52 protein-coding genes and 1 pseudogene (1 of these 53 running past the window's edge) are annotated in these 56,372 nt (G+C 71.1%); 19 read left to right on the forward strand and 34 right to left on the reverse strand.

Going from position 1 to position 56,372, the window contains the following annotated elements; translation table 11 throughout:
• The 5 genes from LGR69_RS12740 to LGR69_RS12760 form a co-directional block, all read right to left on the reverse strand.
• On the reverse strand, window positions 1-1,856 hold a 1,856-nt coding region (locus LGR69_RS12740; protein WP_230366243.1), incomplete at its 3' end, for a methyl-accepting chemotaxis protein.
• Between the two features lie 534 nt (window positions 1,857-2,390).
• Entirely contained in the window at window positions 2,391-3,140 is a 750-nt protein-coding gene (locus tag LGR69_RS12745) for an HAD-IA family hydrolase (protein ID WP_230366244.1), read from the reverse strand.
• A complete protein-coding gene (gene rpe, locus LGR69_RS12750) occupies window positions 3,134-3,820 on the reverse strand; it encodes a ribulose-phosphate 3-epimerase (protein WP_230366513.1) in 687 nt (228 codons plus the stop codon). Before rpe ends, LGR69_RS12745 begins: the two co-directional genes overlap by 7 nt.
• A 238-nt stretch (window positions 3,821-4,058) precedes the next feature.
• Window positions 4,059-4,919 (reverse strand): phosphoribulokinase, encoded by an 861-nt coding sequence (locus tag LGR69_RS12755; RefSeq protein ID WP_091863907.1) that lies wholly within the window; start codon window positions 4,917-4,919, stop codon window positions 4,059-4,061.
• A 22-nt stretch (window positions 4,920-4,941) separates the two neighbouring features.
• A complete protein-coding gene (locus LGR69_RS12760; protein WP_007565703.1) occupies window positions 4,942-5,997 on the reverse strand; it encodes a class 1 fructose-bisphosphatase in 1,056 nt (351 codons plus the stop codon).
• 182 nt (window positions 5,998-6,179) lie between these two features.
• Between LGR69_RS12760 and LGR69_RS12765 the strand changes: the two genes are divergently transcribed.
• Together LGR69_RS12765 and LGR69_RS12770 are read left to right on the forward strand one after the other, a co-directional pair.
• A complete protein-coding gene (locus LGR69_RS12765) occupies window positions 6,180-7,121 on the forward strand; it encodes a LysR family transcriptional regulator (RefSeq protein WP_007565705.1) in 942 nt (313 codons plus the stop codon).
• Window positions 7,118-8,359: an NAD(P)/FAD-dependent oxidoreductase gene (locus tag LGR69_RS12770; RefSeq protein ID WP_230366245.1), complete on the forward strand. Its 1,242-nt coding sequence runs from the start codon at window positions 7,118-7,120 to the stop codon at window positions 8,357-8,359. The genes LGR69_RS12765 and LGR69_RS12770 overlap by 4 nt, the downstream gene beginning before the upstream one ends.
• Window positions 8,360-8,368: 9 nt before the next feature.
• Here the strand turns inward: LGR69_RS12770 and LGR69_RS12775 are convergent, their stop codons facing one another.
• The 3 genes from LGR69_RS12775 to LGR69_RS12785 form a co-directional block, all read right to left on the reverse strand.
• Window positions 8,369-9,613 carry an MFS transporter gene (locus LGR69_RS12775; RefSeq protein ID WP_230366246.1) on the reverse strand — a complete coding sequence of 415 codons (1,245 nt, stop codon included), beginning with the start codon at window positions 9,611-9,613 and terminating at the stop codon, window positions 8,369-8,371.
• Between the two features lie 74 nt (window positions 9,614-9,687).
• Entirely contained in the window at window positions 9,688-10,599 is a 912-nt protein-coding gene (locus LGR69_RS12780; RefSeq protein WP_230366514.1) for an amino acid ABC transporter substrate-binding protein, read from the reverse strand.
• A gap of 177 nt (window positions 10,600-10,776) precedes the next feature.
• Window positions 10,777-11,673, reverse strand: a complete 897-nt coding sequence (locus LGR69_RS12785) for a LysR substrate-binding domain-containing protein (RefSeq protein ID WP_230366247.1) — start codon at window positions 11,671-11,673, stop codon at window positions 10,777-10,779.
• 97 nt (window positions 11,674-11,770) lie between these two features.
• Between LGR69_RS12785 and LGR69_RS12790 the strand changes: the two genes are divergently transcribed.
• Both LGR69_RS12790 and LGR69_RS12795 read left to right on the forward strand, forming a co-directional pair.
• Window positions 11,771-12,397: a glutathione S-transferase family protein gene (locus LGR69_RS12790; protein ID WP_230366248.1), complete on the forward strand. Its 627-nt coding sequence runs from the start codon at window positions 11,771-11,773 to the stop codon at window positions 12,395-12,397.
• Window positions 12,398-12,405: 8 nt separating this feature from the next.
• A complete protein-coding gene (locus tag LGR69_RS12795) occupies window positions 12,406-13,323 on the forward strand; it encodes a pyridoxamine 5'-phosphate oxidase family protein (RefSeq protein WP_230366249.1) in 918 nt (305 codons plus the stop codon).
• A gap of 3 nt (window positions 13,324-13,326) precedes the next feature.
• Here the strand turns inward: LGR69_RS12795 and LGR69_RS12800 are convergent, their stop codons facing one another.
• On the reverse strand, window positions 13,327-13,977 hold the full coding sequence (locus LGR69_RS12800) for a glutathione S-transferase family protein (RefSeq protein ID WP_230366250.1): 651 nt from the start codon (window positions 13,975-13,977) through the stop codon (window positions 13,327-13,329).
• 240 nt (window positions 13,978-14,217) lie between these two features.
• Between LGR69_RS12800 and LGR69_RS12805 the strand changes: the two genes are divergently transcribed.
• The 6 genes from LGR69_RS12805 (at window position 14,218) to LGR69_RS12830 (ending at window position 19,518) form a co-directional block, all read left to right on the forward strand.
• Window positions 14,218-14,598 carry a response regulator gene (locus LGR69_RS12805; RefSeq protein ID WP_007565721.1) on the forward strand — a complete coding sequence of 127 codons (381 nt, stop codon included), beginning with the start codon at window positions 14,218-14,220 and terminating at the stop codon, window positions 14,596-14,598.
• Window positions 14,599-14,689: 91 nt separating this feature from the next.
• Entirely contained in the window at window positions 14,690-16,663 is a 1,974-nt protein-coding gene (locus tag LGR69_RS12810) for an AI-2E family transporter (protein WP_230366251.1), read from the forward strand.
• 142 nt (window positions 16,664-16,805) lie between these two features.
• Window positions 16,806-18,422 (forward strand): hybrid sensor histidine kinase/response regulator, encoded by a 1,617-nt coding sequence (locus LGR69_RS12815; RefSeq protein ID WP_039903438.1) that lies wholly within the window; start codon window positions 16,806-16,808, stop codon window positions 18,420-18,422.
• A 17-nt stretch (window positions 18,423-18,439) separates the two neighbouring features.
• The gene (locus LGR69_RS12820; RefSeq protein WP_091863899.1) at window positions 18,440-18,754 is read left to right on the forward strand and encodes a plasmid stabilization protein; all 315 of its coding nucleotides are present in this window, start codon (window positions 18,440-18,442) and stop codon (window positions 18,752-18,754) included.
• Window positions 18,755-18,883: 129 nt separating this feature from the next.
• Window positions 18,884-19,228 carry a type II toxin-antitoxin system RelE/ParE family toxin gene (locus tag LGR69_RS12825; protein ID WP_230366252.1) on the forward strand — a complete coding sequence of 115 codons (345 nt, stop codon included), beginning with the start codon at window positions 18,884-18,886 and terminating at the stop codon, window positions 19,226-19,228.
• Window positions 19,225-19,518, forward strand: a complete 294-nt coding sequence (locus LGR69_RS12830; protein ID WP_007565730.1) for a helix-turn-helix domain-containing protein — start codon at window positions 19,225-19,227, stop codon at window positions 19,516-19,518. The genes LGR69_RS12825 and LGR69_RS12830 overlap by 4 nt, the downstream gene beginning before the upstream one ends.
• Window positions 19,519-19,577: 59 nt before the next feature.
• Here LGR69_RS12830 and LGR69_RS12835 read toward each other — a convergent pair whose 3' ends face one another.
• Window positions 19,578-20,474, reverse strand: coding sequence for a ketopantoate reductase family protein (locus LGR69_RS12835; RefSeq protein WP_230366253.1), 897 nt, complete (start codon window positions 20,472-20,474; stop codon window positions 19,578-19,580).
• Window positions 20,471-23,557 (reverse strand): D-2-hydroxyglutarate dehydrogenase YdiJ, encoded by a 3,087-nt coding sequence (gene ydiJ / locus LGR69_RS12840; protein ID WP_230366254.1) that lies wholly within the window; start codon window positions 23,555-23,557, stop codon window positions 20,471-20,473. Before ydiJ ends, LGR69_RS12835 begins: the two co-directional genes overlap by 4 nt.
• Before the next feature lie 115 nt (window positions 23,558-23,672).
• Between ydiJ and LGR69_RS12845 the strand changes: the two genes are divergently transcribed.
• The 7 genes from LGR69_RS12845 (at window position 23,673) to LGR69_RS31825 (ending at window position 29,435) form a co-directional block, all read left to right on the forward strand.
• The gene (locus LGR69_RS12845) at window positions 23,673-24,011 is read left to right on the forward strand and encodes a hypothetical protein (protein WP_230366255.1); all 339 of its coding nucleotides are present in this window, start codon (window positions 23,673-23,675) and stop codon (window positions 24,009-24,011) included.
• A gap of 138 nt (window positions 24,012-24,149) precedes the next feature.
• Window positions 24,150-26,471: a ribonuclease R gene (rnr, locus tag LGR69_RS12850; protein ID WP_230366256.1), complete on the forward strand. Its 2,322-nt coding sequence runs from the start codon at window positions 24,150-24,152 to the stop codon at window positions 26,469-26,471.
• A 23-nt stretch (window positions 26,472-26,494) separates the two neighbouring features.
• The gene (locus LGR69_RS12855) at window positions 26,495-26,965 is read left to right on the forward strand and encodes a DUF983 domain-containing protein (protein ID WP_091863893.1); all 471 of its coding nucleotides are present in this window, start codon (window positions 26,495-26,497) and stop codon (window positions 26,963-26,965) included.
• The gene (locus tag LGR69_RS12860; protein ID WP_205836094.1) at window positions 26,916-27,665 is read left to right on the forward strand and encodes an NUDIX hydrolase; all 750 of its coding nucleotides are present in this window, start codon (window positions 26,916-26,918) and stop codon (window positions 27,663-27,665) included. The genes LGR69_RS12855 and LGR69_RS12860 overlap by 50 nt, the downstream gene beginning before the upstream one ends.
• On the forward strand, window positions 27,662-28,852 hold the full coding sequence (locus tag LGR69_RS12865; RefSeq protein WP_230366257.1) for an MFS transporter: 1,191 nt from the start codon (window positions 27,662-27,664) through the stop codon (window positions 28,850-28,852). Before LGR69_RS12860 ends, LGR69_RS12865 begins: the two co-directional genes overlap by 4 nt.
• A gap of 106 nt (window positions 28,853-28,958) precedes the next feature.
• Window positions 28,959-29,126, forward strand: a complete 168-nt coding sequence (gene rpmG / locus LGR69_RS12870; RefSeq protein ID WP_007565747.1) for a 50S ribosomal protein L33 — start codon at window positions 28,959-28,961, stop codon at window positions 29,124-29,126.
• Window positions 29,127-29,306: 180 nt separating this feature from the next.
• The gene (locus LGR69_RS31825; RefSeq protein WP_007565749.1) at window positions 29,307-29,435 is read left to right on the forward strand and encodes a hypothetical protein; all 129 of its coding nucleotides are present in this window, start codon (window positions 29,307-29,309) and stop codon (window positions 29,433-29,435) included.
• A gap of 7 nt (window positions 29,436-29,442) precedes the next feature.
• Here LGR69_RS31825 and LGR69_RS12875 read toward each other — a convergent pair whose 3' ends face one another.
• The 21 genes and pseudogenes from LGR69_RS12875 to LGR69_RS12975 form a co-directional block, all read right to left on the reverse strand.
• Window positions 29,443-30,363, reverse strand: a complete 921-nt coding sequence (locus tag LGR69_RS12875) for a LysR family transcriptional regulator (RefSeq protein WP_230366258.1) — start codon at window positions 30,361-30,363, stop codon at window positions 29,443-29,445.
• Window positions 30,364-30,445: 82 nt separating this feature from the next.
• The gene (locus LGR69_RS12880) at window positions 30,446-32,107 is read right to left on the reverse strand and encodes an OFA family MFS transporter (protein ID WP_230366259.1); all 1,662 of its coding nucleotides are present in this window, start codon (window positions 32,105-32,107) and stop codon (window positions 30,446-30,448) included.
• Between the two features lie 137 nt (window positions 32,108-32,244).
• Entirely contained in the window at window positions 32,245-32,538 is a 294-nt protein-coding gene (locus tag LGR69_RS12885) for a formate dehydrogenase subunit delta (protein WP_007565756.1), read from the reverse strand.
• 4 nt (window positions 32,539-32,542) lie between these two features.
• Window positions 32,543-35,404: a formate dehydrogenase subunit alpha gene (gene fdhF, locus LGR69_RS12890; RefSeq protein WP_007565758.1), complete on the reverse strand. Its 2,862-nt coding sequence runs from the start codon at window positions 35,402-35,404 to the stop codon at window positions 32,543-32,545.
• A 10-nt stretch (window positions 35,405-35,414) separates the two neighbouring features.
• Window positions 35,415-36,974, reverse strand: a complete 1,560-nt coding sequence (locus LGR69_RS12895; RefSeq protein ID WP_230366260.1) for a formate dehydrogenase beta subunit — start codon at window positions 36,972-36,974, stop codon at window positions 35,415-35,417.
• Entirely contained in the window at window positions 36,971-37,456 is a 486-nt protein-coding gene (locus LGR69_RS12900; RefSeq protein ID WP_230366261.1) for a formate dehydrogenase subunit gamma, read from the reverse strand. The genes LGR69_RS12895 and LGR69_RS12900 overlap by 4 nt, the downstream gene beginning before the upstream one ends.
• A gap of 257 nt (window positions 37,457-37,713) precedes the next feature.
• Window positions 37,714-38,370, reverse strand: coding sequence for a glutathione S-transferase family protein (locus LGR69_RS12905; RefSeq protein ID WP_230366515.1), 657 nt, complete (start codon window positions 38,368-38,370; stop codon window positions 37,714-37,716).
• Between the two features lie 97 nt (window positions 38,371-38,467).
• Window positions 38,468-38,899 (reverse strand): annotated as a pseudogene (locus tag LGR69_RS12910) (cytochrome c-type biogenesis protein); the annotation flags it as partial.
• 278 nt (window positions 38,900-39,177) lie between these two features.
• Window positions 39,178-41,184 carry a heme lyase CcmF/NrfE family subunit gene (locus LGR69_RS12915; RefSeq protein WP_230366263.1) on the reverse strand — a complete coding sequence of 669 codons (2,007 nt, stop codon included), beginning with the start codon at window positions 41,182-41,184 and terminating at the stop codon, window positions 39,178-39,180.
• 10 nt (window positions 41,185-41,194) lie between these two features.
• Window positions 41,195-41,710: a cytochrome c maturation protein CcmE gene (ccmE, locus tag LGR69_RS12920; RefSeq protein WP_050733899.1), complete on the reverse strand. Its 516-nt coding sequence runs from the start codon at window positions 41,708-41,710 to the stop codon at window positions 41,195-41,197.
• A gap of 147 nt (window positions 41,711-41,857) precedes the next feature.
• Window positions 41,858-43,345, reverse strand: coding sequence for a c-type cytochrome biogenesis protein CcmI (ccmI, locus tag LGR69_RS12925; protein WP_091863889.1), 1,488 nt, complete (start codon window positions 43,343-43,345; stop codon window positions 41,858-41,860).
• 175 nt (window positions 43,346-43,520) lie between these two features.
• A complete protein-coding gene (locus tag LGR69_RS12930; RefSeq protein ID WP_007565774.1) occupies window positions 43,521-44,939 on the reverse strand; it encodes a sensor histidine kinase in 1,419 nt (472 codons plus the stop codon).
• Window positions 44,936-45,313, reverse strand: coding sequence for a DUF2335 domain-containing protein (locus tag LGR69_RS12935; protein WP_167369067.1), 378 nt, complete (start codon window positions 45,311-45,313; stop codon window positions 44,936-44,938). The genes LGR69_RS12930 and LGR69_RS12935 overlap by 4 nt, the downstream gene beginning before the upstream one ends.
• A gap of 58 nt (window positions 45,314-45,371) precedes the next feature.
• Window positions 45,372-45,596, reverse strand: a complete 225-nt coding sequence (locus LGR69_RS12940; RefSeq protein ID WP_039903449.1) for a hypothetical protein — start codon at window positions 45,594-45,596, stop codon at window positions 45,372-45,374.
• A 69-nt stretch (window positions 45,597-45,665) separates the two neighbouring features.
• Complete coding sequence (locus LGR69_RS12945; RefSeq protein ID WP_230366264.1) at window positions 45,666-46,829, reverse strand: 2-methylaconitate cis-trans isomerase PrpF family protein; 1,164 nt, start codon at window positions 46,827-46,829, stop codon at window positions 45,666-45,668.
• Entirely contained in the window at window positions 46,826-47,503 is a 678-nt protein-coding gene (locus tag LGR69_RS12950) for a response regulator transcription factor (RefSeq protein ID WP_007565778.1), read from the reverse strand. Before LGR69_RS12950 ends, LGR69_RS12945 begins: the two co-directional genes overlap by 4 nt.
• A 35-nt stretch (window positions 47,504-47,538) precedes the next feature.
• Complete coding sequence (locus LGR69_RS12955; RefSeq protein WP_007565779.1) at window positions 47,539-47,910, reverse strand: PepSY domain-containing protein; 372 nt, start codon at window positions 47,908-47,910, stop codon at window positions 47,539-47,541.
• A 212-nt stretch (window positions 47,911-48,122) separates the two neighbouring features.
• Window positions 48,123-48,323, reverse strand: coding sequence for a hypothetical protein (locus LGR69_RS12960; protein ID WP_007565781.1), 201 nt, complete (start codon window positions 48,321-48,323; stop codon window positions 48,123-48,125).
• Entirely contained in the window at window positions 48,320-48,640 is a 321-nt protein-coding gene (locus LGR69_RS12965; RefSeq protein ID WP_230366265.1) for a hypothetical protein, read from the reverse strand. Before LGR69_RS12965 ends, LGR69_RS12960 begins: the two co-directional genes overlap by 4 nt.
• 207 nt (window positions 48,641-48,847) lie before the next feature.
• Window positions 48,848-49,372: a hypothetical protein gene (locus LGR69_RS12970; protein ID WP_230366266.1), complete on the reverse strand. Its 525-nt coding sequence runs from the start codon at window positions 49,370-49,372 to the stop codon at window positions 48,848-48,850.
• A complete protein-coding gene (locus LGR69_RS12975; protein WP_230366267.1) occupies window positions 49,369-49,917 on the reverse strand; it encodes a phage tail tip lysozyme in 549 nt (182 codons plus the stop codon). Before LGR69_RS12975 ends, LGR69_RS12970 begins: the two co-directional genes overlap by 4 nt.
• 44 nt (window positions 49,918-49,961) lie before the next feature.
• Here LGR69_RS12975 and LGR69_RS12980 point away from each other — a divergent pair, with 44 nt between their 5' ends.
• Window positions 49,962-50,525: a GDSL-type esterase/lipase family protein gene (locus LGR69_RS12980; protein WP_230366268.1), complete on the forward strand. Its 564-nt coding sequence runs from the start codon at window positions 49,962-49,964 to the stop codon at window positions 50,523-50,525.
• A 312-nt stretch (window positions 50,526-50,837) separates the two neighbouring features.
• Here the strand turns inward: LGR69_RS12980 and LGR69_RS12985 are convergent, their stop codons facing one another.
• Together LGR69_RS12985 and LGR69_RS12990 are read right to left on the reverse strand one after the other, a co-directional pair.
• Window positions 50,838-52,094, reverse strand: coding sequence for a DUF2793 domain-containing protein (locus tag LGR69_RS12985; protein WP_230366269.1), 1,257 nt, complete (start codon window positions 52,092-52,094; stop codon window positions 50,838-50,840).
• A 175-nt stretch (window positions 52,095-52,269) separates the two neighbouring features.
• Window positions 52,270-56,166 (reverse strand): baseplate multidomain protein megatron, encoded by a 3,897-nt coding sequence (locus tag LGR69_RS12990; RefSeq protein WP_230366270.1) that lies wholly within the window; start codon window positions 56,164-56,166, stop codon window positions 52,270-52,272.
• Between the two features lie 91 nt (window positions 56,167-56,257).
• Here LGR69_RS12990 and LGR69_RS12995 point away from each other — a divergent pair, with 91 nt between their 5' ends.
• A protein-coding gene (locus tag LGR69_RS12995; RefSeq protein WP_122161433.1) for a type II toxin-antitoxin system RelE/ParE family toxin crosses the window boundary here: on the forward strand, window positions 56,258-56,372 show its 5' portion. The gene runs 227 nt beyond the window's last position; only the first 115 of its 342 coding nucleotides appear in the window; it begins with the start codon at window positions 56,258-56,260; its stop codon lies beyond the right edge, outside the window.

Raw genomic sequence — 56,372 nt, forward strand, 5'->3', positions numbered from 1 at the left:
TCCACCGCCGCCGCGATCGAGGCGGACACGGTGCTGATCTCCCGGATGCGGGCGGCGATCTGCCCGATCGCGGTCACGGCCTCGCCCGTCGCACCCTGCACCTGGCCGATCTGATGGCCGATCTCGTCGGTCGCCTTGGCGGTCTGGTCGGCCAGCGCCTTGACCTCGGATGCCACCACCGCGAAGCCCTTGCCCGCCTCCCCGGCCCGGGCCGCCTCGATCGTGGCGTTGAGCGCCAGCAGGTTGGTCTGCGCGGCGATGCCCGAGATCATGCCCACCACCTCGCCGATCTTGGCGACGCTCGCGCTCAGAGTCCGCACGAGCGCGGCGGTCTGGTCCGCCTCGCCCACCGCGGTCCGGGCCAGATCGGCCGAGCCCGAGACCTGACGGCCGATCTCCTGCACCGAGGCACCCAGCTCCTCGGCGGCCGCCGCCACCGTGTTCACGTTGGACGCGGCCTGCTCGGCGGCGGCCGCGACGGTGGTCGAGCGTTCCGCCGTGTCGGCCGCGGTGGACGCCATGGTCTGCGCGGTGGTCTGCAACGCCCCGGCCGAGGTCGAAAGCGTACCGACGATTCCGCTGGTGGCCTGCTCGAACACGTCGGCCATCTGGTGCATCGCCCCGCGGCGCTGCTCCTCGGCGACGCGCCGGGCCTCGGCGGTTTCCACCTCCAGGGCCTTGGTCCGGATCAGGTTGTCCTTGAACACCTGCACGGCCCCGGCCATGGACCCGAGCTCGTCCCGGCGATCGAGGCCGGGCACCTCCGTCCCGAGCTCTCCGTCGGCGAGGCGCCGCATGGCCGCCGCCAGGCCGACGATCCGCCGGACGACGCGGAACTGCACGATCAGGATCGCCAGCACGGCCAATCCGGCAGCGAACACGATCGCCGTGACGGCGATGGCGAGGTCCTGGCTGGCTTCGGCGGCGGCCGCCCGCGCCTTGTCGACGGCAGAGCCGATGACTGCGGCTGCCGCCTCCGAGACCGCCTTCTGGCGGCCGAAGATCCCTGCATCCCAGTCCGCGCTCGGAACCGAGATCTTGCGGCCGGCCGCGAAATCGGCCGCGACCGACGCCTGGACCTGGACCCATTGCGGATTGGCGTGGGCCGCCTTCGCGCGGGCATAGGCCTCCTTCACGGCGGCGTCGAAATCGCCGATCGCGATGACGCGCTCGGCGACCCGCCAGGCCGTGAGGGTCTCCGTCTCGGCGGCATTCAACCGGACCGCATCCGCGGGCGTGGGGAGACGACCGCTGGCCATGATCTCGCCGACCAGGGACGCGGTCCGGCCGCTGCTCGTCCGCGAGAGCCACGTCGCCGCCCGGGCATCGATGAAGCTGCCGAAGGCGGGGTCGAGCGCCTGGATCGTCCGTTCGGTCATGTCGGATGCGGCTTCGAGCTCGGCCAGGAAGCGGTCGCAGAGCTCGTCCAGCTTGATGCCCAGGGCCCGGTCCCGCGCCGCGACGGGCACATTGAAGGCCGCGTCCACGGCGGGACGCAACCGCCGCCACGCATCCACGAGACCCTGGAGGTCGACGCCCTTGGCCTTGAGGGCGCCGTCGCGCACGTCGCCCAGCTCGGCCAGGGCCGCGTTGACGGCCGTGTCGAACGCGGCGCGCCCCTCGAGGGCGGTCTGCCGGTGGAGGCGGAGGGCATCGGCTTCATCCAGAAGCGCGATCTTGGTCCATCCGCGCTCGGTCCGAAGCTGGTTGAGGCTGGCGAAGAGGTCGCGGTCGATCGCCATGTGCTGGGCGACCTGCGTCGCGATATCGGATTTCCTCCTGTTTCCACCGACCTGCAGGGCGGCCAGGACGATAGCCAGAAGTCCGACAAGCGAGACGATCGCCATGAGAAGCATGCGAATCGTTATTCTAGGCATGGTCGGCCGTCCGTCTCAGTAGATACCTTCGTATAAATCTAAGCTTATCTCATGTCTAGAATTTTGTGATCCAACTTTATTTTCAGCATCCGATAGTAATTATTGCCATATCGCAAAAACTTATCACTACGCCAATCGGGATACAACTTCATATAGAAACGCATCCGGGTAACCGGCATCCATGATTGATCGGATGGGGGCTGGAAACTTGTCGTCCGAGAGCCGGGCGGGGCTTTTCGCCCACCCTTGCTCTGCGATCCGGCGTCGCCGGGAACCCGCGCGGAACCAAGCTGAATCCGGGCGGCCTCACCTTCGGGCGTGCGGAAGCGCGCGGCAAAGCGGGTGATGACGGCTCGAAGCCGTGCCGGATGCTCGGGTCTCCCCCTGCCCCGCTACGATCCGGGCCTCCCGCTCGGCGGCCCATGCCGGAGATGACCGAACCGCTCGAGCGATCCCGGCCAAGCTCCGGGAGGCGTAAGCATCGCGCTCCGTGCAAGCCGACGGACTGCCGCCTCAGCGAAATCCCGCGTGCCAGTTCCTCAGCGCGGCCAGCGTCACCACCCGGTCCGGCCATTCCAGCCCGGCCAGGTGCCGGTGCGGGTGACCCGGCTCGCCGAGGTCGGAGAGTGCCGAGAAGGCGCCGTCGAGCCGATGGCTGTCGGTGTAGCGGCTTCGGGTCGCCAGGACCGGCAGGCCGGCGGCGCGGGCCGAGGCGATGCCGGGGGCGGAATCCTCGAAGGCCACCGCCTCCGAGGCCGGCACGCCGAGACGGTCGAGCGCCAGCAGGAAGACGTCGGGGGCGGGCTTCTTGCGGTCCGCCTCGTCGCCGGCCGCAATCACCGCGAAGGGCGTATCGGAGGCCGGAAAGTTCGCCGCCAGCAGCCGATCGACATTCGGCCGGCTGGTGGTGGTGGCGATGGCCAGCCGCAGGCCGCCAGCCCGGGCCTCGGCGATGAGCCGGGCGATCCCCGGGCGCAGGGGCAGCCCGGTCTCGGCCATCAGGTCGCCATACGCGATCGTCTTGCGGGCGTGGATTTCGGGCGCCTGCGCGTGGAAGGACGCGGCCTCGCCGGGATGGCGCGTATCGATGTAGTGGCTGAGCCGCTCCTTGCCGCCCATCACGGTGAGCAGGTCGGCGTAGAGCGCCGGGTCCCAGCGCCAGGGCAGGTCCAGCGCCGCGAAGGCGCGGTTGAAGGCCTGCCGGTGCAGGTCCTCGGTCTCGGCCAGCGTGCCGTCGACGTCGAAGATCAGCGCCCTCAGCACGAGAGGTCGCGGCCGGAGGCGCCCTCCGCGCCGGCCCGGATCGTCGCGATGCGCTCCGCATAGGCGTCGGGACCGCCGCTGAAGACCGCGTTGCCGGCCACGAACGTGTCGGCGCCGGCGCGGCTCGCCGCCTTCACGGTCTCGGCATCGATGCCGCCATCGACCTGGATGCGGATGTCGCGCCCGGCCACCATGGCGCGGATCCGTGCGACGCTCTCCATGGTACTCTTGAGGAATTTCTGGCCGCCGAAGCCGGGATTGACGGTCATCACCAGCACGAGATCGACCATGTCGAGCACCGGCTCGACCAGGGCGGCGGGGGTGCCGGGGTTGATCGCCACGCCGGCGCGCTTGCCGAGATCGCGGATGGTCTGGAGCGAGCGGTGGATATGCGGCCCGGCCTCGGCATGGACCGTGATCCCGTCGGCCCCGGCCTCCGCGAAGGCCGCGAGATACGGGTCGGCCGGCGCGATCATCAGGTGAACGTCGAAGAATTTTTGCGTGTGCGGTCGCAGCGCCTTCACCACGGGGGGGCCGAAGGTGATGTTGGGCACGAAATGCCCGTCCATCACGTCGAGATGGATCCAGTCGGCCCCGGCCGCGTCCACCGCGCGGGTCTCCTCCGCGAGGCGGGCGAAATCGGCGGACAGGATCGACGGAGCGATGACGGGAGGGAGCATCATGGATCTTTCGCAGGTGGTTTGACTCAGACGATGTTCGGCGCACGGGCCGATCCCACACAGACCCTCATCCTGAGGCGCCGGAGCGAAGCGGAGGCCTCGAAGGAGCCCTCCAGACCTCGCGCGGCCGGCTGGAGGGCTCCTTCGAGGCCCAGCGATCTTCGATCGCCGGGCACCTCAGGATGAGGGGGATGATTGGATCGGCGTTCCAGTTCGGTCTAACGGCCTCCTCCAACCCTCACGCCAGACGGCGGCGGCGTTCCACGAGTTGCATGATCATCGGCGTCAGGATCAGCTGCATGGCGAGGTCGAGCTTGCCGCCCGGGATCACGATGGAATTGGCCCGGCTCATGAAGCTGTCGTGGATCATCGACACGAGATAGGAGAAGTCGATCCCCTTCGGATCCTTGAACCGGATCACCACCATCGATTCGTCGGCGGTGGGGATCCAGCGGGCGATGAACGGGTTCGAGGTGTCGACGGTGGGAACCCGCTGGAAGTTGATGTCGGTGAACGAGAATTGCGGGCAGATGGTCTGCACGTAATCGGGCATCCGGCGCAGGATCACGTCGGTCACCGCATCCGTGGAATAGCCGCGGAACGAGCGGTCCCGGTGCAGCTTCTGGATCCATTCGAGGTTGATCACCGGCACGACGCCGATCTTCAGGTCCGCGTAGCGGGCGATGTCGACATCCGGGTCGGCCACGCAGCCGTGCAACCCCTCGTAGAACAGCAGGTCGGAATCCGGCGGGAACTCCTCCCAGGGGGAGAAGCTGCCCTCCGGAATGCCGTAGGCCCGGGCGTCGTGCTGGTCGTGGGCGTAGTGGCGGGTCCGGCCGGTGCCGCTCTCGGCGTAGCTGCGGAACACCGCCTCCAGCTCGGGCAGCAGGTTCGCCCGGGGCGCGAAATGCGACAGCGTCGGCTCGCGCGCCATCATGGCCCGCATCGTGTCCCGGTCGAAGGCGTGGAAGCCGTCGCCCTCGATGAACACCGCGCGCACGTCCTCCCGGCGGAAGATCTGCTCGAAGGTGTTGCGCACCGAGGTTGTGCCGGCCCCGGAGGAGCCGGTCACCGAGATGATGGGGTGCCGCGCCGACATGGTTTTGGACTTCGCGTTGCGTCTACGACCGCATCAGCCCGCGCTGGCCGAACAGCGGCGAGCGGCCGGCATCGGGCTTGCCGCCGGCATAGTAGGTGGCCACGCAATCGACCTCCTCGGTGGAGCCGCAGACCAGGGGCGCGCGCTCGTGGATCCCGGTGGCCACCAGGTCGAGGATGCGGGTCTGGCCGTCCGTCGCGGCCCCGCCGGCCTGCTCGACCAGCATCGCCACCGGGGCGACCTCGTAGAGCAGCCGCAGGCGGCCGCGGGCGTAGTTCTTGCGGGCGTCGCCCGGATACAGGAACACGCCGCCCCGGGTCAGCACGCGCTGGATGTCGGCCACCAGGGAGGCGAGCCAGCGCATGTTGTAATCCTTGTCGCGCGGCCCCTCGGTGCCGCGCTGGCAATCCTCGATATAGGCCTTCACGGGGGCGTCCCAGTGCCGGGCGTTGGAGGCGTTGATCGCGTATTCCTTGGCCGAGGCCGGGACCGACATGGCCGGGCTGGTCAGGCGGAACACGCCCTCGGCGCGGTCGAGGACGTAGGATTGCGTGCCGTCGCCCAGGGTCAGGATCAGCGCGGTGGCCGGGCCGTAGGTCACGAAGCCGGCGGCGATCTGGGCGGTGCCGGGGGTCGTGAACGAGGCCAGCGGGTTGGCCGGATCCTTGATCGACGGGCGGATGCCGAAGATCATCCCCACCGCCATGTTGACGCCGATGTTCGACGAGCCGTCGAGCGGGTCGATGGCCACCGCCAGCGGCGCGTCCGGGTTCAGCCGCATCACCTCCTCGGCCTCCTCGGAGGCGACCTCGGCCACGGGGGCGCCCTGCAGGGCGGCGGTCACGCTCTCGTGCGCGATCACGTCGAGCGCCTTCTGCACGTCGCCGTCGCTGTTGTGATCGCCCGCCGCCGCGAGGTCGCCGCCGAGCGCACCGCGCCCGATCAGGGCGCTGATCTCCACCGCCGAGCCCGCGATCGCACGGATCACCGCGGCGGCATCCTTCAACGCCGGGTTGGCCTCGACCGCCTGCGCCAGGCAGGTCTCGAGAGGCGTCCCGATCGCTGCTGAAATTGCCATCGGCCTATCTCTCCTGCTGGGATCCCGCCTGCCGGGATCGCGCGTTCCGCGCCGGGTCTGTAGCGACCCCTCTATCACCATGATAGCGGGCGGCGCGCCCCGATCGACAAGAACCGGAGACGCCACGCTCAAGATTTCTGGGGGATCTTGTGTCATAGGACAAAAAAAACGAGACCTCCGCCATGCGCAATCTCTCCCTCAAGCAGCTCCAGGCGGTGGCGGCGGTGGCCCGCCTGGGTACCATGACCCGGGCGGCCCAGGAGCTGAACGTCACCTCGGCCGCGCTCTACGCGCGCATCCGGCAGCTCGAGGAGGAGGCCGGCCTGCTGCTGTTCGACCGGACGCCGGGCGGCCTCAAGCCCACCGATGCCGGCCGCGAGATGCTCTGGGCGATCGACAGCATCAACACCGTGCTGGAGACCTGCACCGACCGGCTGCGGACCCTGCGCGGCGCGGAAGGCGGGCGCGTCGCACTGGGCGTCGTCTCCACCGCCAAGTACTTCGCGCCCCAGGTGATCGCTGGCTTCGTCAAGAAGCATCCGGGCGTCGAGATCAGCCTGTCGGTGCGCAACCGCGGCCAGACCGTCGAGGCCCTGCGCGGCTACGAGATCGACTTCGCCGTGATGGGCCGCCCGCCCCGGGACTTCCCGATCGAGGCCGCGACCTTCGGCCCGCACCCGCTGGTGCTGGTGGCCGCTCCCAGCCACCCCCTCGCCGGCCGGACCGGCCTGTCCCGCGAAGACCTGGCCGACCAGCCGTTCTTCTTCCGCGAAGAGGGCTCCGGCACGCGCACGGTCTTCGAGGAGTTCATGAGCGGCATCCTGGTCAAGCGCGCGCTCCTCGACATCGATACCGGCTCCAACGAGACGATCAAGCAATCGGTGATGGCCGGGCTCGGGATCGCGCTCCTGTCGGTGCATTCCGTGGCGGCCGAGGTCGAGAGCGGCCGCCTCGCCCTTCTCGACGTCAAGGGCCTGCCGATCCGGCGCGACTGGTACGCGGTGCGCCGGGCCGACAAGGTGCTGGGGCCGGCGGCCTCCGCGGTCTGGTCCTACCTGATGAGCGACGGCGCCCGCATGCTGCCGGGCGTGGCGCTGCCGGACGCCGCCGGAGCCAAGGCATGAGCGCGGCCGGCATCGTCGTGGCCGGCGCCGGCCAGGCGGGCTTCCAGCTGGCCGCCTCCCTGCGCGAGGGCGGCTTCCGGGACCCGATCACCCTGGTCGGCGACGAGACCGCCCTGCCCTACCAGCGACCGCCCCTGTCCAAGGCCTATCTCGCCGGCAAGACCGACGCGGAGGGCCTGTTCCTGCGCCAGCCCGGCTTCTTCGCCGAGCACGCCATCGCCCACCGGCCGGGGATCCGGGCCGTCGCGATCGACCGGGCCGGGCGGCGCCTGCATCTCTCGGACGGCCAGAGCCTCGCCTACGACCACCTCGTTCTGGCCACCGGCGCCCGCAACCGGCCGCTGCCGGTGCCGGGGGCCGATTTCCCGAACGTGCGCCAATTGCGCGGCCTCGCAGACGCCGACGCGCTCCGGACGGCGCTCGGCGAGGCCAGGGCGATCGTGGTGATCGGCGCCGGCTTCATCGGGCTGGAATTCGCCGCCGTGGCCGCCGCCCGGGGCCTGTCGGTGACCGTCGTGGAGGCGGCCGACCGGCCGATGGCCCGGGCGGTCTCGCCGGAGATCGCGCAGTTCTTCCGCAGCGCCCATGAGGCGATGGGCGTGCGCTTCGCGTTCGGGGCCGGCGTGACAGCGGTCACCGGACGGGACGGCCGCGCCACCGGCATCACCCTGGCCGATGGAAGGGAGCTGCCCGCCGACTTCATCCTGATCGGCATCGGCGTGCTGCCGAACCGGGAGCTCGCCGCGGAGGCCGGTCTTCCGGCGGAGGACGGGGTGCGGGTCGACGCGTTCCTGGCGACGCCCGATCCGGCGATCTCGGCGATCGGCGATTGCGTCCGCTTCCCGAGCCCGTTCGCCCACGGGCTCAGCCCCGACGGCACCGTGCGGATCGAGTCGGTGCAGAACGCCATCGACCAGGGCCGCTGCCTCGCCGCGCGGCTCAACGGCAAGCCGGCGGCCTACGGGGCGCTGCCGTGGTTCTGGAGCGATCAGGGTCCGCACAAGCTGCAGATCGCCGGCCTGTCCGGGCCCGGCGATGCCAGCGTGGTCCGGGGCTCGGGCCCGGCATTCTCGGTGTTCCGCTTCCGAGACGGGGCCTTGAGCGCCGTGGAATCGGTCGACCGGGCCGCCGACCACATGATCGCCCGGCGCCTGCTGGCGGCGGGCACGCGGCTCACCCCCGAGCAGGCGGCCGATCCCGGCTTCGACCTCAAGGCGCTGGCGATGGCGCGGCCCTGACCGGCCCGGTCAATCCGAGAAGGCGATCTTCGGGCCCGGCCGCTGGAGAGCCGCCGCGGTGGCGATCCCGAGGGCCAGGATCGTGACCGCGCAGGCGGCGAGCGCCCCGAACTGCCCGAGCTGCATCAGCGCCTGGCCCAGGACCGCGACCCCGAGCGCCTGACCGCAGAAGAACGAGAAGGCGTGCAGCGCCACCGCGGAGGCGCGGGCGGTCGGCGCGACCTCGGTCACCTGGGTCTGGAAGGTGTTGTGCAGCATGTAGAAGCCGAGCCCCATGGCGGTGAGCGCCGCGCAATCGACCTGCCAGCTTCCGGCCAGCCCGACCACGGTGAGCGCGGCGCCGCAGATCAGCCCGCCGCCGATCAGCATCCGGGGCATGCCGAGCAGCCGCACCAGCAGGCCGACCAGGGCCGAGTAGAGCAGGCCGCCGATGGCGAAGCCCGCGAGCACCAGGCCGGCCTCGCGCGGGCCGCCCTCGCCGCGGGCCTCGATCAGCGGGGCGAGATGCGGGAACACGCCGAAGATCGCGATCGCCTCGATGAACACCGCCGAGAACAGGATCCGGGCGCGCGGATTGGCCAGGATGGTGCGGTAGCGCCGCACCGCCTGCCCGAAGGCCGGGCGGCGGGCGGGGGCGCGGCCGGTGCGGTCGAAGCCGAACACCGTCGCGGCACAGGCGATGGCGGCGACCAGCGCGGTCACGGCGAACACGCCCCGCCAGCCGATCGCGACCTCGATCAGCCCCGCGAAGGTCGAGCCGGTGAGCTGCCCGAGGATCGCCGCCACCAGGAAGCGGCCGATCGCCACCTGCCGCCGGTCCATCGGCACCCGGTCGCCCAGCAGCGCCAGCGACAGCGGGATGCAGCCGCCCGCCGCCGCCCCCGCCAGCATCCGCAGGCCGAACAGGGCGCCGATATTGGGGGCCAGGCTGCACAGGACGAGGGCGCCCGCGAGCACCGCCAGGCAGACGCTCATCACCCGCTCCTTGCCGAGCGCGTCGCCCACCGGGCCGAGCACCGGCTGGATGAAGGCGTAAGGGAGCGCGAAGGCGGTGGAGAGCAGCGCGACCGTATGCGCGTCGCTGCCGAGGTCCCGAGCCAGCACGCCGACCAGGGGCTCGACCGAGCGCAGCGCGAAGGTGCTGCCGAACCCCGCGCAGGCCAGAACGACGATCAGGCGCGGGATCGAGCCGGCAGCCGGCTCCGGCGCGCGGGTCGCGGGCGGCGTGAGGGCCGGCTCTTGGCGGTCGAGCATGGGGCGGATTCGCAAGGCGGGCGGAACTCGATGCGGCATCGCATCTCCTTGGCCGTAGCGGAACCCCACCGGGATCAGTGCACGTAGAAGGCCGGGTCCGAATTGTCGCTCGGATGCTCGAACGCCCACCGGAGCGCCGAGGACAGGGGGATGTTGTAGGTTAGCCCCCGCGGTGGCACCGGCTTGAGGAACCAGGTCTCGTAGATCGTCATGATCGCGGGGCTGCGGTAGAGATCCGCGGTGGCCTTATCGACCACCGCCTTGAAGGCCGGGTCGTCCCGGCGCAGCATGATCCCGTAGGGCTCCGGATCGGACAGGGTCTCCTGGCTGATCACGTAGGCCGCCGGATCCTTCGACTGGGCCGCCACGACGCTGAGTTGCACGTCGTCCATCACGAAGGCCGCCGCCCGGCCGGTCTCGACCATCAGGAAGGCTTCCGGCACATCCTTGGCGGCGATCACCGTGATGCCGAGCTTGCGCTCGTTGTTGGCCTTGATCAGCATCAGGATGTTGGTCGAGCCGGCCACCGACGAGACCACCTTGCCGCGCAGATCATCCAGGCTGGCGAACTTCTGGTCCTTCCGGGACACGAACCGGGTCGCCGTGAGGAAGTGGGTGTTGGTGAAGGCGACCTGCTTCTTGCGCTCGGCGTTGTTGGTCGTGGTGCCGCATTCGAGATCGGTGGTGTTGTTGGTCATCAGCGGGATGCGGGACGAGGAATTCACGAATTCCATCGCGACCTCGAGCCCCGGCATCTTCAATTCACGCTTCACGGCGTCGGCGATCGCCCGGCAGATATCGACCGCGAAGCCGACCACCTTCTGGTTCTGGTCCAGGTAGCTGAACGGCGGCGAGCTATCGCGCACGCCGAGCACGAGCCGGTTGCTGTCCTTGATCTTCTTGAGGGTGCCGGTCAGCGGGTCGGCCTGCGCCGCCGGGGGTAGGATCGCGAGCAGCACGGCGAGGATCGGGGTGAGCAGGCGCATGGGCTGGCGGGCTCCGGGATCGTGCATCGGGGCGCCGTCCGAGCTGGCCGGCGGGGTGCCCGACCGCGTGCCGGAACGGGCGCCCGTCCATCCCTCAGCAAGAGTCCGGCCGTGACAATGCCGAACGGCGGGCCGAAGACCCGTTTCCGATCACATCGGGCCGACCGATGTCGGTTATCACCCGGATTCAGCCGCGTGCAGCACCGGCAATGTCCGCAGGGCCTCGGTGGCGTAATCGAGGAAGGCGTTCACCCGGGCGGGCCGGAGCCCCTGGCTCGGGGTCACGAGTTGGACCGGCATCGGCGGTGGTTCGTGGGCCGCGAGCAGGCGCACGAGGCGACCGGCGGCGATGTCCTCGGCGGTCTGGTAAGAGAGCACCCGGGCGATGCCCCGCCCGGCTCGGGCCGCGATCAGCGCCGCCTCGATCTCGTTGACGATCAGCCGTGGTGCCAGGCGCACGCGGTTGGCCCCGAAGCGCCATTCGCGCAGATTGGCCCGGACCATGCCCAGGATCGTGTCGTGGTCGCTCAAGTCGGCAGGCGTCCGGGGCGTGCCCCGTGCCGCGAGGTAGCTCGGGCTCGCCACCACGACCTCGCGCACCTGCCCGACCCGCCGCGCCACGAGGCGGGATTCCGCCAGCTGCCCGATCCGCAGAGCGACGTCGATGCCCTCCTCCACCAGGTCGAGGTTGCGGTCGGCGAGCACCAGCTCGACCTGTGCCTCCGCGTAGGCGTCGAGGAAGCCCGACACGATCGGCGCGACGTGCTTGCGCCCGAACAGGACCGGGGCCGTGACCCGCACCAGGCCGCGCACCGCGTCGCCCGCCGCCCCGGAGACGGCCGCCTCGTAGCCGGCGAGCAGACTGCGCGCCCGCTCGGCCAGTTCGAGCCCCGCCGGGGTCGGGGCGAGGCGCCGGGTCGTGCGCTCCACCAGCCGGGTCCCGGCCCGCGTCTCCAGGCTCGCCAAGGCTCGGGTCGCGGCGGCGGCCGAGCGGCGCGACCGGCGCGCAGCCCCGGCGAGGCTGCCGACATCGATGATCGCGACGAAGAGGGCGAGCTCGTCCAGCCGGTCCATGGATCATTTCAGAAACTGAAATTCTAACTGCCACAGGTTCCGGATTATCGCCGCACTTTGCAAGAGCCATATTCGGGCCTCTCTGGAGACCCCGACCATGTCCGACCCCGATCTGACCCTCTACGGCCTGCGCCTCTCGGGCCATTCGCACCGCGCGGAACTGTTCCTGTCCCTGCTGGGGCTGCCCTATCGCTTCGTCGAGGTGGCCAGCGCGGAGCAGCGCGCGGATTCCGCATTCCGGCGCCTCAACCCGCTGGGCCAGATCCCGGTCCTGACCGATGGCGCGGCGGTGATCCCCGACAGCAACGCGATCCTGGTCTACCTGGCCGCGCGCTACGCGCCGGAGAACGGCTGGATGCCGGCCGATCCGTTGGCCGCCGCGGAAGTCCAGCGCTGGCTCTCGATCGCCGCCGGCGAGGTCCGCACCGGGCCCGCCCTGGCCCGGCTGATGGTGGTGTTCGGCGCGACCGCCGACCGGGCGGCGGTCCACGCGACCGCGGCCCGGATCCTCACCTTCATGGACGGGCATCTGGCCGAGCGCCGGTATCTCGCCGCCGAGCGGGCGACGCTCGCCGACATCGCCTGCTATTCCTACGTCGCCCACGCCCCCGAGGGCGGCGTCTCCCTCGCGCCCTACCCGGCCGTGCGGGCCTGGATCGCCCGGGTGGAGGCCCTGCCGGGCTTCATCCCGATGCCGGCCTCTGCCATCCCCGAACAGGCGTGAGGTGCGCCATGGCCGATTTCCACGCAGACGAACTCATCGCCCAGGCCCATGCCGGGCACATCCTGGGCGGGACCCCGGCGATCCGGCCGTTCATGCCCGATCAGCACCGCCTGTTCTTTGCGGGGCTCCCCTATCTCCTGATCGGGACCGCGGACGCCGCCGGCGCGCCGGTCGCGACACTCCTGACCGGGCCGCCCGGCTTCGTGCACAGCCCGGACGCGACGCATCTCGCCATCACGGCAGCGCTCCACCCTGCCGACCCGGCGGCCGAGTTCCTCAAGCCGGGTGCCGAGGCCGGGATCCTCGGCATCGATCTGGCGACCCGGCGGCGCAACCGCGCCAACGGCCGCGTCGTGAGCCGCGACCGGGGCGGCCTGACCGTGGCGGTCGACCAGAGCTTCGGCAATTGTCCGCAATACATCCAGCGGCGCGCGGTCGAGCCGGTGCGGCGCGAGCCGGGCCCGACCGAGATCCTGTCGGCCCTGGATCCGGAAGCCGGAGCGCTGATCGATGCCGCCGACACGCTGTTCGTGGCGACCCGGTCGCGGGACGGCCTTCGGGAGGGCGGCGCCGACATCTCGCATCGGGGCGGGCGGCCGGGCTTCGTCCGGCGCCGCGGCGACGTGCTGACGGTGCCGGATTTCTCCGGCAACCTTTACTTCAACACCCTGGGCAACCTGATCGGCGAGCCGCGGGCGGCGCTTCTGTTCCTCGACTTCACCAGGGGCGACCTGCTGGTCCTGCAGGGGCGCACCGAGATCGACTGGACGGGCGCGACGGGTCTCCTCGGCGCGCAGCGCTCCTGGTCCTTCACGGTGACGGGAGGCTGGCGGCGCCGGGCTTCCGTTCCCCTGCGCTGGAGCGCGCCCGAGCCGGCGCCGCAACTCGCGCGCACCGGCATCTGGGCCGAGGCCGAGCGGGTCTGATCGTCAGGCCGCGCCGGCAGCCGCAGCCTCGTGTTCCTGGGCGAGCTTCGCATCCGCGGCCGCGACGGTCTGGAAAGCCGGGCGGCCGCGGACACGGGCGACATAGGCGGACAGAACCGGATCGGGCGCGACCAGGCCGAAGCCCATCGTCCAGCCGAGCGCGCTGCCCCACAGGATGTCGGCGGCGCTGAAGCGCTCGCCCAGCAGGTACGGGCCCGGCTTCAGCGCCTCGGTGATGCACGCGATGACGCTGTCGTAATCGGCATACGCCGACATGGCCCGCGGCCCGGGCTCGCGCTTGAGATGGCGATCGATGAGGGCGGGCTCGAAGCAGGAGCCGTAGAAGACCATCCAGCGCAGATACGTCCCCCGGGCGGGATCGGTGAGGGCGGGCGCGAGGCCGGCCTCGGGGAACAGGTCGGCCAGATACAGGTAGACCGCCGCCTGCTCGGTCACCAGCGCCTCGCCGTGGCGGATCGCCGGCACCTTCGCCATCGGGTTGATCGCGCGATAGGTGTCTCCCAGATGCTCGCCCGCCCGCATGTTGAGCACGTGCAGGCGATGCGGCGCGCCCAGTTCCTCCAACAGCACGCGGACACCGGTCGAGCGCGTATTGGGCGCGTGATAGAACGCGATCTCCGGCGTAAGCGTCATGGATGATCCTCCAGAATTCTCTGACTCGCGGCGCGACACGCTTCGTCCCGCGGGCGAGGCGGGTCAATCGTGCAGCGCGCCGATCCGACCCGGCAGAACATCCCGGCGTGGCCGATTCCGTTCTGTACGGGGACCTCTCTTCCGCAGGGACCGGAATCGCGGCAGGGACGTTGGGCGTTTGTGCGTTGCCGCGCGTTGGGCTGCCGGCCGGCTCAGCGCGACCCGGGGATTCGAGTTCTGATGGCGAAGATACTGTTGGTCGAGGACCATGAAGAGATCTGGGACTTCCTGTCCCGACGCCTCAAGCGCCGCGGCTACGAGGTGATCCTGGCCCATGACGGCGAGGCCGGCGTCCAGCAGGCCCGGTCGGGCCAGCCCGACGTGATCCTGCTCGACATGAACCTGCCGATCCTCGACGGCTGGTCGGCGGCGCGGGCGCTGAAATCCGGATCCGACACGCGGGCGATCCCGATCATCGCGCTCACCGCCCACGCCATGTCCGGGGACCGGGACAAGGCGATCCAGGCGGGCTGCGACGACTACCATCCCAAGCCAGTCGATTTCTCCAAGCTGCTCAGCCAGATCAGCGCCGCCCTGGGCGAGACCGCGCAAGCGGGCTGAGCTCGGCCGGCACGGCAGGCTCCCCGATCCGGACCGCACCGCTTCCGCGGGCGGCCATGTCCCAGAGTTCGATCAAGAGTGGAGCGTATCCGTGAGCGAGGATCCCGTCACCGCCCAGCGCCTCAAGCAGGGCCTGCCGGTCATCGTCGCGCTGGCTTCGACGCTCCTCGTCGTTTCGATCATGGCGGCCCTGTATCTCGGGCGCGAGATCCTGGTGCCGGTGACGCTGGCGATCCTGCTGAGCTTCGTCCTGGTGCCGGCGGTGCGGGTGCTCCGGCGGATCCGCGTGCCGCGAGCGGCGGCGGTCCTGCTGGTCGTCGTGATCGTGTTCGGAGCCCTGTTCGGGATCGGCAGCCTCATCGCCACCGAGGCGTCGCAGCTCGCCTCCGACCTGCCGCGCTACACCCAGGTGATGCGCACCAAGATCAAGGACCTGCGCGGCGCCACCGCGGGAGCCGGGACGCTGTCGCGGATGGTGGACATGGTCCAGGACCTGAGCGCCACGCTGCAGCCGCCCCCGGCCATCGAGGTCAAGGGCGAGCCGGGAACCCGCACGCACCCGCTCACCGTCGAGATCAGCCCCGCCCGGGCGAGCGTCGTCGAGACGTTTCAGACCTTCGCGGGCCCGATCCTGCACCCGCTGGCCACCACCGGGCTGATCCTGATCTTCACGATCTTCATCCTGCTTCAGCGCGAGGATTTGCGGAACCGGGCGATCCGGCTGGCGGGCGGCTCGGGGGACCTGCGCCGGGTCACGGCGGCGATCGACGACGCGACCAGCCGGCTCAGCCGGTTCTTCCTGGCCCAGCTCGCCCTCAACATCGCCTTCGGAGTGGTGATCGGGGTCGGCCTCTGGCTGATCGGCGTGCCGAGCCCGACGCTGTTCGGCGTGCTCGCCGCGATCCTGCGCTTCGTCCCCTATATCGGCGCCGCGATCAGCGCCCTGCTGCCGCTGATCCTCGCCGCCGCGGTCGATCCCGGCTGGACCATGGTGATCGCCACCGCGGCCCTGTTCCTGGTGGTCGAGCCGATCGCCGGCCACGTGATCGAGCCGCTGCTCTACGGCCACTCGACCGGGCTGTCGCCGATCGCCGTGATCCTGGCGGCCACGATCTGGACCTTCCTGTGGGGGCCGATCGGCCTGGTGCTGGCCACCCCGCTCACCGTCTGCCTGGTCGTGCTCGGCCGGCATGTCGAGCGGCTCTGGTATCTCGACGTGCTGCTCGGCGACCGGCCGGCCCTGGCGCCGCCGGAGATTTTCTACCAGCGCATGCTCGCGGGCGACCCGGCCGAGGCGATCGACCAGGGCTGGCAGTTCCTCAAGGAGCGCGCCCTCGTCACCTATTACGATGAGGTGGCGCTTGCCGGCCTGCTGCTCGCGCAGGAGGACCTCTCACGCGGCACCCTGGACCGCGCCCGCCAGGACGAGGTCGGCGCCGCGATTCGCACCGTGGTGGGGCGGCTCGGGACCGCGCCGGTGGCGCGGCGGACCTGGCGCGGATCGGCGCGCTCGCCCGACACCGAGACCGCCGCGGCTCTGGCGGCCATCGGTCCGGACCGGCAGGTGGCCGGCATCGTGCTCGCCCGCGAGGATCTGGCGCCGGCCTGGCGCAGCGAGACGCCGGTCCTGTGCGTGTCGAGCCGCGGCCCGTTCGACGAGGCGGCGACGCTGATGCTCAGCCAGATCCTGGCCCGGCACGGGCTCGCCTCGCAGACCCTGTCGATGGCCGCGATCCGCGCCGGCGAGCGGCCGGAGAAGCCGGAGGGCCTCGCGCTGATCTGCTTCTCCTATCTGGAGCCGGTCAGCCTGTCGCAGATCCGCTTCACCGTGCGGCAGGCCCGCGCAGCGGTGCCGGGCGTGCGCATCCTGGTGGGCTTCTGGCGCGAGCGCGACCCGGCCACCCTGGACCGCCTCCGCCGGGCGACCTCGGCGGATTTTCTGGTCACCTCGCTGAACGAGGCGCTCTCGGCAGTCCTCACCGCCTGCCGCGAGCCGGCGCCGACGCGGGTCGCCGCGGCGCCCGTGAAGGCCTTGCCCGGCCCGGCCCGGACGGCGGCGGCCTAGCCGGCCCACGACTGCGCCTCGCGCGGCAAGCGCGACATTGGCGCCGTCGACAACGTCGATGGGCCCCCTAGAGTCGCTGCCGGATGTCGGTCGCCACCGACATCCGCTCCGTCCAAGTCCGAAAGAATCAAGACCGCGCGGCATGTCCGACTCTCCCGAAAAACCCCCGATCGGACCGAGCGCCGTGGTCCAGGACGGCGCGGCCAGCGACGTTTCCGACCGCACCAGCGACATCTTCTTCGCCGCGGTGGAAACCACCCGGATGCCGATGATCGTCACCGATCCGCGCCAGCCGGACAACCCGATCATCTTCGCCAACCGCGCGTTCCTGGCGATGACCGGCTACACGCCGGAGGAGCTCGTCGGGCGCAATTGCCGGTTCCTGCAGGGGCCCGAGACCGACCGCGAGACCGTCGACCAGATCCGCACGGCGATCGCCGAGAAGCGCGAATTCGCGACCGAGATCCTGAACTACCGCAAGAACGGCTCGAGCTTCTGGAACGCCCTGTTCGTCTCGCCGGTGTACAATTCGGCCGGCGAGCTGGTGTATTTCTTCGGCTCGCAGCTCGACGTCTCGCGCCGCCGCGACGCCGAGGAGGCGCTGGGCCAGGCGCAGAAGATGGAGGCGCTGGGCCAGCTCACCGGCGGCATCGCGCACGATTTCAACAACCTGCTGCAGGTGATCGTCGGCTATGTCGATATCCTGGCTTCCGGTCTGGAGAAGCCGGATGCCGACCGCGCCCGGCTGGGGCGCGCCACCGACAACATCCGCCAGGCGGCCGAGCGCGCGACGACGCTGACGCAGCAGCTCCTGGCCTTCGCCCGCAAGCAGCGGCTGGACGGGCGCGCGGTCAACCTCAACACGCTGATCGAGGGGATGCGCGAGATGGTCGCCCGCTCGGTGGGCGAGGTGGTGACGATCGAGCTGGATCTCGCCCAGGACCTGTGGAACTGCCGCGTCGACCCGACCCAGGCCGAGGTCGCGATCCTCAACGTGCTGATCAACGCCCGCGACGCGATGCCGGAGGGCGGCACCGTCCGGATTACGACGAAGAACACCGAGGTCGTATCGAGCGGCGAGATCGGGCCGCTCCGCCCCGGCCGCTACGTCAGCATCGCCATCCAGGATACCGGCACCGGCATCCCGCCCGCCGTGCTCGCCCGGGTGATGGACCCGTTCTTCACCACCAAGGAGGAGGGCAAGGGCACCGGCCTCGGCCTGTCGATGGTCTACGGCTTCGCCAAGCAATCGGGGGGCGCCGCCCAGATCGAGTCCGCGGTCGGCGCCGGCACGACCGTGCGCCTGTCCTTCCCGGCAACGGATGGCGACGCGCACGCCCCGTCCAAGGTCTCGCACCGGGCGGTGGACCGCCAGGGCACCGAGACGATCCTGATCGTCGACGACCGCGAGGACGTGGCCGAGCTCGCCCGCACCATCCTGCGGGATTTCGGCTACACCACCCTGATGGCCGGCAATGCCCGCGAGGCCCTCGAGATTCTCGATTCCAGCGAGCGCATCGACCTGCTGTTCACCGACCTGATCATGCCCGGCGGCATGAACGGCGTGCTGCTCGCCCGGGAAGCGCGCCGCCGCCAACCCAAGCTCAAGGTCCTGCTCGCCACGGGCTACGCGGAGGCGAGTTTGGAGCGAACCGATATCGGCGGTTCGGAGTTTGACCTTCTCAACAAGCCTTACCGGCGCACGGAACTGGTCCGCCGCGTGCGGGCGATCCTCGACGGTCCGACCGGCGTAGGCTGAGCGTGAGGAGAGGCGCGATGGCGCAGGGAGACAAGGCGAAATACACCGACAAGCAGAAGCGCAAGGCCGAGCACATCGCCGAGTCCTACGAGGCGCGCGGCGTGCCGGAGAAGGAGGCGGAATCCCGCGCCTGGGCCACCGTCAACAAGGACGACGGCGGCGGCAAGAAGCCGGGCGGCTCGGGCCGCGGCAAGGATACGGGACACCCGGCGGCCCACAAGGGCGGCGCCACGGGCGGCAAGGCCGCCGCCAGCCGGACACCGGAACAGCGCTCGGCCTCGGCCAAGAAGGCCGCCGCGACGCGCAAGGCGAATGCCGCGGCGAGCGCGTGATGGCCTGAAGTGAGCCGAAGGGTCAGCGGCTCATTCTGAATGTCTGGAACCAGCCAAACCGGGCACGAAATTGCTTGACGGATTTGTACCGTATACGGCACTGTGTACCGCGTACGGTACGGACCGTCAGTGACGCAGAAAAAAGTTCCCGCTTCATTCTACAGGACGACCACTGGCACCGAACCGGTGCGAGACTGGATCCTTAGCCTGTCGGCTGACGACCGGAAGATTGTCGGTACTGACATCGCGATCGTCGAGTTCGGCTGGCCTGTCGGGATGCCGACCTGCAAATCGCTCGGCAATGGGCTTTGGGAGGTCCGCAGCGATCTGACCGGTGGGAAGATTGGGCGAGTCATCTTCGTCATGCATCAGGGTCAGATGGTCCTACTGCACGGGTTCGTGAAGAAGGCGCAGAAGACCCCGTTGTCCGACATCCGTATCGCCACCAAGCGCCAGAAAGAGCTTCAGCGATGAGCGAACGCATCGGATCTTCTTTTGAGAGCTTCCTCAACGAAACGGGAAGCAAGGAAGACATCTACGCGGCGGCAACCAAGCGTGTTCTGGCATGGCAGATCGAGCAGGCCATGGAAGCGCAGAACATGTCCAAAACGCAGATGGCGAAGAAGATGAAAACCAGCCGTAGCCAGCTCGACCGGCTGCTCGATCCAACAAATATGGCTGTCCAGATTGATACCATCCAAAAAGCGGCAGAGGCTGTTGGACGAAAGCTGGTGATCGAGCTGCGCGAACCAGCGCCGGTCTAAATCTTTCTGCAAGCGGCGTGAAACAGACAGCGCCCCGCGCCGGATCTCACCCCGATCCCTCAGCTTTCATTTTGCCGCTCCGCGAGCTTGACCAGCGTGTGCAGCATCCGGTTCGCCGGCGTCGGGATGCCGAGCGCCGCGCCTCTGTGCACCACATAGCCGTTGAGGTGGTCGATCTCGCTGGGCCGGCCCCGGGCGAGGTCCTGGGCCGTGGAGGAGCGCTGGTCGGCCATGCTGGTGCTGACGGCGAGCACCGTGTCGCGGATGTCGTCGGGCACCGACACGCCCGAGGCGTTCGCCACCGCGACGCATTCCTGCACCACGTCGGTCATCGCGGCGATCACGCCCTCGCCCTGCACGAGGCGGCCGTAGGGCAGCTGGGTCAGGGCCGAGAGGGCGTTGTAGGCGCAGTTCAGGATCAGCTTGCCCCAGAGGGCGTCGAGCGCGCGCTCCGAGACGGTGGCCGGGATTCCGGCCGCATCGAACGCGGCGGCAATCGTTTCACTCGCCTCCGAGGCGCCGAGCACCAGGTCGCCCCTTCCGTTATGGCGGACGCAGCCCGGCCCGACCATCTCGGTGGCGACGTAGACCGCCACCGGCACCACGGGCCGCCCCAGCACGGCGCCCAGGCGCTCGGCATTGTCGACGCCGTTCTGGAGACTGAGGATCGTGGCCGCGGGGCTGAGATGTGGAGCGATCGTCGCCCCGGCCGCTTCCGTATCGCCGGACTTCACGCAGACCAGCACCAGATCGGCGCCCGCGACGCCCGCGCCGGACGCGGTCGCCTCGACGGGGACGGTCTCGCGCCCGGCCGCGCTCTCCAGCACCAGCCCGCCGGACCGGACCGCCTCGACCAGGGCCGGGCGGCCGATCAGCGTGACCGCGTGGCCGGCCCGGGCCAGCAGGAAGCCGTAATAGCAGCCGACCGCCCCGGCCCCGAGGATGGCGACCTTCATCGGGCCGAAGCCGCAGCGCGCTCGGGATGGAACGGGGCGGCACCCACCGCGCTCGTCCGGACATGGTCGAGCAGGGCCTGGATCGGGTGGCGCAGCCGCACGCCGTCGACGAGCTTGACCTGCGACCGGCAGGAATAGCCGTCCGCCAGCAGGGTGCCGGCGGGGGCGTCGGCCACGTGGCGGGCCCAGCTCAAGCCGTAGATCGCCTCGGAGGTGGCGCGGTTGCGCGTCTCATGGCCGTAGGTCCCGGCCATGCCGCAGCAGCCCGCGGCCGGCACGTCGAGCCGCAGCCCGAGATGGGTGAACACGGCCTGCCAGTCGCGCACCGCGCCGGGGGCGTTGGTGCGCTCGGTGCAATGGGGCAGCAGCCGCAGGGTCGCCGCGCCCTGGCGGGGCGCGATCCGGTCGAGCTGCGTGGCGAGCCATTCCTGCAGGATCTGAACCTTGGGCAGGTCGTCGCCGCCCAGCGCCTGGGCGTATTCCGACCGGTAGGTCAGCGTCATCGAGGGGTCGAGGCCGACGAGCGGCACGCCCGAGCGGGCGAGCGCCCGCAGCATCGCGGCGTTGGAGCGCGCCACCGCGGCGAACCGGGCCAGGAAGCCGTGGACATGCAGCGGCTTGCCGTTCGGGCGGTAGGGCACGAGCCAGGGCTTGAAGCCGAGCGCGATCAGGAGCGCACAGGCATCCACCACCAGGGCCGCCTCGAAATGGCTGGTGAAGGCGTCCTGCACCAGCAGCACCGCGCGCTCCCGGTCGGGCGGGGCGAGCCGGGCCAGCGCCTCCGGGGTCGCGGTGGCGACCCCGAGACCGGCGAGTCGCGCCGTGAGATCGACGGAGGAGAGGGCCGGGATCCCGACCAGGCCGGCCTTGGCCAGCAGCTTCCGGGCGAGCGGATTGGCCAGGGCCGCGTTGCTCAGGCGCGGCATCCGGGCCGCCAGCGGCAGCAGCGGCTCGAGCGCCGCCACCAGGTGGTCCTTCAGGGGCCGGGCGTAGCGGGCGTGGTAGAGCGCCAGGAACTTGGCCCGGAAGGTCGGCACGTCGACCTTGATCGGGCAGGAGCCCGTGCAGGACTTGCAGGCGAGGCAGCCGTCCATCGCCTCCTTGACGGCGTGGGAGAAGTCATCCGCCTCGGCGCGACGCCGGAAACCGCTCCACAAAGTCGCAAGAAGATCGGGCAGCCAGCCGGCGCGCTGGCGCTTCAGCTCGGCGGCCGGGTCGATCCCCGCCTGGGCGGCCAGGCGCAGCCACTCGCGCATCAGCGAGGCGCGGCCCTTCGGCGAGTGCCGCCGCTCCCGGGTCGCCTTCCAGGACGGGCACATCGCCTCATCCGCGTCGAAGCTGAAGCAGGCGCCGTTGCCGTTGCAGTGCAGGGCTTCGTCGAAATCCCGCCGGACCGGCGGCGGGATCGTGCGGTCCTGCTCGCCCCGGCGGGGGACCCCGTCGATCCGGGTGAGCGCGCCGCCCCGCGCCGAGGCGATCTTGCCCGGGTTCATCCGGTCACCCGGGTCGAAGGCGCGCTTGACCGCCTCCAGCGCCGGCATCAGCGGCCCGAAGGTCGCGGGCACGAATTCGGAGCGGAACCCCTTGCCGTGCTCGCCCCAGAGCAGGCCGCCATACTTGGCGGTAAGCGCGACCACGCCTTCGGTCACCTCGCGGATCAGGGTGTTCTGGTTCGGGTCCTTCAGGTCGATGGCCGGGCGGACATGCAGCACGCCGGCATCGACATGGCCGAACATGCCGTAGCGCAGCCCCTTGGCGTCGAGCAGCGCCCGAAACTCGGCGATGAAGTCGGCGAGCCGCTCCGGCGGCACCGCGGTATCCTCGACGAACGGGATCGGGCGCGCGTCGCCCTTGGCGGCGCCGAGGAGGCCCACCGCCTTCTTGCGCATCGTCCAGAGCTTCTCGATCGCGTCGCCGCGGGCGATGGTGAAGCCCAGACGCTTGGTCTCGGTGCCGCGCTCGGCCTCCAGCATGGCGGTGAGCCGCGCGAGAGCAGCGTCCACGGCCTGCGCGTCGTCGCCGACGAATTCCACGAGGTTGATGCCGTGGACCGGCCGACCGCCGGGATCGTCCGGGAAGAAGGCCTGCACCTCGGCCCAGATCGGGTCCTGGCGGGCGAGCCCCAGAACGGTGGAATCGATGGTCTCGACGGAGGCCGCGCCGAAGGGCAGCAGGGCCTGGGCGTCGCGGAGCGCGGCGTCGAAATCCACGTAGGAGAGCGCCACCAGCACCGAGGCCTTCGGGATCGGCAGCACGTTGAGCCGCGCGTCTGCGATCAGCGCCAGGGTGCCCTCCGAGCCGCAGATCACGCTCTTGAGGTCGAAACGCCCCGACGCGTCGCGCAGATGGGCGAGGTCGTAGCCGGTGAGGCAGCGGTTGAGCTTGGGGAAGCGCTCGGCGATCAGCGCCGCGTTCTCGCTGACGACCGTGTCGACGGTGCGGTGGATCTCACCGACCCGGTCGTTGCGCGCCTTGGCGGCCGCGAGCCCGGCCTCGTCCAGCGGCTCGGCTTCCCAGACCGTGCCGTCGGCGAGCACGCAGGTCAGCGCCAGGACGTGGTCGCGGGTCTTGCCGTAGAGGCAGGAGCCCTGCCCGCAGGCATCCGTGGAGATCATGCCGCCGATGGTGGCGCGGTTCGAGGTCGAGAGCTCGGGGGCGAAGAACAGGCCGTGGGCGGCGAGCGCCCGGTTGAGCTGGTCCTTCACCACCCCGGGCTCGACCCGGACGATGCGGCGGGCGACGTCGATCTCCAGGATGCGGTTCATGTGCCGCGAGGTGTCGACCACGAGGCCGTGGCCGAGCGACTGGCCGTTTGTGCCGGTCGCCCCGCCGCGCGGGCGGATCACGATCTCGGTGAAGCGCGGGTCGTCCAGCAGCTTGGCGATCCGCACGAGGTCGTCGCGCGAGCGCGGGAAGGCCACGGCCCCCGGCTCGACCTGGTAGATCGAGTTGTCGGTGGAAAAGACTGTCCGGTCGGCGGCCGATAGAGTCAGGTCGCCCTCGAAGCCGCGCAGGCGCAGTTCGGCGACAGCCGCCTCGTAGAGCGGCACGGCCTCGGTTTTGCGGGTCAGGACCGGGATCATGGAAGCGTTCTACACTGGGCGGCTCCCGAGGGAAGGTCCGCGATTATGTCGCGCCGCCCCGATGGGTGCTGGCACCGCGCTTGCCCCGGCGGGCGCGAATGCGGAGCGGATGCCCATGAACGCGAGTGTCGAACGGGTCCGGGATGCCCTGGCCGAACTGATCAAGGCGGCCCTCATCTCCGATGACGGCAAGAGCCTCGCCTGCCGCGAGGCCGGGCGGGACAAGCTCGCCGCGCTGGCGGCCGAGCCGCCGGAGGCCGGAAGCCTGCGCATGGACGGCGCCTGGACGCTGGCGATCCAGTTGGCGGAGACGCCGGAGCTGGCGCCCGAGGAGGGCCAGGTGAACCTGACGCTGCCGCGCGCCTGCCCGTTCACCCTCGACGAGATCCTGGATCCCAGCCTCGACCTGGATCTCGCGGTCGATCGCATCCGCAAGTCCGCCTCCACGGGCTGATCGCGCCTGTTGAGGACGCGCGTGCCGCCGTTGCCGCCGACCGACCGGAACCCCATCTTGGGATGACAAGACCGAATCAGCGGTCCGGCGCCCGATTTCGGGCGCACATCGTTTTCGAGAACTGTCCGGCACCACCTTTTGGCACGACGCATCAGCGCAGAGGCGGCCGAGCCCGCCGCTCCCCCGCCCTTCCCCACCCGCGAGCAGATCCTCGCCTTCGTGGCGGAGGCGACCGAACCCGTCGGCAAGCGGGAGATCGCCAAGGCGTTCGGCATCAAGGGCGCCGCCAAGATCGACCTGAAGCGGATCCTCAAGGAGATCGAGGAGGACGGCGCCGTCGATCGCGGGCGCGGCGGGCTCGCGACCGCGGGCCGCCTGCCGCCGGTGGTGCTGACCGATATCCGCAGCCGCGACCGGCACGGTGATTTCCTCGCGATCCCGGTGGAATGGACCGGCACCGGCAAGCCGCCATCCATCGTGCTGACCCAGGGCCGCGGCCCCCGCAAGGGCAGCCGGCCGGCCGCCGGGATCGGCGACCGCGCCCTGGTCCGGGTCGAGCGCGACGCCGAGGGCGGCTATACCGGCCGGGTCATCAAGGTCATCGGGAAGAACAAGGCCGAGATCATCGGCGTCTACCGCGCCGGCGCGCAGGGCGGCCGGATCGTGCCCGTGGAGAAGCGCTCGCAGGGCCGCGAGATCCTGATCCCGCCCGGCGAGGAGGGCCAGGCTCGGGACGGCGACCTCGTCAGCGTGTCGCTGGAGCGCGAGACCCGCTTCGGCCTGCCGCGGGGCCGGGTCCGGGAGCGGCTCGGGTCGCTCGGCTCCGAGAAGGCCGTAAGCCTGATCGCGCTCCACCTGCACAACATCCCGCACGTCTTCTCCGACGCGACCCTGGCCGAGGCCGACCAGGCGGAGCCGGCCGCGCTGGCGGGCCGCGAGGATTGGCGCGACCGTCCGCTGCTCACCATCGACCCGCCGGACGCCAAGGACCACGACGACGCCGTGATGGCGGAGCACGATCCCGACCCGGCCAATCCGGGCGGCTTCATCCTCACCGTCGCCATCGCAGATGTGGCGGCCTATGTCCGCCCCGGCTCGAGCCTCGACCGCGAGGCTTTGGAGCGGGGCAACTCGGTCTACTTCCCCGACCGGGTCGTGCCGATGCTGCCGGAGCGGATCTCGAACGACCTCTGCTCCCTGCGCGAACGCGAGGACCGCCCGGCCATCGCGGTCCGGATGGTGATCACCGCCGACGGCGAGAAGCGCCGCCACACGTTCCACCGGGTGATGATGCGCTCCCGCGCGAAGCTCGCCTACGCGCAGGCGCAAGCCGCCATCGACGGCCAGCCGGACGCCGCCGCGGGGCCGTTGCTCGAGCCGGCGCTTCGCCCGCTCTGGACGGCCTATGCCGCCCTGCGCGCGGCGCGCGATCGCCGCGGCCCGCTCGCCCTCGACCTGCCCGAGCGCAAGGTTCTGCTGTCGCCCGAGGGCGCGGTCGACCGGGTGATCGTGCCGGAACGCCTCGACGCCCACCGGCTGATCGAAGAGTTCATGATCCAGGCCAACGTGGCCGCCGCCGAGACCCTGGAGGCGGCCAAGCAGGCGCTGATCTACCGGGTCCACGACGAGCCGGCGCAGGAGAAGATGCAGGCTCTGGGCGAGGTCCTGGCCTCGGTCGGGATCAAGCTGCCCAAGGAGGGCGCGCTGCGCCCCGCTCTGTTCAACCGCATCCTCGGCTCGGTGGCGGGCAGCGAGCACGCGACCTTCATCAACGAGGTGGTGCTGCGCTCCCAGGCGCAGGCCGTCTACGCCGCCGAGAATCTCGGCCATTTCGGGCTGAACCTGCGCCGCTACGCGCATTTCACCTCGCCGATCCGCCGCTACGCCGACCTGATCGTCCACCGGGCGCTGATCACCGCCTGCCGTCTCGGCTCCGACGGCCTGCCGGCGGCGGTGTCCCTGGGCGAGCTCGCCCAGATCGGCGAGCAGATCTCGGCGGCCGAACGCCGCGCCATGGCGGCCGAGCGCGAGACCATCGACCGGCTGATCGCCCACCATCTGGTCGACCGGATCGGCGCGACCTTCGCGGGCCAGATCGCGGGCGTCACCCGGTCGGGCCTGTTCATCAAGCTCGACGAGACCGGAGCGGACGGGTTCGTGCCGATCTCGCAGCTCGGCGCCGACTATTTCCGCCACGAGGAGGCCCGCCACGCCCTGGTGGGCGAGCGCAGCGGCGAGACCTTCCGGCTCGGCGACCGGGTCGAGGTCCGGCTGGTGGAGGCCGCCCCGGTGGCCGGCGCGCTGCGCTTCGAGCTGCTCAGCGAGGGCAAGACCCGCGCCGGGTCCGGCAAGGATAGCGGCGGCCGGAAGCCCGGCGGCCGCCCGTTCAAGGCCGCGCCGTCGGGTCGTCCGTCCGGCATCCGCAACTCCGGTACGCGCCATCGCGGCTCGCGCCGGTGACCCGGCCGGTGTAGACCCTAAACATGGCCACCGACGCGATTCCCGTGCGCACCCGCCTGATCCCCGCGATGGCGCGCGGCTTCATCGGCCGCTGCCCCCATTGCGGCCAGGGCCGGATCTTCGGGCGCTTCCTCAAGGTGCGCCCGGAATGCGACGTCTGCGGCCTGGAGCTGCACCATCACCGGGCCGACGACCTGCCGCCCTACGTGGTGATCTTCATCGTCGCCCACGTGGTCGGCTACCTGATCCTGGAGACCGAGAGCGCCTACGACGTCCCCCTCTGGGTCGAGATGGGTGTCTGGCCGGTCTTCACGCTCCTGTTCGCCCTCGTCCTGCTGCAGCCGGTCAAGGGGGCCGTCGTCGGGCTGCAATACGCCCTTGGCATGCACGGCTTCGCCACGTTACCGCGGGGCGGCCCCGTCTCGGGGCTGAAGGAGACACGCCTTGCCGCAGCCGGAGCCGCAGCAGGAATCCGAGATCCCGACCAGCCCTGAGCCGAAGCCTTCCCCGGCGCGCCTGCGCCCGCGGGATGCCGCGACCCTGATCGTGCTCGACCGGCGCGGCAAGGGCGGCCCCAAGGTCCTGATGGGCCGCCGCAACCCGCGGCTCGCCTTCATGCCGGGGCAGTTCGTGTTCCCGGGCGGCCGGATCGAGCTCGGCGACCGCCACATGCCGGTGGCCGGCGCCCTGCCCGACTATGCCGAGGCCGCGCTCACCCGCCAGGTCTCCCGGCCGCCGCATCATCTCGGCCGGGCTCTGGCACTCGCCGCCATCCGGGAGACCTACGAGGAGACCGGCCTGCTGCTCGGCACGCGCGAGCACGGCGCCCCCGAGACCGCCCCGGCGGGCTGGGAAGCCTTCGCCCGCCATGAGATCCTGCCGGACCTCGAGGCGCTGCACCTCGTGGCCCGGGCGATCACCCCGCCCAAGCGCGTGCGCCGGTTCGACACGCGGTTCTTCGCCGTTGACCGCCGGATGGTCGCGGCCGAGGAGCCGGGCCGGGTGAGCCCGGATTCCGAGTTCACCGAGCTCGCCTGGGTCCGCCTCGATGCGGCGCGCAAGCTCGACCTGCCGTTCATCACCCGGGCCATCCTGGACGATCTGGAGGCGCAGATCGCCGTCGATTTCGCGCCCTACCGGATGATCCCCTTCCACTACGAGCGCTACGGCCGCCGCGAACGAGTTGCGTTGTGAATGTTTCCGAGAGGCCGGACCGGATCGTCGCGGGAAGCGGGATCGGGCCGGACACCGTGGCGGCGATCACCGCCGCCATCGCCTGCGTCACCGTGGTCGGGATCGGGCTGAGCCTGTCGATCCCGCTCCTGTCGATCGAGCTTGAGCGGCGCGGCGCGTCGAGTACCCTGATCGGGCTCAACACCGCGGTTGCCGGCATCGCCAGCATCTGCACCGTGCCGTTCGTGCCCCGGCTGGCCGCGCGGATCGGCGTCGCGCGGCTGCTCTGCCTGGCGCTGGTCGTGGGGGCGGTGAGCCTGGCGGCCTTCCCGATCCTGCCGGGCATCGCCCTGTGGTTCCCGCTGCGCTTCGTGTTCTCGGCGACGCTGGGCGCGCTGTTCGTGCTGTCCGAGTACTGGATCAACGCCGCCGCCCCGCCGGAGCGCCGCGGCCTGGTGATGGGCATCTACGCCACCGTGCTGGCGGCGGGCTTCGCGGTCGGCCCGGCACTCCTGGCGCTGGTCGGGACCGAGGGCCTGGCGCCCTACCTGACCGGCGCCGGCCTGATGCTGGCCGGCGGCCTGCCGATCGTCCTCGCCCGGGGGCTCTCGCCAACGATCGCGCACGGCTCCGGCCGCAGCATCCTGGCCTATCTGCGCTTCGCCCCCGGGGCGCTGCTCGCCGCCCTCGCCTACGGGGCGGTGGAGACCGGGATCTTCGCGATCCTGCCGCTCTACGGCCTGCGCCTGGGCTACGACGCGCAGGGCGCGGCCGGCCTCGTCAGCCTGATCGCGCTCGGCAACGTGCTGTTCCAGATCCCGTTCGGCTGGCTCGCCGACCGCTTCGACCGGCGCGCCGTGCTGCTCGGGGCGAGCCTCGGCGGTGCGGCGGGCTCCGCCCTGATCCCGCTGGCGTCGGGATCGCCGGTGGCCCTCGGCCTCGTCCTGTTCGCCTGGGGCGGCATCGCCGGCACGCTCTACACGGTCGGCCTGACCACCCTGGGCGACCGGGTGCCGGCCACGGATCTCGCTGGCGCCAACGCGGCCTTCGTGGTGCTGTACAATGTCGGCCTGATGCTGGGACCGCCCCTGATCGGCGGCGGCCTCGACCTGGTGCCGCCGCACGGCTTCGCCTGGGCGCTGCTCGCGCTGTTCCTCGCCTTCTCCGTGAGCCTCGTCACGATGGAGCGCGCGGGCGCCCGGTCTTGACCTGAACCGCCCGATCGGGCATTGACCCGCCCGTATTCGGCCGGGCTTTCCCGGCCATTTGCGTTTCGCTCACGCGGAATGCCGCACCCTGCAGGAGCGCCGCGCCATGGCCAAGGCCGTCACCGTCAAGATCAAGCTCATCTCCACCGCCGACACCGGCTACTTCTACGTCACCAAGAAGAACTCCCGCACGCAGACCGAGAAGCTGACGATGCGCAAGTACGACCCGGTGGCGCGCAAGCACGTCGAGTTCAAGGAAACCAAGATCAAGTAAGGCAGGATCACGTAAGGTCTGAGCCCCCCCTCAGGCCTCAGCCGATCCGACAAGCCGCTCCGGGAACGGGGCGGCTTTTTCATATGCGCGGATGGATCGGAGGGCGGCTTCAGACCAGCGTCGCACCTTACGGGGGCGCCCAGGGTCCGGCTTCGGCCGATTCGGGCGGCGGAGCGCGCGATGTCGAGAATGCTGCTGATGGCGCTGACCGTCTTGGCGATCCTGGCGGCGCGCTGCGTCCTGAAGCTGCCGCTCCTGCCCTATCGCGCTGCCCGCTTCCTGCTGCGGGGCCTCTCGGTACCGGCCTGAGCGACCCTCACGGGCCGGGCATCGCCCCGGCGAGCTCCGGGTCCAGCGTCCGCGCCAGGGCCCGGGCGATGGCGACGAGCGCGGTCACCATCGGGGTCGAGGGCTCGCGGCGCGGGGCGACGAGGCCGATCGTGTGCTCCAGGTCCGGGGCGGTGATCGGGATCGCCCGCACCCCCGCCATCGGCCCGAGGGCGTCGACCAGGATCTCCGGCATGATCGAGGCCCAGCGCAGGGTGCGGACATGGGTCATGAGCACGATCATCGAATTTGATTCGAGGGTCGCGGCCGGCTCGGCGCCTGATTCGCGGATCTGCTGGTCGATGATCCGCCGGTTCTGCATGTTCGGGGTCAGCAGGCAGAGCGGCAATTGGCCGGTCTCGGCCCAGGTGACGCTGGCGCGGCCGTCGAACGGACCGCCATCGGCCGTGACCAGCCGGTAGCGCTCCCGGTAGAGCGGCACGGACACGACCCGGCCCAGGGGCTCGTTGTCGAGATAGGTCAGCCCGGCATCGGCCTCCAGGTTCTCGATCAGCGAGAAGATGTCGGTGGAGGCGGCGGATTCGACCGTGAGCCGCACGTCCGGGTGGCGCTCGCGATAGGGGGTCGTGAGGTCCACGATCATCGGCAGGGCCGTGGGGATCGCGGCGATGCGCAGGTGCCCGGTCAGGCCGCGGCGCAGGCCGGTGACCTCCTCGTGCATCGCCCGCGCGTCGGCCACGATCCGGCGCGCCCAGGCCAGGACCCGCTCACCCTCCGGGGTGAAGCCCTGGAAGCGCGAGCCGCGCAGCACGAGCTGCACGCCGAAGCGGTTCTCGAGCTGCTTCACGCCGGCCGAGAGGGTCTGCTGCGTCACCCCGCAGGTCTCGGCCGCGTGGCCGAAATGCTGCTCGCGGGCGAGCGCGAGCAGGAAATCCAGCTTGTCGATCACGGGGGCATTCCGAACGACTCATGCCGGCACGCTTTGGCATGCCAGAAGGTAATCACCCACCCGTCCAGCCACAACCGGCCGCTCAGCGGAACAGGATGAACGCCTTCGACAGAGTGATGCCGATCCCCCACAGGATCGGGATGCCGACCACCGCCCAGGCGAGCCCGGCCGCGGGGCTGAACCCGCCCCGGCCGATGCCGAACGAGCCCGAGGCGCGCACCGACGCCGTGCCGGCCCGGACGTCCAGGGCGGCACGCTCGGCATCCGACATGAACCAGCGCCCGGCCAGCGGCCGGATCAGCAGGTTGCAGACGAACCCGGCGGCCAGGAAGGCGGCGAGCACGTACATGGTCCGGCCGTAGAGATCCGCGCCCTGCACCCCGGCGGCGGCCTGGGCCTCGCGGATCTTGGTGACCACGAACGGCCCGACGATGCCTGCGGTCGACCAGGCGGTGAGCAGGCGACCGTGGATCGCGCCCACGAACTGCGTGCCGAACACGTCGGCGAGATAGGCGGGGATGGTCGCGAAGCCGCCGCCATACATCGACAGGATCACGCAGAAGAAGGCGACGAACAGCGCCTGCGAGCCGATCCCGGCGGCCCAGGGGGCGGCGGCATAGAGCACGCCGCCCAGCGCGAAGAAGATCGCGTAGGTGAGCTTGCGGCCGATCCGGTCCGACATCGAGGCCCAGAAGAACCGGCCCAGGATGTTGAACAGGGACAGGAGGCCGACGAAGCCGGCGGCGATCGCGGCGACCTGCGCCTTCTGACCGGCGTCGAGGGCGGTGAAGCCGGTGCCGGGCAGCCCGATCAAGGCGCCGCCGAAGATCTCCTGGAGCATCGGCGAGGCGAGCGCCAAGACGCCGATCCCGGCAGAGACGTTGAGGCAGAGGACCAGCCAGATCATCCAGAACTGGAAGGTCTTGTGCGCGTCCCGCAGGTGGACGTGGCCCGAGGCGATCATGGCGTTCTTGGACGCCGGCGGGGTCCACCCGTCCGGGCGCCAACCGGGCGGCGGGACCCGGTAGCCGAAGGCGCCGCCCAGCATGAACACGATGTAGCCGAGGCCCATCACCGCGAGCGTCTGCCAGACGCCGACGGACTCGGCGCTGCGGAAGGTCTTGATCAGGCCGTCGGCCAGGGGCGAGCCGATCATCGCGCCGCCGCCGAAGCCCATGATCGCCATGCCGGTGGCCATGCCGCGCCGGTCGGGGAACCACTTGATCAGCGTCGAGACCGGAGAGATGTAGCCGAGCCCCAGCCCGATGCCGCCGATCAGGCCCATGCCGAGCCAGACCAGCCAGAGCTGGTGGAGGTAGACGCCCAGCGCGCCGATCAGGAAGCCGCCACCCCAGCACAGGGCCGCCGCGATACCGGCCTTGCGCGGGCCCGCCCGCTCCAGCCAGCCGCCGAACAGGGCGGCCGAGAGGCCGAGCATCACGATCCCGATGGAGAAGACCATCACGAGGTCGCTGACGCGCCAGTCGCAGGTCGTCGTGAACAGGGCGGTCATCACGCCCATGTCGGGGCAGGCGGCCGGCGCGGGCTGGCCGACCGAGAGGGCGCGGGTCAGCGGCAGCCAGAAGACCGACAGGCCGTAGGCCATGCCGATGCAGAGATGGATCGCCAGGGCCGCGGGCGGAACGAGCCAGCGGTTGAAGCCCGGTTTGGCGACGATGCGTTCACGGGACAGCCAGCCGTGATCGCTTCCGGGCACGACCGCGCCCGCCAGTTCTGAATGCATCGAAGCTTCCTCCGAGCACGACTTCATTGACTGAGTCATGCATCGCGGAAAGCCTAGCGGTTCCGGGTACCGGTTGCCAGCACGCGAAACGCTCCAACCCGGGATTTAATCCCCGGTTGGAGCGCGCGAATTGCCAATCAGCCGGCGTCGCTGGCGCCCTCGCCCAGCTTCTGCGGATCGCGGGTCGCCGGGCGCACCGGGCTCTCGGCCTGGGGCTCGGCGCCGCGCAGGGCCCGCTGCACCAGACTGTCGGCCCGGTCGCCCATCTCCGGCAGGGCGGCCTCGAGCTTCGAGACCATCTTGGGCGTCCAGAAGGCCGTGATGTGCTTGTGCACCCCGGCCACCGCCTCCTCTTCCGGGTAGGACCGGAAGAAGGTGGCGATCTGGTTCGCCATCCGGAGGAGCTTGTCCTCCTGGGTCTGCGCGCTCATCGGCTCACTCCGCCGCGTCGAGTGTCTGGGCGATGCGCGTCAGCGAGAAATCCTCCTCGTAGAACTTCGCCTGCCAGTCGGAGGGCCGGTTGGTCCGCCGGACCTGCACCGCGGTCACCTTGTATTCCGGGCAGTTGGTCGCCCAGTCCGAGTAGTCGGTGGTGATGACGTTGGCGCCGGTCTTGGCGTGGTGGAAGGTCGTGTAGACCACGCCCGGCTGCATCCGCTCCGAGACCTTGGCTTTGAGGGCGATGTCGCCGGACCGGCTCTCGAGGGAGACCAGATCGCCGTCGACGATGCCGCGCAGCTCGGCGTCGAACGGGTGGATCTCCAGCACGTCCTCCTCGTGCCAGCGCGAATTCTCGGTGCGCCGGGTCTGAGCGCCGACATTGTACTGGGACAGGATCCGGCCCGTGGTCAGGATCAGCGGGAACTTCGCCCCCGTCCGCTCCTCGGTGGCCACGAACTCGGTGATCATGAACCGGCCCTTGCCGCGGACGAAGCGGTCCACATGCATCATCGGGGTACCGAGCGGCGCCTTCTCGTTGCAGGGCCACTGCACCGAGCCCAGCTCGTCGAGCTTGGCGTAGGACACGCCGGTGAAGCTCGGGGTCAGGCCGGCGATCTCGTCCATGATCTCGGACGGGTGGTTGTAGTGCATCGGGTAGCCGAGCGCGTTGGAGAGCAGCACCGTGCCCTCCCAGTCGCCGTAGCCGCCCATCGGGGGCATCACCTTGCGCACGCGGGAGATGCGGCGCTCGGCGTTGGTGAAGGTGCCGTCCTTCTCCAGGAACGAGGCGCCCGGCAGGAAGACGTGGGCGTATTTGGCGGTCTCGTTCAGGAACAGGTCCTGGATGACGATGCACTCCATCGCCTTCAGGCCGGACGTGACGTGGTGCGTGTCGGGATCCGACTGCGCGATGTCCTCGCCCTGGATGTACATGCCCTTGAACGAGCCATCGACGGCCTCGTCCAGCATGTTGGTGATGCGCAGGCCCGGCGCGTTGTCGAGCTTGGCGCCCCAGAGGGCTTCGAAGCTCTCGCGGGTGGCGTCGTCCGAGACGTGGCGGTAGCCGGTGAGCTCGTGCGGGAACGAGCCCATGTCGCAGGAGCCCTGGACGTTGTTCTGGCCGCGCAGCGGGTTCACGCCGGCCCCGAGCTTGCCGATATTGCCGGTGGCCATGGCGATGTTGGCCATGCCCATCACCATGGTCGAGCCCTGGCTGTGCTCGGTGACGCCCAGCCCGTAATAGATGCCGGCCGCGCCGCCCGTGGCGTAGAGCCGGGCCGCAGCGCGGACCTCGGCCGGGTCGAGGCCGGTGAATTGCTGCTGCGCCTCCGGGGAGTGGCGCTCCTCGGCGATGAACCGGGCCCAGGTCTCGAACTCGGCCAGATCGCAGCGCTCGCGGACATAGGCCTCGTCGATCAGCCCCTCGGTGACGATGACGTGCGCCAGCGAGTTGATGAAGGCGACGTTGGAGCCGGGCTTCAGCGGCAGGTGATAGTCGGCCTTGATATGGGGCGACTTCACCAGGTCGATCTTGCGGGGATCGGCGACGATCAGCTTGGCGCCCTGGCGCAGGCGCTTCTTCATCCGCGAGCCGAAGACCGGGTGGCCGTCGGTCGGGTTGGCGCCGATCACCAGGATCACGTCGGAATTCTCGACCGACTTGAAGTCCTGGGTGCCGGCCGAGGTGCCGAGCGTGGACATCAGGCCGTAGCCGGTGGGCGAGTGGCAGACGCGGGCGCAGGTATCGACGTTGTTGTTGCCGAAGGCGGCGCGCACCAGCTTCTGGACGAGGTAGGCCTCCTCGTTGGTGCAGCGCGACGAGGTGATGCCGCCGACCGAGTCCTTGCCGTAGGTCGCCTGGATCCGCTTGAACTCGGAGGCCGCGTGGTTGATCGCTTCCTCCCAGGACACTTCGCGCCACGGATCCGTGATCTTGGCGCGGATCATCGGCTTGGTGATGCGGTCCTTGTGGGTGGCATAGCCGTAGGCGAAGCGGCCCTTGACGCAGCTATGGCCCTCGTTGGCCTTGCCGCCCTTGTAGGGCACCATGCGGACGACGCGGGTGCCCTGCATCTCGGCCTTGAACGAGCAGCCGACGCCGCAATAGGCGCAGGTCGTCACCTCGGCATGCTCGGGCTGGCCGAATTCGTGGATCGACTTCTCCTGGAGGGTCGCGGTCGGGCAGGCCTGCACGCAGGCGCCGCAAGAGACGCACTCCGATTCCATGAAGTTGGTCGGGCCGGCCGCCACGCGGCTGTCGAAGCCGCGGCCCGCGATGGTCAGCGCGAAGGTGCCCTGGACCTCTTCGCAGGCGCGCACGCAGCGGTTGCAGACGATGCACTTCGACGGATCGTAGGTGAAGTACGGGTTCGACTCGTCCTTCGGCAGATACTTCTCGGCCGTCGGAACGACGTGGTTGTCGCCCTCGTAGCCGTAGCGCACGTCGCGCAGGCCGACGACGCCGGCCATGTCCTGCAATTCGCAATCGCCGTTGGCGGCGCAGGTCAGGCAGGTCAGCGGGTGATCGGAGATGTAGAGCTCCATCACGCCCTTGCGGAGCTTGGCGAGCTTGTCGGTCTGCGTGCGCACGACCATGCCGTTCTCGGCCGGCGTGGTGCAGGAGGCCGGCGTGCCGCGCCGCCCCTCGATCTCCACGAGGCAGAGCCGGCAGGAGCCGAACGGCTCCAGCGAGTCGGTGGCGCACAGCTTCGGGATCTGGGTGCCGGCATGCATCGCCGCCGCCATCACCGAGGTGCCGGCCGGCACCGTCACGTCCATGCCGTCGATCGTCAGGGTGACGGTCTGCTCCGCCACGCGGATCGGCGTGCCGTAGTCGATCTCCTTGATCAGGCCCATCGACGTCTCCTCACTCGGCCGCGACCGGCAGATCGCCGGCGCGCCTGAAATCTTCCGGGAAATGGGTGATCGCGCTCATCACGGGCATGGGCGTGAGCCCGCCCATGGCGCAGAGCGACCCATCGGTCATGACCTCGCAGAGGTCCTCGATCAGCTTCAGGTTCGTCTCCGGCCGGATGCCGGCGATGACCTTGTCCATGGTCTCGACGCCACGGGTCGCGCCGATGCGGCAGGGGGTGCACTTGCCGCAGGATTCGGTGGCGCAGAACTCGAAGGCGAAGCGCGCCTGGGCGGCCATGTCGACGGTGTCGTCGAACACGACGATGCCGCCATGGCCGACGAGGCCCTTCTGGGCCGCCATCGCCTCGTAATCGAGGGGCGTGTCGAGCAGGTGATCGGGGAAGTAGGCCCCGAGCGGCCCGCCGACCTGCACGGCCCGCACCGGACGGCCCGAACGGGTGCCGCCGCCGTAATCCTCGATCACCTCGCGGAGCGTCACGCCGAAGGCGAGCTCGATCAGGCCGCCATGCTTGATGTTGCCGGCGAGCTGGATCGGCAGGGTGCCGAGCGAGCGGCCCATGCCGTAATCGGCATAGGCCTTGGCGCCGTGCTCCAGGATCCACGGCACCGCCGTGAAGGTCATGACGTTGTTGACCAGGGTCGGCTTGCCCAGAAAACCCTTGAGCGCCGGGATCGGCGGCTTGGCCCGCACGATGCCGCGCTTGCCCTCCAGGCTCTCCAGCAGCGATGTCTCCTCGCCGCAGATATAGGCGCCGGCCCCGAGCCGGACCTCGAGGTGGAAGGTCTTGCCCGAGCCGAGGATGTCGTCGCCCAGGACACCCGCCTGGATGCCGTTGGCGATCGCCTCCTTCAGGGTGGCGAAGGCCTGCGGGTATTCCGAGCGCAGGTAGATGTAGCCGCGGGTCGCACCGGTCGCGACGGCCGCGATGGTCATGCCCTCAATGAGGTTGAAGGGGTCACCCTCCATCATCATCCGGTCGGCGAAGGTGCCGGAATCGCCCTCGTCGGCATTGCAGACGACGTATTTCTGCTCGCCCTTGGCCAGCATCACGGTGTTCCACTTGATGCCGGCCGGGAAGCCGGCGCCGCCGCGGCCGCGCAGCCCGGAATCGCGCACCGCCGCGACGATGCCCTCGGCATCGAGCTTCAGCGCGGCCTCGAGCCCGCGATAGCCGCCATGGGCGCGGTAATCGGCCACCGAGACCGGATCGACCACGCCGCAGCGGTGGAAGGTCAGGCGCTGCTGGCGGGCCAGGAACGGTATTTTCTCCGGATCGCCGAGGCGCAGGGCATGCTCGCCGCCGGTGGTCAGGCTGGCATCGAGCAGCGCGTCGACATCCGAGACCTTGACCGGACCGTAGGCGACCCGGCCTTCCGGCGTGCCGACCTCCACCATCGGCTCGAGCCAGAACAGGCCGCGCGAGCCGGTGCGCACGATGGTCACGTCTAGGCCGCGGCGCTCGGCGCCGGCGAACAGGGCCCGGGCGACCTTGTTGGCGCCGAGGCCCAGAGCCACGGCATCCCGGGGGACGTAGAGGGTGACGCTCACTGGCGGGTCTCCCGCTTGGTTTCGGCCAGCGCCTCGTCGAGGGAATCTGCGGTCAGATGGGCGACCGGCTCGCCGTCGATGAGGGCCGCGGGGCCGTTGGCGCAGAGGCCGAGGCAGTAGACCGGCTCGACCGTGGCGCTGCCGTCGGCAGTGGTCTCGTGCCAGTCGCAGCCGAGGCGGCCGAGGATCTCGCGGTGGATCTTGTCCGAACCCATGGCCTGGCAGGCCTCGGCCCGGCACAGCTTCACCTCGTGGCGGCCGGCCGGGTGGGCGCGGAAGTCATGGTAGAAGGTGATGCAGCCATGCACCTCGGCGCGCGACAGGTTCAGCGCGTCGGCGATGAGCGGCACGGCGCCGCCATCGACGTAGCCGAAGGTCGCCTGCAGCGCGTGCAGGATCGGCAGCGTCGCGCCTTCGAGATGGGTATGTTCTGCAATGATCCCGGAGGCGCGTTCCGCGCTCCAGGGCTCGTGACGCGCCATGGTTTCCAGCCCAGTCTGTTCCTTTTCTAAAGCGAAGTGGAACAGAAATGCCGAACCCCATCAATCGTGCAGTCCGGTGGCCCGACAAAGGATCCCTGTCGAACTGTCACCCGCACGATGGTCGCGGTGACAAACCGCGATAAGTCTTTCTTAAAGCGTTCGTTTCCGATGCACGGCGGCGGTCGAAAAATCTTGCGTGCGCCGCAACATCGCTTTGTGCCATGCACGAAATTGCATCCGCGCGGGCAGACGGCGCCTCAGAACTCCATGTCCAGCTCTTCGATCTCGTCCGGCTCGTCGGCGGCGGCCTCGGCCCATTCGACCATGGGCGCCCAGTGCAGGATCGTGTCCCGGTAGGCGGCGGACCGGGGCGGCAGCGCCACGTCGTAGGTCCGGAACCGGGTGCAGACCGGGGCATAGAGCGCGTCGGCCAGCGTCGGGCGCGGACCGAACAGGAACGGGCCGTCATAGCGGTCCAGGCAATCGTCGAAGATCGTGACGATACGCTCGATATCGGCCCGGGCGCCGTTGAACACCCGGAAACCCGGGTGGAAGGCGCGCAGGTTCATCGGCAGGGCCGAGCGCAGGTTGACGAAGCCCGAATGCATCTCGCCCGCGATGGAGCGGCAATGGGCGCGCTCGGCAATATCGCGGGGCAGCAGGCCCGCCTCCGGGAAGGTCTCGCCGAGATACTCGGCGATGGCGAGGGTGTCCCAGACCACCACGTCGCCGTTGCGCAGGCGCGGCACCAGGAAGGACGGGGACAGGTGCAGCAGCTCGGCCCGGCTGGTGGCATCCGTGCCCGACAGGACCTCGGTGTCGAAGGCGAGCCCGGCCATCCGGCAGATCAGCCAGCCCCGCAGGGACCAGGACGAGTAGTTCCGGCTGGAGATGGTGAGCGTGGCGGCGGTCATCGTCTTCACCCCGGGCGCGTCGCCGATCATGCGATCAGTTCTGCCGGATCCAAGACTCATGCCGATTCGATCCGGGCGAATCGCGACGCGCCGAATATTACTCCCGTCGCAGCAGCGCGGCGACCTCCGCCTCCTCGGCCGCCGACAGGGTCCGGACTGGCGCGGCCGGCCGCCGGCGGGCGAGGCGCCAGATCCCGAACCCGCCGAGCAGCACGGCCAGGATCGGGGTCAGCCACAGCAGCAGGGTGTGGAGGGCGAAGACCGGCCGCAGCAGCACGAACTCGCCGTAGCGGTCCACGACGTAGCGCAGCACCGCCGGATCGCTGTCACCCTTCTGCAGGCGCTCGCGGACGATCAGGCGCAGGTCCTTGGCGAGCGGCGCGTCGGAATCGTCGATCGACTGGTTCTGGCAGACGAGGCAGCGCAGCTCCGACGAGATCTCCCGGGCGCGATGCTCGAGCACCGGATCCTTCAGCACCTCGTCGGGCTGGACGGCCTGGGCCGGGGCGGCGAATGCGAGGGCGGCGAGGAGCGTAAGGGTGAGGCGGCCACGCGCTGCTTTCCTGCCCTCCTTTGCGGGACTCGCAGATCGGCTGACAAAGAACGCGACGGCCCCCCTCTCCCGTGCGGGAGAGGGTTGGGGTGAGGGACCAAGTCTCTCCGGAGAGGTCGCATCCCTCACCCTGCCCCTCTCCCGCACGGGAGAGGGAACCCGCGCCTCGACCGGAGACACGAGAATCCCGTAGCCCATAGAGCAGGCAGGGCGAGCGTCGGCGGCGTCCGCGCCTGTTGCGAGCCCCCGCGCCATCACTCGGCCGGCACCGCGGCCGCGCCGGGCATGGCCCGCGCCCGCGCCTTGGCCGGGACGCCGACGCGCATCCGGCGGTCGGTGAGCGACAGCCCGCCACCCAGCGCCATGACCACGGCGCCGAGCCAGATCATCAGCACCAGCGGCTTGTAGTAGAGGCGCACGCCGACGCCGCCGTCCTGGCCGATCTCGCCGAGGCTGGCATAGACCTGGCTCGCCCCGATGGTCAGCAGGCCCGACTCGGTCACCGACATCTTGCGGCTCGGGTAGAACCGCTTGCCGGTCTCGACCCGGCCGACCTCGTCGCCGGAGCGGGTGCGGATTGTCAGGAAGGCCGCGGCCTCCTCGTAGTTCGGGCCGGCCCGGGGGGCGACCCGGTCGAGGGTCGCCGTGTAGGGACCGGTCGAGAGGGTCTGGCCGGGCTTGAGCGTCGCCAGCCCCTCGGTGGCCCAGCCCTGCGCGGCGATGCCGATCACCACCACGCCGACGCCGGCATGGGCGAGCGCGGTGCCCCAGGCCGAGCGCGGCAGGCCGATGGCCCGGCGCCCGATCTGACCGAGGTCGCGCGTCCGGCTGGAGCCGAAGCCCCGGGCCCGGGAGACGATCTCCAGGGCCGAGCCGATCAGCAGGTAGGCGCCGAGCCCGATCCCGAGCGGCGCCATCACGGGCCCGCCCCATGTCAGGGCCAGGACCGCGAAGCCGACCACCAGGGCGACGGCGAGCGCCGCGAACAGGCGCTGCGAGGCGGCCAGCACGTCGCCCCGCTTCCAGGCGAGCGCCTGGCCGAACGGGACGATCAGCAGAAGCGGGATCGCCAGGGGGATGAAGGTCGCGTTGAAGAAGGGCGGGCCGACCGTGATCTTCTCGCCGGTCAGCATCTCCAGCAGCAGCGGATAGAGCGTGCCCACCAGCACCGTGGCGCAGGCGGCCACGAGGAACAGGTTGTTGAGGACGAGGGAGCCCTCCCGGGAGATCGGCGCGAACAGGCCGCCCTGCCGCAGCAGCGGCGCCCGCCACGCGAACAGGGTCAGCGAGCCGCCGATGAACAGGATCAGGATCGCCAGGATGAAGACGCCGCGGGTCGGGTCGGTGGCGAAGGAATGCACCGAGGTGATCACCCCGGAGCGGACCAGGAAGGTGCCGATCAGCGACAGGGAGAAGGTCAGGATGGCGAGCAGCACCGTCCACACCTTCAGGGCGTCGCGCTTCTCCATCACTACGGTGGAGTGCAGCAGAGCCGTGCCGGCGATCCAGGGCATCAGGGAGGCGTTCTCCACCGGATCCCAGAACCACCAGCCGCCCCAGCCGAGCTCGTAATAGGCCCAGTACGAGCCCATCGCGATGCCGAGGGTCAGGAACGACCAGGCGACCAGCGTCCAGGGCCGCACGGCCCGCGCCCAGACCGCGTCGATCCGCCCGTCGATCAGGGCGGCGACCGCGAAGGCGAAGCTGATCGAGAAGCCGACATAGCCGACGTAGAGGAGCGGCGGATGGATCGCCAACCCGACGTCCTGCAGCAGCGGGTTGAGGTCGTTGCCCTCCAGCGGGGCCGGGACCACGCGGCTGAACGGGTTCGAGGTCGTGATGATGAACAGCACGAACACGAAGGTGATCAGGCCCTGCACGCCGAGCGTGTTGGCCCGCAGACGCGGCGGCACGGAGTTCCGGGCCACCGCCACGCAGGCGCCGAACAGGGTCAGGATCAGGACCCAGAGGAGCATCGAGCCCTCATGGTTCCCCCACACGCCGGAGACCTTGTAGATCAGCGGCTTCTGGGTGTGCGAGTTCTCGACGACGTTCTGGACCGAGAAGTCCGAGGTGACGTGCGCCCAGGTGAGCGCCGCGAAGGCGAACAGCACGCAGGCGAAGGCGCCGAGCGCCGCCTGCGAGGCGGCCTGGCGCAGGGCCGGGTCGCCCGAGCGCGCCGCCCAGACCGGCATCACCATCTGGACGAGGGAGATCGCCAGCGCGAGCGCGAGCGCGAAATGGCCGGTCTCGACGATCATGCCGGATTCCTTACCGCTCGCTGCGGGGGCCGAGGGTCCCGCCGTTGGAGGCGGTGACGGGCTTCGGCCCGGCCTTAGGCGCGCCCTTGTCGCCCCCCTCCTGCCAGCGCCCCTGCGCCTTCAGGGCGTCGGCGACCTCGCGGGGCATGTACGATTCGTCGTGCTTGGCCAGCACGGTGTCGGCCCGGAACCGGCCGCCCGGCTCCAGCATGCCCTCGGCCACGACGCCCTGGCCCTCGCGGAACAGGTCGGGCAGCAGGCCCTTGTACTGGACCTCGACCGTGGCGTTGGTGTCGGTGACGGCGAAATCCACCGTCTGGTCGGGCCCGCGCCGGAGCGAGCCGTCCTTCACCAGGCCGCCGAGGCGCATCCGGGTGCCGGGGGCGATGCCCTGCTGGGCGATATCGGTGGGCGAGCGGAAGAACACGATCGAGCCGCTCATGGCGAACAGGATCAGCCCCACGGCGAGCGCCAGGACGCTGCCGCAGGCGGCGATCAGGATCAGGCGGCGGCTCTTACGCGTCACGACTCTTCCACCCCGGGATCCGACGGGCTTGGGCCCGAACAGACCTAAACCGTTCTCATTCTAGCCTTGCAGGGTGTCGGCCCGGCAGCCGCGCCGGTCAAGGGCGTCGGGCAGGACCGATTGTCGTACGAACAGCGGCCGCGACGGTTAGGGATTGGATCTCGGGGCCAGATCGAGCTCCCGGGCGAGGCCGTCGAGCCGGCTCACCGCCTCGGCGTTGGTCGCCAGCGCCATCCGGGCGCGGTCGAGGGCCTTGATCGCCTGGTCGCGCTCGCCGAGTGCGCTGTAGGAGCGCACGAGCCGCAGCCACTCGTCCGGCGTGCCGCCCCGGGCCGTGAGACGCCGGTCGAGGCCGTCGACCATGCCGCGGATCGCCACGTCGCGCTCGGCCGGCGACATCGCCTGCATGGCCGCGGCGGCCGATTCGGTATCGGAGCGGGGCGCGGGACCCGCCATGGGCCCGGGGGCCGCCGGTTGGGCCGGAGCACCCGGATCGAGCCCGAGGATGCGGGCGCCGGCCTCGACCTGGGCGAGCCCCTGCGGGTCGCCGGCCAGCGCCACCCGGGCGCGCGCCAGGGCATCGATCGCCTGGTCGCGCTCGCCGAGCACCGCCCGGGAGCGGGTGAGCCGCAGCCATTCGTCCGGCGTGCCGCCCCCGGTCTTGAGCCGGGCATCGAGCCCGTCGACCATGCCGCGGATCGCCGCCTGCTGCTCGGCCGGAAGTTTCTGGGGCGTCGGAGGCATAGCGGCCGGCGCCGGCTCGCCCTTGAGCCGGGCGAGGTTCTGCCGGACCAGCCCGAGCCAGGGCGCGTCGGCGGGGCTCGCGGCCTCCAGGGCGCTGAGCTGGCGGATCGCCTCGCCGGTATCGCCGGCCTGCTCGGCGGCGCGCGCGAGATAGAAGCGGGGTTTGGGTGCGTTCTGCTCCTTGGCCTGCGCCTTCTCGAACAGGGCCTTGGCCTCGGGCGAGACGGTGCCTTCGCCTGCCGCCGTCAGGGCCTCGCCCCAATCGGCCAGGGTGTCGGCGCTCTCGCCCTTCAGGCGGGCGATGTTGGCGAAGGCGCGGGCCGCGTCGTCGAACCGGCCGGTGCGCATATAGACCGGGGCGAGCACGGCCCAGCCGCGGGCATCGTTCGGGTCGCGGGCGAGGCGCGCCTCGATCTGCCCGACCGCCTTCATCAGGTCCTCGGTGCCGCCCCGGGCAGCCTGCCGGTCGGCATCGGTCTGCGCCGGCAGCTCCGGCGAGCCGTAGAGGCCGTAGGCGATCAGCGCGACCAGCGGGATCGTGGACAGCGCGAAGGCGGAGGCCGCCCGGCGCCGGCGCAGGCGCGGCTCGGCCGGGCGCGCGGCCTCGTCGGCATCGGCATCCTCCGCGTCGCGCCGGGCGTCGCGGCTCGCCCGCAGCAGGCGGCGGGCCGCCTCGGCGCGGGCGGTCTCGGCCTCGTCTGGGGCGATGAGGCCGCGCTCCAGATCGCGCGCGATCTCGGCGATCTGGTCCTCGTAGAACGCCGTCTCGGTATCGACGCTGGAGGCGCCGCTTTCGCCGGCGGGAACGGCCGTGCGTCGCGACATCGGCCAGAGCAGGCCGAGCACGGTCGCCGCGGTCATGCCCGCCAGGATGAACCAGATCGCCGTCATCGAACCTTCGCCAGCGGGCCCGACCGACCCGCATGTCACCACGCCATGTGGAGCCGGCCGCGAGATGCCACGACGGCCCCCGGCGGCGGCACGGTGTCACGCAACTCCCGGGCGATGACAAGGGGCGCAACCGGACCATGAAGCCGCGTCCCGCGGCGGGAAAACCCGCCTTCGATCAGTGGCTGGCGGCGCCCACCGGCGCATCGCCCGGCACTTCGAGGACCGCCCGCAGGCCGCCGAGGCTCGCCTGTTCCAGGGTGAAGCGGCCCCGGTAGAGGGCAGCGAGATCGGCCACGATGGACAGGCCGAGGCCCGAGCCGGGCTTCGATTCATCCAGGCGCCGGCCGCGGCCGAGCACGGCCTGGCGGGCCTCCGGGGGCAGGCCCGGGCCGTCATCCTCGATGGCCACGACGAGGTGGGGATAATCGTGCTTGGCCACCGCCTCGGCCCGGATCGCCACCCGGCCGTGGGCCCATTTCGAGGCGTTGTCGACGAGGTTGCCGACCATCTCTTCGAAATCCTGGCGCTCGCCCCGGAAGCGCAGGCCCGGAGGAACGTGGACATCGTAGGCGATATCCTTGTCCCGGTAGATCTTGCCGAAGGTCCGGACGAGACCGGCCAGGGCCGGCTCGACCTCTGTGGAGGTGCCCAGCGTCCCCGCGAGCGCGGCCGCGCGGGCGCGGTCGAGGTGGTAATTCACCTGGTCGCGCATCACCGCCGCCTGCTCGCGGATCTTCTGGGCGAGCTCCTCCGGGGCGTCCGAGGCGCCGACCTCGTTGACGATGATCGAGAGCGGCGTCTTGAGCGCGTGGGCGAGGTTGCCGACCTGGGTGCGGGCGCGCTCCAGGATCTCCCGGTTGGTCTCGATCAGGAGGTTCACCTCGCCGGTGAGCGGGGCGATGTCGCGCGGATAGGTGCCGGTGATGCGGTCGGCCTCGCCGCGGCGCACGGCACCGAGCGCGGCGCGCATCTTCTTCAGGGGCGCCAGGCCGAACCGGATCTGCAGCAGGGTGGTGATCGCCAGCGACAGGCCGAGCAGCCCGAACGTGATGGTCAGCGAGTTCCGGAACCGGTCGACGTCGTTGACGATCTCGTCGGCGGGGCCGGCCACCCGGACGGTGTAGCGGCCCTCCTCACCCAGATCGACGTCGCGCTCCATGATGCGCAGCAGCCGCCCGTCCTGGGCCTTGCCGTAGCCCTGCCGGATCTGTCCGACCCCGACCTTGCCGTCGGAATCGGTGGCCGGCCCCAGCGGCACGCCGACCAGCGAGCGGGAGGTGCGCAGGTCCCGGGGCTTCGCGTCGGGCTTGCCGACCTGCCAGTACCAGCCGGACAGGGGCAGATCGAAGCGCGGATCGCCCAGCGAGAAGGTCCGGCTCTCGGGATCGTTGGGCGAGACGAGGTCGGTGGCGAGGTTGTTGGTGAAGACCAGGAGCCGGCTGTCGAAGGCGCGCTCGGTGTTCTCCCGGTACAGCGTCGTGAGGATCCAGGCCGCGATCAGCAGGATCGCCGAGCTCGACAGGAACGCCGACACGGCCAGCCGCACCGCGATCGAGCGGCGGCGCAGGGAGAAGAGACCGATCAGGGTTTTCATCGGCCGCCTGGGGACTGGGGATGCGATTTCGCCTTAGCCGCGACGCGCTGGTAGAGAAATGCTCCGACCACGGAAGCGATCGTGCCGCCCCCGATCGTTCCTGCGACCCAGGGCTGGCCAAGCCAGAGTGCAAAGGCGGCAACCGATAGAGCAGCGAGCGCAAATAGGAGCGCACTGATCTGGCCGCGCACGTCCTGCCGAATGGCAGCCTCTAGAGCTTGCCGCTCGTAGGTCCGACGGTGATCGGCCTCCAACTCCCATTGCCGAAAGATGCGCTCGGGTGAATCAGGGACCAACCGGGCAAATCCTTCGAGCACGGCAGGCGGCGGCAAGGGTCCTTGCCAGAAACTGCTGCGTCCGACCTCGACCGGCACCTCACCTCGATTCGTAAGTGTGCCCTGGTCTGTGGGAGCTGGCTGGCGCGCGGGTGTCCTAGTCCTGCTTGATCGGCTCACGCGCCGCCTCACGCTCGATCACGCCACGCAGATCATCGCCGATGCGGCGAAAATCACCCCGCAGAGCCTCAGTTTCGTCCCGGTGCGGATACCGGATCGGTTCCGATGCGACGGGCCAGAACGAAGCGAGGGCATCCAGGCCGACCCTGTAGCGGGACCAGCGTGTCCGCGGCGCCGGATCGGGTCTTTCGGCGGAAGTCATGGCGGTGGCAAATCCGTGGCGCGAAGCCCTGAGCGATGTAACTCTTCGGCGATACCGGGACAACCGCACTCACCCCGGTGTCACCGCATCATAGTACACCGCGCCCCGCATCAGCGGCCGCGCGGTGCGGAAGAACGAGCCGCGCTCCGCCCGCCATCCCGTGCCGTCCCGCGCCACGGTGGCGTCGGCGGTGAGGATGCCCGAGGGCATGCCGACCCGGAGCGCCGCGTCGCCGGTGGCGCGGGCGGCCTCGTGGACCAGGCTGCCCGCGATCCGTGCGGCGACCGCGAGGCACAGGGTGGCGGTGAGCGGCAGGGCCTGGTGCGGCACGCCGTTCGAGATCACCCGGGCGGTGAGGTCGACGTCCGGGGCGCGGATCGCAGCACCGGACAGGCTGGAGGAATCCTGGGGCGGCGCGACCAGGCCGACGAAGGGGACGTGTATGATCCGCGCGGCGGCGTCGGGATCGGGGGCGATGCCCATCGCCACGGAGGCGGCCAGGCGGATCCGCGCCAGCCTGTCGAGGAGGCCGGGCACCGCCTCCAGGGCGGCGGGCAATTCGGTGCCGGTCAGGCCGAGATCGGTGGCGCGGACGAACACGCAGGCATTGGCCGCATCCACCAGCGAGGCCTCGATCGGGCCGAGCCCCGGCACGTCGAGGATCTGCCGGACGGCGCCGGTGGGCAGCAGCCTTCCGGTGGTGGCGCCGCCCGGATCGACGAAATCGAGGCGGATCGGCGCGCCGGTGCCGGTGACGCCGGGGATCGCCAGGTCGCCGCGATAGACGGCGCGGCCGCCCCGGACCTCGAAGCCGGCCTCGATGCGCTTGCGCGTATTGGTGTTGAAGATCCGCAAGCACACCGGGCCGTCGGCGACCTCCACGAGCCCCTCGTCCACCGCGAAGGGCCCCACCGCCGAGAGCATGTTGCCGCAATTGCCCGACAGGTCGATCCGCCCCTCGCGGACCACGACCTGCACGAAGGTGTAGTCGATGTCGGCATCCGGCCGGGTCGAGGGCTCGACGATGCAGATCTTCGAGACCGAGGAGACACCCCCGCCCATGCCGTTGAGCTGGCGCCCGAACGGGTCGGGGCTGTCCATGGCGGAGAGGAAGGCGGGCTCCCAGGCGGCGATGGCCCCGGGCACGTCCTGCCGGCGCAGCATCAGCGCCTTGCTGGTGCCGCCGCGCATGAACACGGCCGGCAGCGTGCCACCGGTGGCCAAGCTCGTCACACCCGCGCCGGAGGCTGGTTCGGATCCACGAGGTAGCCCAGCCCGCGCACGGTCTGGATCAGGTCCACGGCGAGCTTCTTGCGCAGGCGGCCGACGAACACCTCGATGGTGTTCGAATCCCGGTCGAAATCCTGGTCGTAGAGGTGCTCGGTCAGCTCGGCCCGGGAGACCACCCGGCCGGTATGGTGCATCAGGTAGGAGAGCAGCCGGTATTCGTGGCTGGTGAGCTTCACCTGGGCGCCGTCGACGAAGACCTTGCCGGAGCGGGTGTCGAGGGTGACGGGGCCGCAGGCGATCTGGCTGGAGGCGTGGCCGGCCGCCCGGCGCAGGAGCGCCCGGACCCGGGCCATCAGCTCCTCCATGTGGAACGGCTTGGTCACGTAATCGTCGGCGCCGGCATCGAAGCCGTCGACCTTGTCGGACCAGCGGTCCCGGGCGGTCAGGATGATCACGGGGGTCTTCACCCCGGCCCGGCGCCACTTCTGCAGAACCGAGACGCCGTCGGCCTTGGGCAGGCCCATGTCGAGGATGATCGCGTCGTAGGGCTCGCTCTCCCCGAGATAGCCGCCCTCCTCGCCGTCATAGGCCTTGTCGGCGACGTAGCCGGCCTCTTCCAGCGCCGCGACCACCTGACGGTTAATGTCCCGGTCATCCTCCACGACGAGCAGTCGCACGGCTCACTCCATTCCACTGCGGGTGTGAAGCCCGGTCAGTATTGGCCCGCGACCTTACCGGTGCGGGCATCCACGATCACGTGCACGAAATGCCCGTCCCGGCGCAAGGCGGTCAGCATGTAGACGAGGCCGTCCTCGTGGCGACACAGGCTGGCGCGCTGGATCTCGGCCCTGGGGATCACCGTGCGGGCCGCCCGGATCGCCGCCACCGGGGCGATCACCCGGCGCTCGCCGACCTCCTCGCGCATGTCGGCGGGCGACAGGCAGGTCTCGATTCGCAAGGGCGTCGGATCCGCCACCGGGGCGGCCTGCGGGGCCGGCCCGTCATCGGCCATGGAGCCGAGGCCGCTGGCGGCGAGGGCCGCGGCGGTCAGGCTGATGGCAACGAGAGTGATGGCGTAGCGCATTGCCAGAAGATTTGCGCCGAGGGCACTGAATGCGCCCTGAATACGTAGCTGTAGGCGCGACGAGGCGCGATCGGCCGGCTGGCTGCCTCGGGGAAGCGTGAGCTGTTTGATCGCGGACGGCATCGTGCGGGCTCTACGGCCGACGGGCTTTTCGGGTTCCACCGGCCGGGCCACGCTGCACAGGCGGTGACGCAACCCCGGCAGCCCCGGATCTAGCGCGCGTGCCGGCATCCGGGCGCGGGTTCCGGCGGGTCCGGGTATGCCGGCGCGGCCGCCTGCGCGGCCAGGACGGCATCGATCGACCAGGGTCGCGCCCCGAGCTGCGCGCCCAGCTGAAGCGTGATCGCGAGCGCGGCCGCCCCGGACAGGGCCAGCCAGACTCGGTCGAGGATCCGGTTCCAATGCGGGCTCATCGCGGGCCTCCCGTGATCAGGGTCCAGAACGCCCGCAGGGCCGGCATGCGCTCGGTGAGCCAGGCGATCTGGTCCGAGAACCAGTGCGCACCCGCCGCCGCGGTGACGAAGGCGAACAGGATCGCGTGCTTGAGGCGCCGGAGATAGCGGCGCAGCACCCGCCGCTCGACATGCGCGTCCACGAGCTCGTCGAGGACGGCGAGCCGCGGCTCGGTCTGGCGCGCCACATAGGCGTGCCAGAAGGGCGGAAACCGGATGGTGCGCGCCCGGTTGCCGGGGTCCGGCGGATGGCGCGCGGGGTGACGGGCGGTGGTCATAGTGTTCTGCCCCCGGCCGACGATGGTCGCACCTCGCTCCATGCAAGACGCGACGCGCTCTCCTCCCCCTTGCGGGGAGGAGCTGGAGGTGGGGGTCGTGGAGAAGGCACCGCTGCGCCCGATCCGCCCCCCTGCCCCTCCCCGCAAGGGGGAGGGGAAAAGCAAGGATCTTCAGCTGCTTACCGCCAATCGTGGCGGATCGGGCCGCTAGCCCCGATGCTCATCCCCCGCGCGCAGCGCCGCCAGCGCCGGGGTCAGGACGTTGCCGACGCTGGCCTGCGGGTCGAGCGGCAGGGCCCGGAAGATCCGGGCCGCGACGCCCTCCGCACCGCCGGCCTGCCGGACGACATGGGCCGGCGCGGTGGCCAGGACGTGCCGGGCGCCGGCCGCGACCACGGCGGAGCCGAGATCGACGCTCACGGTCCGGCCCCGGGCGGCGCCGGCCACGGCGTTCTGGCCGTACTCGGCCCCGGCCCGGATCGCGGCCTCGACGCGCTCCCGGGTCAGGAGCGAGGCCGCCCAGGGCGCGACCCGGGCGACACCGGCCGTCACGGCTGCGGCGGCGATCGGTACCAGCACCGCCGACACCGGCTGCAGCAGGCCGACCAGCCAGTCGCCCCAGGGGATCGCCACAGTGCCCGCGGGCGCAGCGGCCAGCGCCGGGGAGACCAAGGCGACGAACGGGATCGCGGCGCTAGCGAGCGCCAGCCCGGCACGGAAGAGCTGCGTCATGATCGATCTCCGGTGTTGCGCGCACGGCGGACCCGGCCGGCTCGGGATTCGGGGATGGGCGGCGCGGCGGCGGTGCGCAGGGCCGCGAGCGCCCGGCGGGCCCAGTCCAGCCGGCTCGCCAGCGCGATCACCCCGGGCCGCTCGAAGAGCCGGCACACGGTCTCGGTGGCGGCCTCCAGGGTCGGGGCCTGGCGCAGGGCGGCGAGCGCGGCCGCCTCGGTGGTGCGCAGCTCGACACAGAGGTAGCGGTACTGCGCGTCGAGGGATGCGGGATCGCAGGCATGCGCCCGGCACCAGGCCTCCATGGCCACCCGCCGGGGGCCGGTCCATTGCGCCAGCCCCCAGCCGCCCCGGGACCCGGCTACCGCAGGGGCGACCTCCTGGAGCTTTCGGAAGCCGCCGCTCTCGTGGCCGAGATTGCCCAGGAGGCCCGCGGCCTGGAAATCGGTGAGCCCGAGATCGCGCATCAGGCGCGGCCCGAGGCTCCGGCACCCGGCCGCGAAGGCGTCGCCCGGCCCCCGGGCCGGACCGGTGGTTGCGGGCATGGGTCTTCTCCGGGCAGGGTCCGCGCGACACGGACGGGGGACACGTGGGACACGGACAGGACCGGCCGCTGGTGTTCATCGGCGATTCGATCACCGCCGGATGGGGCCTCGCCCGGGCCGAGACGTTCGCGCGGCAGGGCTTTATCGCCCGGGGCGTGCCGGGCCAGACGAGCGGGCAGATCCGCGCCCGGTTCCTGCGGGACGCGGCCGGCGCCCGGGGCATCCACCTCCTGTGCGGGATCAACGACATCGCCGAGATCGGCGGCCCGGTCTCGGACGGGGCGATCCGGGACAACATCGCCGCCATGGCGCGGCTCGCCTTCGAGGCCGGGCTGCCGCTCTGGATCGGCACCGTGACGCCGAGCGATTTTTGGGGGTGGCGCCCGGAGCTAAGACCCGTGGCGCGCATCCACGGCCTGAACCGCTGGATCCGCGCCCATTGCGCCGCCAGCGCCGCGGCGCTGATCGATTATCACGCGCCGCTCGCCACGAGTTCGGGGGCGCTCCGGCCGGAATTCACCGAGGACGGCATCCACCTCAACGCCGACGGCTACGCGGCGATCGAGCCGGTGATGCTGGCGGCGTTAGCGCCCGGGGATGACTGGTGAGGCGGGACTGACGGATCCACAGGCCTATCGCGACGGCGACGTTTCCCCTCGCCCGACATCCTTCCGACGTTCACACATCGGCTTGTGCCGACCGCGACGCGCTCCCTCTCCCGTGCGGGAGAGGGGTGGGGTGAGGGATACGCGCTATCCGGAAAGACCTCGCCCCTCACCCTGTCCCTCTCCCGTGCGGGAGAGGGGACCGGAGCCCCGTCCGGTAAACGGCGGATCCGGCAGTTCGGCATGCCAGAAGCGCAGACGTTGCCGGAGCGGCGGTGATGGGGCGGCTCAAAGCGAGACGCGCGTCCGCCCCCCTCAAGATCCCAATCCCAGCCAATACGTTTGAACATTTCCGGCACCGGTCACCGTGCCGCCGGTCGTGCGGCGGTTGCGGAGGGTGAAGCCGGTGGCGGTCACGTCGCTGACCTGGCTGGCGTAGAGCGTCCCGGCATCCCGGGCGATCGGCTGCGTCCAGACGCCCAGGCAGGCGCTGGGGAAGGCCGGCGCAAACGACACGGAGACGTCCGCGTCCGTGCTCGTGGCGAGCCCCCAGTGCAGGATCAGGCCGTTGGCGAGCCGCGCATAGCCGGTCGGGGCCAGCGCTTGCGTGCCGAGCGCCAGCGGGGTGCCGTCGGCGCGCTGGTAGTGGCGCACGCGCCAGCGGCCGGCGCCGTCCGAGGTGGCCAGGCAGGTGTCGTCGGCGGCCGTGACGATGTCGGCCCGGGTCGGCAGGGCCAGCTGCTCGGCATCGTGGACCAGGGTGGCGGCGCCGGCGAAGCGCAGGAGCCGCTCCCGGTCGGCGCCGGTGCCGAACCGGGTGATCCGGGCCGTGCCGGTCACCAGCACGCGCCGCGTGGCGGTGCCGCCGAGATCGGTGGTCGCCGCCGAGGCCAGCACGGTCTCCGTGGAGGCGAAATCGATCCCGCCCTTCGCCGCGGAGGCGGTGAGCGCGGTGGCGAAGGCGGCCCCGTCGGGCGAGACCTTCAGCGAGAAGTCGTCGCTGCCGAGGAGGCCCAGCAGGGCGCGGGCGGAGTAGCCGGTCTGGAGGATCAGGCCGGCATCCCGGGACGCGGCCTGCTTGTTGACTGACATCCGCATGTCGCCGGAGCCCGGCGTCGCGTCGTCCCAGGTGAGCAGGGCCGCGTCCGACTTCACCGCGAGGCGGTTGGTGGCGTCCGCCCCGGTGTTGATGCCGAGCCGGCTGACGCTCTGGATCGCCGTGAGCGTCCGGCGGAAGCTGCCCCAGGTGGTTCCGTCGAACACGTAGAGGTCGGCCTCGTCGATCAGGTAGGCGAACCAGCCGGCCCGGGGCACGGCGCCGATCCAGACCCCGTCGGCGTAGCGCACCACCTGGCCGGCGAGCCCGGCCCAGGCGCCCCCCGGATTCGACGCGACCACGAGGTAGCGGTCGCCGTCGGCGGGGTTCTGGGGCGGCGCGGTGAGGTCCTTGTCCAGGCAGGCGAGCTGGACCAGGGCGTCGAGGAGGCCGAGCGCCTCGTTGTGGGTGACGTGCTTCTGGGCCTGGCTCGCCGCGATCAGCGGCAGGCCGAGGCGGGGCGTGGCGTCGGTCATGGGGGGCTCCGGAAGGCTTGCGGTGTCCGATCGGATCGCCCGGCCGGATGTGCTTTGCCGTCATCGCGAGCGCAGCGAAGCGACCCAGGCACGCGCCACGGTCCGGGATCGCGCGCTGCCCTGGGTTGCTTCGCTGCGCTCGCAATGACGGTGAGGGCTTTGATGCGAGAAGGGATCAGGCGGTTCGGATCGGGATTCGCGCGCGGGTGGCCGGGCCGGGTCCGGCCACGGCGCCGATCTGCGCCACGGCCACGTCGAGGCTGGTCTGGGGGCTGCCGAAATCGGCCGCCTCGTCGGCGTAGAGGACCTGCTGCGCCTCGGCCCGGATCGTGCGCAGGGGCGTGCCGGCACCGGAATAGACCGTGATCGCGTAGACCTCCGGCTCGGCGAGGGGAATCTCGGCGGGCTCCCAGGTGTCGCCGTCCCGGCGGGCCCGGCGGATCCAGGAGAGGCGCAGGCCGGACGCGTCCCGGCGCGCCCGCAGATGGACCGGCCGCAGGGGACGCAAAGCCGCGAGCCCGGCCGTAGCGGACAACTCCGAATAGGCCGGATCGCCCGGGTCCCGGTCGGCCGGGCCGACCCGGTAGCGGAAGCCCCGGCCGACCTCGTCCAGGCGCTCCACCAGGGGCACCAATGCGCCGTCGTCGAGCCGCACGATCAGGCTGCCCGCCGGGGTCGCCCGGCCGGCCCGGGCCTCGCTGCCGGCGAGGCCGCGCAGAAAGCCCGAGAGCCGGTAGGTGTCGGGGCCGGTCAGCACCGCGCTGGCGGCAGAGAACAGCTCCGCGGCGCCGTCCGGCCCGATCAGCGCGAACAGGTTGCCGCCCGCGAGCATCGCGGCCTCGCCGATGGAGCCGAGCGCTCCGCCCCGGCGCAGGGTGACGTCGAGCGGCACGCCCCGCTGCAGCCGCCAGAGCGGCCCGGCCGGCAGCTCCGTGAGGGTCCGGCCGAGGCAGGCCGGGTAGTCGACGAGGCCGTGAAGCGCGAGCGGGCCTGTGCCTTCCGCCCGCCAGACGGCCGCCGCCCCGGGCCAGGGCTCGGCCGCCACCGCGAGGTATTGCAGCACCGTCGGGCTGCCGCGCTCCACCGGCAGGTCGAGCACCACGGCGAAGGGCGGCCCCGGGAAAGCCGGCGTCGCCCCAATTGGCAGGGCCGTGCTGCGGGGCAGGCCGCGCGCGGGGCCGCCCCGGGGCGGCACGCCGCTCGCCTCGATCCGGCGCCCGGTGGGGGCGTCGTCGATCCGGTCGATCCTGCGCAATACCGTCCCGCCCGGCACCTCGGCCGGCACCGCCAGCAGGTCGCCCGGCTCCAGCTCAACGCGGCGCGGGCTCAGGGTGAAGACCGCGCTGTCCCGGGCGGCGATGACCCGGTCGAGCATCGCCTCGGCGAGGCCGTCGCCGGTCTCCCGGCGGGTGACGATCGCCGCCTCGATCCGGGTCTCACGCCGCCGCTCGCCCACGGGCCGGATCGCGGCGACCGCGGCGCGGCGGTAATCCGGGCTCTCGGATTCGGTCAGACCGAGCTCGATTGAGCGCGGCAGGGCGCTCTCCTCGGCCCGGACCTGGCGCAGGACCGGTTTTTCCTCCGACAGCCGGACCAGATCGGCGTCCGCCAGCACCACCGGCCGGTCGCGGCGGGGCCCGCGCAGATGCAGGGCGCCGGCCACCGCCGAGACGTCGAGGCCGTAGACCTGCGCCAGGGTCTCCAGGGCGGCGCGCGCGGAAAGCGGCCGGTCGACGACGTAGCCATCGAGGAAGGCGGCGGCCTCCACGGCGACCGGCGCGTCGAAGCCGAAATCGGCCAGGATCCTCAGGACCAGCAGGTCGAGGTCGCAGCCCTCGATCCGCCCCGTGATCCAGTGACCGACCCGCCAGTTGGCGGTGTCGGCCCAGACCGCCTGGACGGCCGGGAAGGCCGGATAGGGCCGCGCGTCCCAGGACCAGACGAAGATCGATCCCGGATCGACCATCCGGCCGCCATAGACCGGCGAGACCGGGTTGTCGGAATCCGAAAACCCCGCCGCGGCCGGATCGAACCGGGCGATCACGGCCTCGACGCCCCGCAGCTGGATCAGCTCGTCGCGCAGGGCCCGGGAATGCGGCGGGTAGGCGCCCTCGGCGGATTTCGGATCGGGGAACACGTTCGGGCCGTTCGTGCCCTTGTCCACTGCCGGCACCCCGACCTCGGTGAGCCAGATCGGCTTGGCCTTCGGGACCCAGGCGGTGGCCCGGGTCTCGGCGCCGCCGTCGCGCTCGACATGCGGGTTCGACCACCAGCCGATCAGGTCCTTGGGCCGGAAGACCCAGGGCTTGCCGTAGGCGCCGTCCTGGATCGGCAGACGCGCCTGCGCCGCCCGCCCGGCCGCGTCGGCATAGTACCAGTCGTAGGCCTCGCCGGAGGCGACCCGGGCCTTCAGGTAGGTGCGGTCGGCGATGTCGCCCGAGACCGCAAGGTCGGCGTGGTCCGGCGCGTCGCGCCAGTCGGAGAGGGGCGGATACCAGTCGATCCCGACCGCGCCGATATTCGGGTCGGCGAACAGGTCGTCCAGGGGGAACCGGATCGTGGCGCCATCGTCGCGGACATGGGCGCCGTACTCGGTCCAGTCCGCCCCGTAGACGAGCGTCACGCCGGCGCCCAAGCGGGACCGCAGCTCCGCGGCGAGGCTTCTGAACGCCTGCACGGCCGGGTAGCCGGCGGCGCCGCGCACCCGGGTAAGGCCGACGAACTCGCTGCCGATCACGAAGCCGGCGATCCGCACGCCGCGCGCCGCCCATCGCGCCGCGAGGCCGGCGTAATGCAGCACCTCCGTGCGGTAGCCGTTCCCGAAGAAGTTTTGGATCTGCGTCTCCGCCGCGGCGGTGCCGTCCGGGCTGCCGGAAACGCCCGGGGCCGGGTCGCAGGTGATGCGCCCGCGCCAAGGATAGGGCGGCTGGGTCGCGCCGGGCACGCGGGGGTCGGGCAGGCCGTTATTGGCCGGCACGTCCATCATCACGAACGGGTAGAGCAGCACCTCGAGGCCGCGGGCCGCGAGGTCGGCGACCAGCCGGGTCAGCCCGGCATCCGACGGCGTCCCGCCATAGGCGGGGGTGCCGTCCGGCAGCGTCGAGACGACCTCGGCCTCGTCGCGGGTGATCCCGGCGACGCTCCAGGCCTCCGGCTTGGTGCGCTTGGCCCGGGTCTCGACCTTCGGCACCACCCGGCAGGATCCGGCGCGCAGGTCGGTGCCGAACCACGTCGCCACCACGGCGACCCGGCGCAGGTTCGGGCACAGGGCCTGGAGGGCGTCGAGGGACGCGGTGACGTCGGTGGCGCACTGGAGCTGGTGCCGGTTCGCCGCCTGAGTCCGGCCGAGGCCGAGATCGACGGTGACGAGGTTCGGGTCGAGGGCGAACTCGCCCGCCCCCGGGATCAGGTCGACAGCGCGGATCCGGTGGAACAGGCCGTTGACCGGACGGACCACCTCGAAGGCGAACTGGGGCACGCGGTTGCCGAACTCGGCGAGCGGCAGGTTCTCGAACACCACGTAGGCGAGGCCGCGATAGGCCGGGGCGTTTTCCGCGCCCTCTTTCGCGACGATCAGCGGGTCCGGCGCCTGGTCCGGGCCGCCGGTATGGACCCGCAGAGTGATCCCGACCTGGTCGATCCCCTTGCCGTCCGCCCAGATCCGGCGGACCATCGCGATCTCGCCCTCGCACAGCCCGACCGCCAGGTTGGCGAAATAGGCGTAGCGGGTGCGCACGGTCTTCTGGCCGCCCGCGCCCTTGGAGGCGGAGGCCGCGCGCTCCACCGTCGTGTTGGCGACCTCCCGGGCCCGCGTCGCCCAGATCAGGCTGCCGCCGATCTTCGCCCGCCCGTAGACCCGCGGGATGGGGTCGCCCTCCGTGGAGGACAGGCCGGCCACGTCGGCGAGCCGCGGCCCCTCGACGAAGCGCGTGTGCCGCCCGGAGCCCGACAGCATCCCGTCGAGCCCCGCCCCCGCGGCCGCCCCGAGCACGCGCCCCACCACGGCCCCGATCGGCCCGCCCAGAGCGGTCCCCACCGCCGCGCCGGCCGTGGACAGAATCAGGGTGGCCATGGCGGGCTCCGGGGTGGGCAGCAGCGATTGCGAGGATATACAAATTTTTGTATGAGACGTACCTGGGGTTTCGATAAGCTCGGGCGGTGTCGTGGTTGAGCGACCCAAAGGCGTGGTGTTTCGCGGGAGCGCGCTCGACGACCTGCGCGCCTTTCCCAGGGATGCGCGACGCGCCGCCGGACATCAGATCGACCGCGTCCAGTCCG

It is taken from the genome of Methylobacterium brachiatum (assembly GCF_020523825.1).
GTDB classification, from domain to species: Bacteria; Pseudomonadota; Alphaproteobacteria; order Rhizobiales; family Beijerinckiaceae; genus Methylobacterium; species Methylobacterium brachiatum.

Coding starts and splice junctions, on each gene's coding strand:
- ccmI (WP_091863889.1), bottom strand. CDS start 43,345: ATGACGGCGATCTGGTTCATCCTGGCGGGCATGACCGCGGCGACCGTG.
- LGR69_RS12905 (WP_230366515.1), bottom strand. CDS start 38,370: ATGACCGCCGCCACGCTCACCATCTCCAGCCGGAACTACTCGTCCTGG.
- LGR69_RS12900 (WP_230366261.1), bottom strand. CDS start 37,456: ATGGCGCGTCACGAGCCCTGGAGCGCGGAACGCGCCTCCGGGATCATT.
- LGR69_RS12830 (WP_007565730.1), top strand. CDS start 19,225: ATGAGCGAACGCATCGGATCTTCTTTTGAGAGCTTCCTCAACGAAACG.
- LGR69_RS12965 (WP_230366265.1), bottom strand. CDS start 48,640: ATGACCACCGCCCGTCACCCCGCGCGCCATCCGCCGGACCCCGGCAAC.
- LGR69_RS12775 (WP_230366246.1), bottom strand. CDS start 9,613: ATGCTCGACCGCCAAGAGCCGGCCCTCACGCCGCCCGCGACCCGCGCG.
- LGR69_RS12805 (WP_007565721.1), top strand. CDS start 14,218: ATGGCGAAGATACTGTTGGTCGAGGACCATGAAGAGATCTGGGACTTC.
- LGR69_RS12970 (WP_230366266.1), bottom strand. CDS start 49,372: ATGACGCAGCTCTTCCGTGCCGGGCTGGCGCTCGCTAGCGCCGCGATC.
- LGR69_RS12855 (WP_091863893.1), top strand. CDS start 26,495: ATGGCCACCGACGCGATTCCCGTGCGCACCCGCCTGATCCCCGCGATG.
- LGR69_RS12930 (WP_007565774.1), bottom strand. CDS start 44,939: ATGAAAACCCTGATCGGTCTCTTCTCCCTGCGCCGCCGCTCGATCGCG.
- LGR69_RS12955 (WP_007565779.1), bottom strand. CDS start 47,910: ATGCGCTACGCCATCACTCTCGTTGCCATCAGCCTGACCGCCGCGGCC.
- LGR69_RS12790 (WP_230366248.1), top strand. CDS start 11,771: ATGTCCGACCCCGATCTGACCCTCTACGGCCTGCGCCTCTCGGGCCAT.
- LGR69_RS12820 (WP_091863899.1), top strand. CDS start 18,440: ATGGCGCAGGGAGACAAGGCGAAATACACCGACAAGCAGAAGCGCAAG.
- LGR69_RS12960 (WP_007565781.1), bottom strand. CDS start 48,323: ATGAGCCCGCATTGGAACCGGATCCTCGACCGAGTCTGGCTGGCCCTG.
- LGR69_RS12990 (WP_230366270.1), bottom strand. CDS start 56,166: ATGGCCACCCTGATTCTGTCCACGGCCGGCGCGGCGGTGGGGACCGCT.
- LGR69_RS12975 (WP_230366267.1), bottom strand. CDS start 49,917: ATGCCCGCAACCACCGGTCCGGCCCGGGGGCCGGGCGACGCCTTCGCG.
- LGR69_RS12985 (WP_230366269.1), bottom strand. CDS start 52,094: ATGACCGACGCCACGCCCCGCCTCGGCCTGCCGCTGATCGCGGCGAGC.
- LGR69_RS12800 (WP_230366250.1), bottom strand. CDS start 13,977: ATGACGCTTACGCCGGAGATCGCGTTCTATCACGCGCCCAATACGCGC.
- LGR69_RS12835 (WP_230366253.1), bottom strand. CDS start 20,474: ATGAAGGTCGCCATCCTCGGGGCCGGGGCGGTCGGCTGCTATTACGGC.
- LGR69_RS12760 (WP_007565703.1), bottom strand. CDS start 5,997: ATGGCAATTTCAGCAGCGATCGGGACGCCTCTCGAGACCTGCCTGGCG.
- LGR69_RS12940 (WP_039903449.1), bottom strand. CDS start 45,596: ATGACTTCCGCCGAAAGACCCGATCCGGCGCCGCGGACACGCTGGTCC.
- LGR69_RS12880 (WP_230366259.1), bottom strand. CDS start 32,107: ATGCATTCAGAACTGGCGGGCGCGGTCGTGCCCGGAAGCGATCACGGC.
- LGR69_RS12755 (WP_091863907.1), bottom strand. CDS start 4,919: ATGTCGGCGCGGCACCCCATCATCTCGGTGACCGGCTCCTCCGGGGCC.
- LGR69_RS12885 (WP_007565756.1), bottom strand. CDS start 32,538: ATGAGCGCGCAGACCCAGGAGGACAAGCTCCTCCGGATGGCGAACCAG.
- LGR69_RS12780 (WP_230366514.1), bottom strand. CDS start 10,599: ATGCGCCTGCTCACCCCGATCCTCGCCGTGCTGCTCGCGATCCTACCC.
- rpe (WP_230366513.1), bottom strand. CDS start 3,820: ATGCTCCCTCCCGTCATCGCTCCGTCGATCCTGTCCGCCGATTTCGCC.
- LGR69_RS12845 (WP_230366255.1), top strand. CDS start 23,673: ATGAACGCGAGTGTCGAACGGGTCCGGGATGCCCTGGCCGAACTGATC.
- LGR69_RS12915 (WP_230366263.1), bottom strand. CDS start 41,184: ATGATCGTCGAGACCGGCCATTTCGCGCTCGCGCTCGCGCTGGCGATC.
- LGR69_RS12795 (WP_230366249.1), top strand. CDS start 12,406: ATGGCCGATTTCCACGCAGACGAACTCATCGCCCAGGCCCATGCCGGG.
- fdhF (WP_007565758.1), bottom strand. CDS start 35,404: ATGGGCCTGATCAAGGAGATCGACTACGGCACGCCGATCCGCGTGGCG.
- LGR69_RS12765 (WP_007565705.1), top strand. CDS start 6,180: ATGCGCAATCTCTCCCTCAAGCAGCTCCAGGCGGTGGCGGCGGTGGCC.
- LGR69_RS12815 (WP_039903438.1), top strand. CDS start 16,806: ATGTCCGACTCTCCCGAAAAACCCCCGATCGGACCGAGCGCCGTGGTC.
- LGR69_RS31825 (WP_007565749.1), top strand. CDS start 29,307: ATGTCGAGAATGCTGCTGATGGCGCTGACCGTCTTGGCGATCCTGGCG.
- LGR69_RS12770 (WP_230366245.1), top strand. CDS start 7,118: ATGAGCGCGGCCGGCATCGTCGTGGCCGGCGCCGGCCAGGCGGGCTTC.
- ydiJ (WP_230366254.1), bottom strand. CDS start 23,557: ATGATCCCGGTCCTGACCCGCAAAACCGAGGCCGTGCCGCTCTACGAG.
- LGR69_RS12785 (WP_230366247.1), bottom strand. CDS start 11,673: ATGGACCGGCTGGACGAGCTCGCCCTCTTCGTCGCGATCATCGATGTC.
- rpmG (WP_007565747.1), top strand. CDS start 28,959: ATGGCCAAGGCCGTCACCGTCAAGATCAAGCTCATCTCCACCGCCGAC.